Source organism: Aphanizomenon sp. UHCC 0183, from assembly GCF_009712065.1.
Classification (GTDB): Bacteria; Cyanobacteriota; Cyanobacteriia; order Cyanobacteriales; family Nostocaceae; genus Dolichospermum; species Dolichospermum heterosporum.
On the sequence record NZ_VILC01000011.1, the window covers coordinates 42213 to 85365 of the forward strand.

At 37.7% G+C, this 43153-nt stretch carries 44 protein-coding genes; 14 read left to right on the forward strand and 30 right to left on the reverse strand.

What is annotated here, in order from left to right:
- Window positions 1–305 precede the first annotated feature (305 nt).
- Window positions 306–2156 (reverse strand): chloride channel protein, encoded by a 1851-nt coding sequence (locus FJR37_RS05595; RefSeq protein WP_168465519.1) that lies wholly within the window; start codon window positions 2154–2156, stop codon window positions 306–308.
- A 476-nt stretch (window positions 2157–2632) separates the two neighbouring features.
- Here FJR37_RS05595 and FJR37_RS05600 point away from each other — a divergent pair, with 476 nt between their 5' ends.
- Window positions 2633–3010, forward strand: a complete 378-nt coding sequence (locus FJR37_RS05600) for a hypothetical protein (RefSeq protein WP_039204428.1) — start codon at window positions 2633–2635, stop codon at window positions 3008–3010.
- Window positions 3011–3380: 370 nt separating this feature from the next.
- Here the strand turns inward: FJR37_RS05600 and FJR37_RS05605 are convergent, their stop codons facing one another.
- Window positions 3381–4994, reverse strand: a complete 1614-nt coding sequence (locus tag FJR37_RS05605; RefSeq protein WP_168465520.1) for a glycosyltransferase family 39 protein — start codon at window positions 4992–4994, stop codon at window positions 3381–3383.
- A gap of 257 nt (window positions 4995–5251) precedes the next feature.
- Here FJR37_RS05605 and FJR37_RS05610 point away from each other — a divergent pair, with 257 nt between their 5' ends.
- A complete protein-coding gene (locus FJR37_RS05610; RefSeq protein ID WP_168465521.1) occupies window positions 5252–6778 on the forward strand; it encodes a hypothetical protein in 1527 nt (508 codons plus the stop codon).
- Between the two features lie 49 nt (window positions 6779–6827).
- Here FJR37_RS05610 and FJR37_RS05615 read toward each other — a convergent pair whose 3' ends face one another.
- From FJR37_RS05615 to FJR37_RS05675, 13 genes are all read right to left on the reverse strand, one after another.
- Complete coding sequence (locus FJR37_RS05615) at window positions 6828–8120, reverse strand: recombinase family protein (protein ID WP_039204424.1); 1293 nt, start codon at window positions 8118–8120, stop codon at window positions 6828–6830.
- Window positions 8121–8147: 27 nt separating this feature from the next.
- Complete coding sequence (locus tag FJR37_RS05620) at window positions 8148–9365, reverse strand: thioester reductase domain-containing protein (RefSeq protein ID WP_039204423.1); 1218 nt, start codon at window positions 9363–9365, stop codon at window positions 8148–8150.
- Window positions 9366–9421: 56 nt separating this feature from the next.
- Window positions 9422–10279 (reverse strand): sulfotransferase domain-containing protein, encoded by an 858-nt coding sequence (locus FJR37_RS05625; RefSeq protein ID WP_168465522.1) that lies wholly within the window; start codon window positions 10277–10279, stop codon window positions 9422–9424.
- A 336-nt stretch (window positions 10280–10615) separates the two neighbouring features.
- Window positions 10616–12394: a thiamine pyrophosphate-binding protein gene (locus FJR37_RS05630; protein WP_168465523.1), complete on the reverse strand. Its 1779-nt coding sequence runs from the start codon at window positions 12392–12394 to the stop codon at window positions 10616–10618.
- A gap of 440 nt (window positions 12395–12834) precedes the next feature.
- Window positions 12835–13572, reverse strand: coding sequence for a sulfotransferase family 2 domain-containing protein (locus FJR37_RS05635; protein ID WP_168465524.1), 738 nt, complete (start codon window positions 13570–13572; stop codon window positions 12835–12837).
- A gap of 52 nt (window positions 13573–13624) precedes the next feature.
- Window positions 13625–14983 carry an oligosaccharide flippase family protein gene (locus FJR37_RS05640; protein ID WP_168465525.1) on the reverse strand — a complete coding sequence of 453 codons (1359 nt, stop codon included), beginning with the start codon at window positions 14981–14983 and terminating at the stop codon, window positions 13625–13627.
- A 70-nt stretch (window positions 14984–15053) separates the two neighbouring features.
- Complete coding sequence (locus tag FJR37_RS05645) at window positions 15054–16085, reverse strand: methyltransferase (RefSeq protein WP_168465526.1); 1032 nt, start codon at window positions 16083–16085, stop codon at window positions 15054–15056.
- Between the two features lie 59 nt (window positions 16086–16144).
- Complete coding sequence (locus FJR37_RS05650) at window positions 16145–17509, reverse strand: aspartate aminotransferase family protein (protein WP_168465527.1); 1365 nt, start codon at window positions 17507–17509, stop codon at window positions 16145–16147.
- 10 nt (window positions 17510–17519) lie between these two features.
- Entirely contained in the window at window positions 17520–18092 is a 573-nt protein-coding gene (locus FJR37_RS05655; RefSeq protein WP_168465528.1) for a chorismate pyruvate-lyase family protein, read from the reverse strand.
- Window positions 18093–18431: 339 nt separating this feature from the next.
- On the reverse strand, window positions 18432–19715 hold the full coding sequence (locus FJR37_RS05660) for a sulfotransferase (protein ID WP_039202557.1): 1284 nt from the start codon (window positions 19713–19715) through the stop codon (window positions 18432–18434).
- A gap of 6 nt (window positions 19716–19721) precedes the next feature.
- Window positions 19722–21011, reverse strand: a complete 1290-nt coding sequence (locus FJR37_RS05665; protein ID WP_168465529.1) for a coproporphyrinogen-III oxidase family protein — start codon at window positions 21009–21011, stop codon at window positions 19722–19724.
- Window positions 21012–21115: 104 nt separating this feature from the next.
- Window positions 21116–21385: an acyl carrier protein gene (locus FJR37_RS05670; RefSeq protein WP_168465530.1), complete on the reverse strand. Its 270-nt coding sequence runs from the start codon at window positions 21383–21385 to the stop codon at window positions 21116–21118.
- A 1-nt stretch (window position 21386) separates the two neighbouring features.
- The gene (locus tag FJR37_RS05675; protein ID WP_168465531.1) at window positions 21387–22817 is read right to left on the reverse strand and encodes a class I adenylate-forming enzyme family protein; all 1431 of its coding nucleotides are present in this window, start codon (window positions 22815–22817) and stop codon (window positions 21387–21389) included.
- A gap of 164 nt (window positions 22818–22981) precedes the next feature.
- On the opposite strand from FJR37_RS05675, the gene cysC reads away from it, so the two are divergent.
- A complete protein-coding gene (gene cysC / locus FJR37_RS05680; protein WP_168465532.1) occupies window positions 22982–23521 on the forward strand; it encodes an adenylyl-sulfate kinase in 540 nt (179 codons plus the stop codon).
- Between the two features lie 178 nt (window positions 23522–23699).
- Here the strand turns inward: cysC and FJR37_RS05685 are convergent, their stop codons facing one another.
- A complete protein-coding gene (locus tag FJR37_RS05685) occupies window positions 23700–23954 on the reverse strand; it encodes a hypothetical protein (RefSeq protein ID WP_174763395.1) in 255 nt (84 codons plus the stop codon).
- 231 nt (window positions 23955–24185) lie between these two features.
- On the opposite strand from FJR37_RS05685, the gene FJR37_RS05690 reads away from it, so the two are divergent.
- Window positions 24186–25559 (forward strand): MFS transporter, encoded by a 1374-nt coding sequence (locus FJR37_RS05690; RefSeq protein ID WP_039202551.1) that lies wholly within the window; start codon window positions 24186–24188, stop codon window positions 25557–25559.
- A gap of 176 nt (window positions 25560–25735) precedes the next feature.
- Here FJR37_RS05690 and accD read toward each other — a convergent pair whose 3' ends face one another.
- The 8 genes from accD to FJR37_RS27380 all read right to left on the reverse strand — a co-directional run bounded on the left by accD (window position 25736) and on the right by FJR37_RS27380 (window position 31617).
- Window positions 25736–26689, reverse strand: coding sequence for an acetyl-CoA carboxylase, carboxyltransferase subunit beta (accD, locus tag FJR37_RS05695; protein ID WP_168465533.1), 954 nt, complete (start codon window positions 26687–26689; stop codon window positions 25736–25738).
- Between the two features lie 249 nt (window positions 26690–26938).
- Window positions 26939–27760, reverse strand: a complete 822-nt coding sequence (locus FJR37_RS05700) for an A24 family peptidase (RefSeq protein WP_039200932.1) — start codon at window positions 27758–27760, stop codon at window positions 26939–26941.
- A gap of 26 nt (window positions 27761–27786) precedes the next feature.
- Window positions 27787–28047, reverse strand: coding sequence for a hypothetical protein (locus FJR37_RS05705; RefSeq protein WP_027402002.1), 261 nt, complete (start codon window positions 28045–28047; stop codon window positions 27787–27789).
- An 85-nt stretch (window positions 28048–28132) separates the two neighbouring features.
- Window positions 28133–29227, reverse strand: a complete 1095-nt coding sequence (gene leuB / locus FJR37_RS05710) for a 3-isopropylmalate dehydrogenase (RefSeq protein ID WP_039200931.1) — start codon at window positions 29225–29227, stop codon at window positions 28133–28135.
- 155 nt (window positions 29228–29382) lie between these two features.
- Window positions 29383–29607 (reverse strand): DUF167 domain-containing protein, encoded by a 225-nt coding sequence (locus FJR37_RS05715; protein ID WP_039200930.1) that lies wholly within the window; start codon window positions 29605–29607, stop codon window positions 29383–29385.
- A gap of 234 nt (window positions 29608–29841) precedes the next feature.
- Window positions 29842–30156, reverse strand: coding sequence for a hypothetical protein (locus FJR37_RS05720; protein WP_052149829.1), 315 nt, complete (start codon window positions 30154–30156; stop codon window positions 29842–29844).
- A gap of 154 nt (window positions 30157–30310) precedes the next feature.
- Window positions 30311–31498 carry a M20 family metallopeptidase gene (locus FJR37_RS05725; protein WP_168465534.1) on the reverse strand — a complete coding sequence of 396 codons (1188 nt, stop codon included), beginning with the start codon at window positions 31496–31498 and terminating at the stop codon, window positions 30311–30313.
- Window positions 31492–31617, reverse strand: coding sequence for a hypothetical protein (locus FJR37_RS27380; protein WP_256366863.1), 126 nt, complete (start codon window positions 31615–31617; stop codon window positions 31492–31494). Before FJR37_RS27380 ends, FJR37_RS05725 begins: the two co-directional genes overlap by 7 nt.
- A gap of 304 nt (window positions 31618–31921) precedes the next feature.
- Between FJR37_RS27380 and FJR37_RS05730 the strand changes: the two genes are divergently transcribed.
- The 3 genes from FJR37_RS05730 to FJR37_RS05740 all read left to right on the forward strand — a co-directional run bounded on the left by FJR37_RS05730 (window position 31922) and on the right by FJR37_RS05740 (window position 32946).
- Entirely contained in the window at window positions 31922–32092 is a 171-nt protein-coding gene (locus FJR37_RS05730; RefSeq protein WP_254434520.1) for a hypothetical protein, read from the forward strand.
- A gap of 287 nt (window positions 32093–32379) precedes the next feature.
- Window positions 32380–32589: a hypothetical protein gene (locus FJR37_RS05735; protein WP_016953185.1), complete on the forward strand. Its 210-nt coding sequence runs from the start codon at window positions 32380–32382 to the stop codon at window positions 32587–32589.
- Window positions 32590–32604: 15 nt separating this feature from the next.
- The gene (locus tag FJR37_RS05740; RefSeq protein WP_039204559.1) at window positions 32605–32946 is read left to right on the forward strand and encodes a XisI protein; all 342 of its coding nucleotides are present in this window, start codon (window positions 32605–32607) and stop codon (window positions 32944–32946) included.
- Between the two features lie 496 nt (window positions 32947–33442).
- Here the strand turns inward: FJR37_RS05740 and FJR37_RS26855 are convergent, their stop codons facing one another.
- Entirely contained in the window at window positions 33443–34444 is a 1002-nt protein-coding gene (locus tag FJR37_RS26855; RefSeq protein ID WP_235335367.1) for a pentapeptide repeat-containing protein, read from the reverse strand.
- A gap of 150 nt (window positions 34445–34594) precedes the next feature.
- Here FJR37_RS26855 and FJR37_RS05755 point away from each other — a divergent pair, with 150 nt between their 5' ends.
- From FJR37_RS05755 to FJR37_RS05770, 4 genes are all read left to right on the forward strand, one after another.
- Window positions 34595–35050 (forward strand): hypothetical protein, encoded by a 456-nt coding sequence (locus tag FJR37_RS05755; RefSeq protein WP_168465535.1) that lies wholly within the window; start codon window positions 34595–34597, stop codon window positions 35048–35050.
- On the forward strand, window positions 35050–35811 hold the full coding sequence (locus FJR37_RS05760) for a DUF1828 domain-containing protein (RefSeq protein ID WP_168465536.1): 762 nt from the start codon (window positions 35050–35052) through the stop codon (window positions 35809–35811). The genes FJR37_RS05755 and FJR37_RS05760 overlap by 1 nt, the downstream gene beginning before the upstream one ends.
- Window positions 35812–35834: 23 nt before the next feature.
- Window positions 35835–36149: a type II toxin-antitoxin system HicB family antitoxin gene (locus FJR37_RS05765; protein WP_039204563.1), complete on the forward strand. Its 315-nt coding sequence runs from the start codon at window positions 35835–35837 to the stop codon at window positions 36147–36149.
- Window positions 36150–36315: 166 nt separating this feature from the next.
- On the forward strand, window positions 36316–36579 hold the full coding sequence (locus FJR37_RS05770; RefSeq protein WP_039204552.1) for a UPF0175 family protein: 264 nt from the start codon (window positions 36316–36318) through the stop codon (window positions 36577–36579).
- 60 nt (window positions 36580–36639) lie between these two features.
- Here FJR37_RS05770 and rdgB read toward each other — a convergent pair whose 3' ends face one another.
- From rdgB to FJR37_RS05790, 4 genes are all read right to left on the reverse strand, one after another.
- Window positions 36640–37218, reverse strand: a complete 579-nt coding sequence (gene rdgB, locus FJR37_RS05775) for an RdgB/HAM1 family non-canonical purine NTP pyrophosphatase (protein WP_039204551.1) — start codon at window positions 37216–37218, stop codon at window positions 36640–36642.
- Window positions 37219–37376: 158 nt separating this feature from the next.
- Window positions 37377–37985, reverse strand: a complete 609-nt coding sequence (locus FJR37_RS05780; RefSeq protein ID WP_168465537.1) for a Uma2 family endonuclease — start codon at window positions 37983–37985, stop codon at window positions 37377–37379.
- A gap of 141 nt (window positions 37986–38126) precedes the next feature.
- The gene (locus FJR37_RS05785; RefSeq protein ID WP_168465538.1) at window positions 38127–38420 is read right to left on the reverse strand and encodes a hypothetical protein; all 294 of its coding nucleotides are present in this window, start codon (window positions 38418–38420) and stop codon (window positions 38127–38129) included.
- Window positions 38421–38747: 327 nt separating this feature from the next.
- Window positions 38748–38918: a chlorophyll a/b-binding protein gene (locus tag FJR37_RS05790; protein WP_039204547.1), complete on the reverse strand. Its 171-nt coding sequence runs from the start codon at window positions 38916–38918 to the stop codon at window positions 38748–38750.
- Window positions 38919–39168: 250 nt separating this feature from the next.
- On the opposite strand from FJR37_RS05790, the gene ald reads away from it, so the two are divergent.
- Window positions 39169–40260 (forward strand): alanine dehydrogenase, encoded by a 1092-nt coding sequence (gene ald, locus FJR37_RS05795; protein WP_039204544.1) that lies wholly within the window; start codon window positions 39169–39171, stop codon window positions 40258–40260.
- 95 nt (window positions 40261–40355) lie between these two features.
- Here ald and FJR37_RS05800 read toward each other — a convergent pair whose 3' ends face one another.
- Window positions 40356–40745 (reverse strand): MAPEG family protein, encoded by a 390-nt coding sequence (locus FJR37_RS05800; protein WP_015083489.1) that lies wholly within the window; start codon window positions 40743–40745, stop codon window positions 40356–40358.
- Between the two features lie 79 nt (window positions 40746–40824).
- Between FJR37_RS05800 and FJR37_RS05805 the strand changes: the two genes are divergently transcribed.
- Together FJR37_RS05805 and FJR37_RS05810 are read left to right on the forward strand one after the other, a co-directional pair.
- The gene (locus FJR37_RS05805) at window positions 40825–41616 is read left to right on the forward strand and encodes an ABC transporter ATP-binding protein (protein WP_168465539.1); all 792 of its coding nucleotides are present in this window, start codon (window positions 40825–40827) and stop codon (window positions 41614–41616) included.
- A 46-nt stretch (window positions 41617–41662) separates the two neighbouring features.
- Window positions 41663–43066, forward strand: a complete 1404-nt coding sequence (locus FJR37_RS05810; protein WP_039204542.1) for an MlaD family protein — start codon at window positions 41663–41665, stop codon at window positions 43064–43066.
- The last annotated feature ends 87 nt before the right edge of the window (window positions 43067–43153 follow it).

Below are 43153 nucleotides of genomic sequence, written 5' to 3' on the forward strand. Positions count from 1 at the left end.
TCCCATCCCACAAAATTGGATCATTTTTTTTGTGGAGTTCTCTAATTGGACAAAAATATTTATTTACTGTCATTGCGAGCGAAGGAAAGCAATCACAACCCTGGTGATTGCTTCATTTCATTTCACTTCGTTCCATATGGCTAACGCCAGGCAACGCTTACGCAATAACATTGTGTAATTAATTCTGTTTCACTACTTAAAACTCAAATCTCAGTGCGTCTTTGCGCCTTTGCGTGAGACTAAAATTCATACCCTTAATCAGCAACAAAGCAATCACGAGAGGTTGCCACCAGGATATTGACCAATTACCAATTACCAATTTCCTCTATATATTCGGCAGTGGGAATCACTGGTGAATATTGGTGCAGTATCTTAGTGATTGCCGTTAAATTACAAGTTAATTCAATTTGTTCCCTTTCTAGCAACCCCAGAATAAAATCGGGATTGTCTTTAGCTACCACTGGTAATTGATGTAAACCACGTAATGCCATCCGGTCTAAAGCTTCAGATACAGGTTCATCATCCCAAGCATAGAGAATATCTGTAGTACAAATATCTATCAGTTTTTGACTAGATAAATATTCCTGAATTTCTGGCAATGAATTAGGAAGATTTTGGCAGATAAAAAAAGTTCGTTTAATATCTTCTAGGGAAAGAATTCCCACTAGTTTACCCGTATCATCATCAATGATTAAAGCACTGCGGATTCGTTCCCGCGTCATTACTACCGCAGTCTCTAATACGCCTAAAGTTGCTGATAATTTTTTGGGACAGGTATACATAGCATCTGCTACTAACATTTGCTGCCAAAGTTCTACCTTTTCATCTTTCAATTCAGGTAAACCAATCTGTTGCAGATTAGCATTAGCATCTACAGTTGGTTTGATTAGTTCCACCAACCAAACACTTAAGCCCACTGCTGCCATTAAAGGTAAAACAATGCGGTAATCACGGGTTAATTCAAATAACATTAAAATTGCTGTTAATGGCGCTCTCACGCTACCTGCTAAAACCGCCGCCATACCTACCATTGCATAAGCTGGAGGAGCAGCCATATATTCTCCAATTCCTGGGATGATCAAAGCCAAAAATTTAGCGTAGGCAGACCCAAAGGAAGCACCTAAAAACATAGCTGGGGCAAATAATCCGCCCACAAAACCACTACCTGAACTTACTGCTGTCATTAGCAGTTTTAATACTAGTAAAATGAGTAATAAATTGAGGGAAAAATCTTCATCCTGTAGTATCGCTTCTACAGTTCCATAGCCGATACCTAAAATTTGTGGGTATTGCCAACCGACTAAACCAAGAATTACACCACCAAAAATTGGCTGAATGGACTGAGGAATTTTACCTAATAACGTTAACCCTGAGAAATTGCCAGCAAAGATAGCTTTAGCTAAACGAATGGATTCAGTATAAGCAAGAGAAATTAAACTTGCACCCAAACCTAAACCCAGATAAAGCGGTAATTCTAGGTAACTGCGAACTTGATAAGCGGGTAAAGCAAAAGCTGGTTGTGAACCTAAACCAATTTGAGCAATTAAAGCAGCTACTACGGCGGCAAGTAACACCACACTTACGGCAGAAGTAGCAAAATATGTACTGCCCATGACTACTTCTAAGGCAAAAAATACTCCCGCAATGGGGGCATTAAAACCAGCCGCTAACCCAGCCGCAGCACCAGCCCCCAATAGTAACCGCTGACGCTCCTGAGATACTTGTAATACATCTGATAACAACACCCCAAAATTAGTCCCAATTTCTACACTTGGACCTTCTGGACCTAAAGATGCACCACTACCAAGAGAAACTGCCGCCGCGATCATTTTTGTCACCGGTCGCAGGGGTTTTTTCGCTTCTTTTCCCTGAGAAACAGCTATCAGGGATGAAAGTCCTGGTCCAAAATCTTGAGTTCGCCACCGCATGAGGCCAACAATGATGCCACCGAGTATAGGAACAGCCGCTAAGGTCCAAGCACCCCAAATCCCAATTTGTCCCATCAAATTTTCCAACATGAAGTTGTTAATTAGCTGGATTAAATAGTGAAAGGTGACTATACCCATACCAGTGCTACCGCCAATTAGCACGGCCAAAAACAGCACTATTGTTTCGGGAGAGGCTTGGAAACGATTAATTAACTGAGTGAACCGCATGGAATATGGGGGAAAGTAGGGTTTTAATGAGGATTCTTAGATATTGATAAACGGTATAATGTCAGAAAAATCCATTTTTTGTCTATTATTTCTTATTGTGGTTCATTATCAGAGAAACTGCCTAAGTAGGTGAGCGTTGAAAATTGTCGTTATGGCAAGGCAAAAGGCAAGAGTGAAGAGGGTTTGGGCGATTTTACATTTCTTTACACAGTTTGGTTTTATTGTGTTCACCTACTTACTCAATAATTAACTAACAAAAATCACAAAATATTTAGAAAAAATAATTCTACTTTGTGGTGCTAACAACTTGGGTTAATATTGAGGGGAGTACGTCTTTGGAGCAATTGCATTCTTAAACTCCATAATAGTATTTTGCCAATCACTATCAGTGATTATGGCACGATTACTAGGTTTACAGTAAAATTCAATACAGATATTGTTATAAATAGAATCGAGGGACTAGGCGGACGAGGTAGATGAGTACAAATACTTTTCATAATCACTATGTTACTTGCCCAATTTGCCAAAAAAATAACAGAACAAAGCCAATAAAGTCTTATATTGGTTTGTTTACCTGTCCTTATTGTCAAGAAAAATTAGTTGTTTGCCAAAGTGGACACTATGTGCGTGATCCATTTATTTGGAGACAAATAATGATTTCGTCGGCTCTCCGTCGTCAAAGCCGACCTTTGGCAAGGATTATCAGAGATTTTATTGTCATTAAGCATCCTTTACTGTCTTTAGTTGTGGGAAGTGCAATTTTTTTCGGGATTGTGACTATGACTCAAGACAATATGAGTCGTAATGGTCAAGAAATTCCCCAAATTGAAAAAATGAATAGGGGTGAAAAATAGATTTCAAATTCAATACTATTGCCAAAGCCCTGAAACCCTATTGATAAGTAATTGGACAAAAATATTTACAGTCATTGCGAGCGAAGGGAAGCAATCACAACCCTTGGAATTGCTTCATTTCACTTCGTTCCATATGGCTAATGCCACGCAACGCTTACGCAATAACATTGTGTAATTAATTCTGTCTCACTACTTATCGTCACGATTTTATTGGGTTTCAGACATATTTTGGAAAACTGGCAATAGTATTGATATTTATACGGGTTTGAGCAAATACGGGTGTTGTTTCTATGTTTTTTGGTAAGGAAATACGGGAGGTTGCCAATACGGTTCTGGGCAACCACGGGCTGTTGCACCTACGATAACGGGTTTATAATGAGTTATTTTCTTTTGTAATTAATTGCCAGTCTTTTACTTGGTCTATGACTTTGATGGATTTAAATTGGAGGTTTTCTAAGGTAGATGTGTTAATGAGAAAATAAGGTTGGCTATCATATTGCCAGTAGTATTGTAGTTCACCGATAGAAGCGGGAATAATGGTGCGATCGCTATAAAAATCCAAGGAAGGACGATGATAGGGAAAAGATGTATAGATTTCCTTAACTGCTGGATTAATTTTCGTGATCATTGCCGCTACGGGTTTAACGGCATAGGCTGTATTTAATTCCCAAACCCAGTAATTAGATTTCATTAATAATAATAGAGAAATATAACTTCCCCAAATTAAAATTTTCAGAAATTGTCTATCACCGCGTTCTGCTAAAATTGCGGATAAAGTCATAGTTAAAGCTACTGCGGCAAAAATAATCTGTAACTCGGCTTTGTCTAATGTTCTTCCCCCAAAATAAATACTGCTTGCAGAAGCCACTACCGCCAATATCGCTAAACTCGTTACCCAAGAGCGGGGATAGCCTGAGAATAAGGGGACATTTTCCATCTGGGCTAATTGAAACCCAAAAGCTAAAGCCAAACTAGGGTAAATGGGGAATATATACCAGGGGAGTTTAAAGCTAATGAGGGAAATAATTAATAGATAAACACCACACCAGATAATAATTAATTTCGCCCAACTTAAGTTATTATTTTCCCAGGTAATGCGGATAGTTTGGGGGAGAAATATCAACCAAGGCCATGTCCATTTAGCGATTTCTAAAAGATAATACCAAGGTGCTTGGGATGTGCCATTATTAATGGTTTGAATATGGCTTAAAGATGTATTGATGTCAATACTGAAGGGATATCCATAGTGCCATAATTGAAACCCATACCAGCAGCATACAGGTAGACAACCGATAAAAATACCTATCCAGAAATAATAACTTGTCAGTAGTCTAGGTGTATCCCAAAAAAGAAAGACTAAAACAATTGCACCTAAATAAATACCCATCATGCCTTGAGTTAGACAGATTAACCCAAAACTAATGCCTAAACCTAAGCAGTAACGTAAATCCCGCCGCGATCGCAAGACAAACCACATCATCACAATTAAAAAACAGGCAACTGCCCCATCTAACATTGCCAACCTGCCATAACGTACCACAGGCAGCATTGTTAAATAAATCAAAGAACTATAAATAGCTGCCCAACGTTGACGAAATATCTCCCTTCCTAGACAATATAAGCAAGGCACAGAAGTTGCTGTCAAAATTGCACCAGGTAGGCGCGTTGTCCATTCATTGACACCACCCAGACAATAAGCCCCAGCAATTAACCAGTGCATAAGTGGCGGCGTGTGATGATATGGTTCACCTCCCAAAGTGGGGTAAAGCCAGCGCATTGAATCTACTGGGGCTTGCCAAATTTCCCGCGCTACCCTGGCTACGGTTGCCTCATCGCCATCTTGTAAAGGCAAACCTCCAAGATTGATACTAAACAAAATCACCGCTGCTAATAACAATAGGATTAGCCATAGCCAATCAATCTTTTTTTCAATCACACGATGCTGTTTTTCTAGATGAGTCCAAACAAAGCTTCCTTCTTGCATATTCTATGCGAATCTTATAACTGCTAGGTTTAATCACATAGAGATCAAAGCGAATCTCCAATGTTGCCATCTAGGAACAATCTATATTCAAAGACAATGGCTAAATCCCAAATTAGCTCAGTTTCTCATGAATAGAGATAATTTTTTGGCGAAGATTTTCTTATTGATTTTTTAAGGAAGTTTACAAGCATCTTTACGATTAAATGATATAAATACTACCATTAGCATTTAGTCAACTACCCCGAAGGAGAATGTCAATGAACTTACCTTTTATTTTAGATGTGGCACTGGGTTTAATTTTTATTTACTTAATTTTAAGTTTACTGGCTTCGGAAATTCAAGAACTATTGACAACCGTACTGCAATGGCGGGCTGAACACTTGAGAAGATCAATTGAAATTCTTTTAGCTGGTGATGCTCAAACTTCAGAAAATCCCGAAATAATTCAACTTGTCAATAAAATTTACGGTAATCCTTTAATTCAAAGTATTAATCAAGAGGCGAAAGGTTTATTGGCAACTTTACCTCGGAAAGCGACTTGGGCAATTGGCTCATTCTTTAGTCTGTTTAGAAAGTCTAGTTCTAGATTTAAAAAAGAAACTGTGTTTGGTGATCAAAAACGTAGTGCGCCTTCCTATATTGGTGGTGAAAATTTTGCTAATACTTTTATGGATACACTCCAACTGCCAATATTGGTACAAAAATTAACTGAAATTAGGTTGGAGCAATTCAAAGCTGAACGGTTAGATGATGTTAGACAAATTTTGATTCAGTTACAAGTTTACATTAATAACCAGGAGCTATCTAGTGAATTTGCCACCAATATTGCCGCAGATTATAGACGGTTGGAGTTAGAGTATAACCTGATTATTGATGAATTCAAAAAGGAAAAATATGATATCTACATGGTGATAAATAGGATGGGAGATAGCCTAGCTAAATATATAGAAAGTTTTGTAGCGAGTATAGCTGATCATGAATATATTTTAGATAAGCCTTTGCGGGAACTAAAATTCCTAAAACAAGATATTTTTGAAAGTGCAGAAAAAGCCATAGTGATAGGAGGCTTAAAACCTAATATTAATGAAATTATCAAATCTATCAAGAAAGGTAGTGATATTCATGGTGAAGTCATAGCAGCTATCCAAGATAAAGATAGTGAAACATATAAAAAAGTTAAAGAATTGATTGATATTTTGCCAAGTTCTGTAGTTGATAACATTGAAACTATGGCAAAACGCGCCCAGATGAGAGCTAAAAGCACGGAGGAAGGTATTACTCTTTTGCGAAGAGAAATTGAAAATAGTTTTGATAGCTCAATGGAAAGAGCCGGTGGTGTTTATAAACGTAATGCTAAAGGAGTGGCAATTATCATTGGCATAACCTTAGCTATCACAACCAATGCCGATACTTTTCATATCATTAACCGTTTATCTAAGGATTCTTTATTGCGGGAAATAATTATTAACCAGGCTGTAAAAGTAGCACCACAAGACTCTAATCCTTCAGATATCAATAAAATAGATCCTAACGAGATTTTAAAGGAAGTTGAATTACCAATTGGTTGGACAAGTGCTAACGTACAACAGCAAATCAACAGCACAAAATATAGAGTTAATGGGTTGCCTGTTTTCAGTGTTTTAAGTATGATTGCTGGTTGGTTTGTCAGTGGTATTGCTATTGCGATGGGTGCGCCTTTTTGGTTTGATTTACTAGGAAAAGTGATGAATGTCAAAAATGCAGGTAAAAAAGGCAAACAGTCCCCCAAAAATCAAGATGAATAATCAATGATTCAGATCCCCAACTTCTTTGAGAAGTCGGGGATCTGGTGGTTTAGAAAATAAAAATTATTTGTACATCCCATTCTCTATTTTGGCGGATAATTTGAATTTGTTGGATAAATTCACGGAAGTAAAATCTTCGTTCTACCTCTGATAAATCTAGCCAAAATTGGGGAATGGAAACAGCTTCAGCTACGGAACGCAAATTCACAGGAGGAAGAATTGCTAACTTGGCTTGAAGTTCGGAAATTTCTGTGCGAAGTTTGTAAGCTCTTAATTTTGCAGTTTCTATATCTAAAATCCCCGTTTCTATGAAAGTGGGTAATTGCTGGAGGATTTGTTGCTGACGAGATATATCATTGCCTAAACTATTTTTAATTACATCTAATTGGGGAAAATTTATCCCGGCGACAGCTAAAGGTAAATCTCGACAAACATGATCAATGGTTTTTTCTAAAACTACTTGGTAAGGGATAGCACGACATTTAGGCTGTTGAGGACAGTCGGTTGCACGTAAATATAAATACTCTTGATCCTGATGACGCTGAGTAACACTGGTGACAATCATCTGTAATTGACATTGATGACAAATGACTAAACCAGCTAAAGAACGGGGCGCACTAGCTGTCCGCGATGGTAAGCGGCTGTTGCGTCGTAATAGTCTATCAATTTGCGCTGCTTCTTCTCTGGATATAATTGCTGCATGAGTATTAGAGATAATTTCCCTGTTTTGATAGGCTGTATCACCGCGATAAACTGGATTAGTTAACCACCGTCTAGCTGTAGTGACAGAAATATTTTTACTGTATTTTTTACCTATATAACGGACGGTAGCACGGACAGAACCATAAAGTAAAAAATATTCAAAAAAGTCTTTAACAACGGGTGAGGTAGTGCGATCAATAATATATTTACCTTGTCCTCTCCGGTAGCCATAGGGGGATTTTCCCGGTGGTGGTGAGGTTTCTAGGCGATTACGAGCGTGTCCCTGACGAATTCGGCGGCTACGTTGTTGATATTGAATTTCTGGTAATAATTGTAGTATTTCGGTGGGGATTTGACTAGATTTGGAGGCATAGGGTTGTTGTGTCGTAATGACTATGACTCCCATTGTTTCTATTTGATTGAGGCGATCGCTCACTTGGGATAAACTATCACCTAATTCTTCTAATCGGCGCAGTAGTAGATAATTTACAGTTTCGGTTTGACAATCAATTAATAATTGTTGTAATTGGGTGCGTTTTCCTAAATCTTCATAAATTTTATCTACTTCCCAACCCCAATCATCTGGGCTGGGAACAGTATCTAAGAGTGGATCAGTATAAATATAAACAATTATTTTCATAATGTACAATGAAAACTTGTTTTTAACTTATATTTTATTGTCATTCAACACTTCCGGAAAATAACCAATTTTTTGAAAGTAGGAAAAATACACATTCAGTAATTCCTCATTGATAGCAGGACAGAGAATAGATATATTTCCTAACTCTGCAAGGGTTTGGTCAGCATTAAATTCTACTTTGTCCGGTGAGAATATCTTTGAGAATTTCAAAAGCAGTAATAAAGACGAGTATAACTTATCCTTGGGATACTTGGATATTTGATTCTTTATTTCCGCTAAAAAATCATTATAACTAACTTTTTCTAAAGGGTAGCCTAAAAAACAAGTTGAGTTAAAAAATTGCTCCCAAGAAGTTGACTGAGGATTAACTAAATGAAATGTTCTGCCAAAATATTTTTTTTCCAGAGATAAACTTACAATTGATTGACTGACATAATCAACTGGAATCATGTTTATTTGTGTTTTTAAATTCGGAAATCTTCCTAATTTAATACAACCTTTTAGCAAAATACATAAGAAATCTTGAATATTGCCATTGATTCCTGTTTGACTATGTCCACTAATTCTTGAAGAACGATAAATACAAGCAGGTAATCCTCTTTGTTGTGCTAATATAATTAATTGTTCTGCTACCCATTTAGTTTGTTGATAACCTCCTTTGATACTAGAAAAATCAGCAATATCTGTTTCCGTTATTTTTTCATTATCAAGATTAGTTTTATTGAAGAAAAATCCCAGGGTAGAAATAAAATGAACAGGTTTAGTTTGCAGAATACTTGCTAACCGAATAACCTCTTGTGTTCCTAACACATTCGCAGGTTTTAAAATTGAATAAGGACGAGCCGAGTTAACCCATGCTCCATTATGATAAATAATATCAATTATCCCTGCTAATTCATTAAAATCTCCCTCAGAAAGACCCAACAAAGGTTTAGATAAATCTCCCACAACGGGAATAATTCGAGAACTAAAAGTTTCTTCCCAAAGTAAATAAAATTCCAAATGTTTTTGGAGACGATTTTTGCCCTCTTTGCTATTACTACAGCGAATCAAACAATAAATATCTGCCGTAGTTTTGTGGAGCAGTTCCCTAAGTAAATAAGCACCAAGAAAGCCAGTTGCTCCTGTGAGAAAGATAGATTTTGGCTCTAGTAAATTATCTGACAGAGGATTGATAAATTGGATAGAGGAATCTAAAATTAATTCCTCTGCTAAATCTAAACTATTACCAGTAGTGTTAATCATAAATAATGGGTTTTTGCCTATTCCTTGAATACCTTGTGCATAAACTTATGAGAAAACTATCCGATTGTGTATCCAGCTTCCTCACATAAAGGTTGACAATAAATATTTAATTTTTCTACATCTTCTGCGTTCATTGAGCTTTTCCAACCATCTATTTTACCTGTTCTAAATGTTCTAGCACCAGGATTATAAATTTCACCTAACTGAGAAAGAATAGTATCATCAAAAGGAATATCTAAATAAGAGCAGATTTTGTAGACAACAGCTTCTTGTTTTTCCTTAGTTCCTCCACCCTGTTCCCCAACCAAATCTTCAAAGTGGATAAATAAACAATTTTCTTCATTACGCCAAGCTAACATAGAACGATACACTTCGGCAAAATTTTTGATTTCTACTCCTACTTTTACAGCATACCCTCCCTCTAAAATAAAGTCTAAGCGTTGGGTAGGAGACATTAAACTAAAATCATCTTCTAAAAAGTGTCTTCCTGGCATTTTACCTGTATCTAAAACAAAGGGAATTAAAGAAAAAACGACAGCGCGAGGATCACGAATTATAAAGACCTGTTGATAATTTAATTCGTTCAGAATTGGCGTTAATAGAGGTGTCCAAGGAATATGACCTAAAATATATTGCTTTGGGGAAATCAGTGTTAACCAATGTCGAAAAGTTGCGGAATCTACATAACATGGGGTTAAAGCACCGATACTAATTTTCTGATCTGATTCTGTTTGATGTTCTAATCTCTTTTTGACTTCTCCATAATTAAAGAATAGAGGTGTTTCTGTGATTTCTCCTGGTTGAAAATGTTCTTTATACCCCAAAATTTCTACAGCTTTGGCTAATAAATGAGTACCACTTTTAGGCAAAGAATTAATTAATAGTCTCTTGGTTGCAGATTGTTCTTCAGTCATGATCTTAGTGGGGAAAATTAAAAATTGACAGTTGGTAGTAATTCAGGAGTATTTGGAAGATATAGCGTTTTCTGATCTAATGAGGTACAAAATTATCTGCGTTCAATTCTTACTTCTTGTACCTCAATTGTAGGGTGAGAAATGCCTATGGTAGATCAATACTGCTCGGTTAAGCCTCGAAATCCAACAAAATCCCTGGTAATGTTGGGTTTCGCTGTCGCTCAACCCAACCTACATTTCCTTAACCGACAAGTATTGTATGGTAGATAGGTTTTCTAAGCCATAGCCATATCTAGGGTAAACTTTCAAAAATCAAATAGTAATCCTATATCAAGTTTAGAACATTCCGATTGGTGGGACATAATCACCATCAATTCGCACATCTAATACTGTTGGTTTGGAATCGTTATAAATTGCCTCATAATCTAGATTTTTTAAATCTTGACCATTATGAATAATATAACCATTTGCCCCCATTCCTTTGGCTATTTGACTAAAATCAACTGAAGGTAAAATAAACTCCAGTTTTTCAGTTCCTGTTTGCTTATGTCTGTGTTTCACCATACCAAAAGATCGGTCATTTAAAATAATAAAAATGATTGGTAATTTTTCAGCCACAGCCACAGCCAGTTCGTTTCCGTGCATTAAGAAGCAACCATCTCCTGTTAGGCAAACAATGGGGGTATTTTTAACGCCAAAAGCTGTGCCAACTGCACTACCAATTCCCCACCCCATCGGGGCTGTTACTGCTCCTAGACGGTAATTTTCGGGACGATGGGGAAATAAATAATGAATACTCCAAGCCAACCAATTACCTACATCAATCAGATAGCGAGTTTCTGGGGGAAAATGCTGTATAAGTTCACTGATTAATTGTTGGGGTTTAACTAGGGATTGATCATTTAATAGTTTATAGCTATCTGGATCTTTAACTGTAATTTGAGTGGGTTGATATTGACGATGGTTTAATAATTCGGGGGAGGTTGTTGATAGTTTTGATTTTATTTGTCCTGTTTTTTGAGCATTTTCTATGCGTGTATGTAATTCTTTAAGTATGGTTTTAATAGTTCCTTGGATGTGCAATTCTGCCATTGGAGAAGTGTTAAAACACTCATCTGTATGATGGATATGGACTAATTTTTTAGTTAATACTGCGTTATCCCAATTGGAGGTTTCCCATTGTCCTAAGTTCATACCTACGGCTAAAATTAGACCTACGGATTCATCTGTGAGGGCTTGACGGGCTGTTTGATGGCCAGCAAACCCAAATACGCCTTTTGCTAAGGGATGATAAGGATTAACGCAGGTTTTGCCGCTTTGGGTTGTAGCTATAGGAGCGTTAATTAATTCTGCTAAGGCTATAATTTCTGAGGATGCTTGTTTACAATCTTGACCAATCCAAAGGGCGATAGTTTGTCCTTGGTTTAATACATTGGATACGGTTTGAGAAAGATGATCTAAGGCTTTTAAATCAACTAATGCTGGGGGTTGGGTTAATAGTTGAGGTATATGAGGATAGGTAAGAGATGGGGGGGCTTCAGCACGGAAAATATTAACAGGAATACTCAGATGAGCGGGGCCAAAAGGCGATCGCAAAGCTGTTGTTAAGGCCGCAACTAATTTTCTTTCTAGTTGATTGGCATGAGTAACGAGGGTGTTATAACGAGTACAGTGCTTAAACATCGCCACTGTATCTATCGTATCGGGTGATGATTCTTGAAAGGCACTCCAGCTAAAATGGGATAGCATGGTTTGGGCGGTGATTACAAGCATGGGGACTCCTTCACCATAAGCGGAAGCTACCCCTGTAATTAAATTTGTGCTACCTGGACCTGTTGTAGCACAGCAAACTCCAATTTTTCCAGTTTCACGGGCATAGCCATCAGCCATAAAAGCCGCACCGGTTTCATGACAAGTCAAAATTGCCCGGATTCTCCCACGTTTTTCGCTACGTGCTAGGGCTTCATAGAATGCGCTGTTGTGTCCTCCTGGTATACCGAAAACATATTCTACTCCTAATTGCTCTAAATAATCTACGATTAAATCACTCAGTGTTCTGGGTTGATTTTGCTCAGGGGAAGTCAGTTGGATAGGAAATGGAGTTTGTGAAATCATTCTATTTAAGTTGGTAATGTTAACAGAGCTAAATTACTGAGAATTATGTTTTTGATTGAGAAATTGAAAATTTCAAATTAATTTACATTATTTTATAGCGGTTCTTTTGTTGAGTGACATACAAGAACCCCCTCCCCAACCCCCTCCCCCTTTGGGTTCACCGGTCACAGATAAAGATGACGATATTGGGTTTCTTGACCCCTGGAATGCCGATGGCTTCAAAGGATAAAACGTTTTGGCTTAATGTGGGGTTGTCTGACATGATACTAATTCCTCAAATTTATGAATTCGGAATTTACACAATGACTGGCTATTTGACTAAAATCAACTAAAAGAAAAATAAACTCTGATAGTTCATTTCCTGGTTGCTAATGTCTGTGTTTGACTATACCATAATATTGATGCAAAAAATTAAGAATTAAAAATTAATTCACATTATTTTATACTTGAGCAGTGGTTTTTAGTCCTTTTTCAAGAGAACTGATTTGTTTTTGTATACCTTGACCAATTTCAGCGGAATAACCATCAAAGGTGTAGCCAAATAATGCTATATCTTCTTGAAAATGCTCTTCTACTAATTTTATGGTTTTGGGGTTGTAATATTCTTGATAGTTTCTATGTTTGGACTGATTCAAATAGGGTAATGAAGTTTGTAAGTTAAGCTGTTGACAAACATAATTCAGGTCTGTTGCTAAGGTTTCGTATCTACCAATATAATCAACTATTAGTCTGCCTTGGGAGTCAGTAATAATTTCTTTTTGGAGTTTAGTCGCTCCCTTGGGAAAGGGGTTTTTGGTGTTAATTACCCATTTTAAATATTCCTCAAATCCAGCCATTGATTTTACTAATTCATGTCTGATATGAGCTTTTTCTTTGAGAATAAAGTGATAATAGGATACTTGCCAATCCCAAGGGTTTCTGACAAAAGCAAATTTATAAAAACTGTTATAGATTTCTGGGGAAAATTCCTTTTGAACGTCCTTAGCTTTAGCGTGCCAAAGAGAAGATTCCCATATTTCATACAAGGGATTAATTTTGTCTCCTAACATTCTTTGGGGACGATTAATTTTAAATTTTTCAGGTTCTTGAGCATAGGATTGTAACGCCTCTTTAATACTCGAACCCGCAGCTTTAGCGATGTGAAAAAAAATGAACTTGTGACTGTAAGATATTAACATTGGTATAGGTCTTTGTATTTATAAATTGCTTCTAAATTTGGTTGACTGAAAGTTATTCAACTTCAACAATAGATTTATTTTCGGGCTTAAATAGGACGGAAAAAATTGAAGGATTAACCTTAACGTATTTGATGACTAAGACACTCAGCCAAATATTCCAGGTAATCATGGTGATGCTAGTAGCGATCGCTGCTCCTACCATCCCGAAATAAGGAATAGCGATCGCGTTTAAAACAATATTTATTAAAGCACAACAACCATAAACTGGCAAAGATTGATTTTGATGGCCTGTCATTACCATTAAAGAACCAACGGAGCCGCATAAAGCATCAACCATGCGCCCTATTACCAAAACTTTCAGCGTCCAGTCAGCCATGCTAAAATCTGAACCAAAAATACTGAGTACAGATTGAGTAAAAAGCAACAAGTAGAGAGAAATCAGCACTGTCGGGATCAATATCCACAAATTTGCTTGAGAAACCAGGTTTTGTAGTCCTGTAATATTTCTTTGGGCATAAAAGCTTGCAAACCGAGGAGCCGCGACGATATTTAAGGTTAGTAAGGCTAAACCTGGCCACTGGGCTGTCTTTACCGCTGCATTGTAAATGCCTGCCGATTCAGGGCCGATCAAAGAACCCACCATAAGAATATCAGATTGATCTAAAATAATAAAAAACGACTGTTGTATAAGCAAAATCAGTGATAATTCAACCCACTCACGATAGGCATACGTAGGTGTTGTTGGTTCAAATTCTTGATTGAACTTGCTTCGCACCAAGAAAAACTGGACGGTGGCTATCACAAAGAGGATTACCTCTGCCAGTATCATTAAAGGTAAACTGTTAAGAGAATTGTCATCTCGCCACAGGATAAATCCTCCTGCTAACACTAAGATAGGATAGAGAATATCAGAAGGAATATAAGCTAAAGCAATTTTTTCTAACGCTGTAGCGACTCCCTTATACAAAGTCATTAAAGCTTGTAAAGGTAACATCCAGATTCCCACTAATAGGGGGATTGCATAAATAAATTCCCGATAATAATTTATGGATAGAACAATGCCCACCACCATTGCTGTCAAGCTCAGGCTTCCCATTAGGATTAACAACCAACTTCCCTGGACAAGACCATGTAAACTACCTAAATCTTGTTTAACCTTGTATTCTGCAATTAAACGCACCGTTGTGCGAGGCAATCCTAATCCGGCTGGCAGAGACAGAAATAATGTCCAAGCGGTGACATATTCATAAATTCCATATTCAATTCGCCCCATCCATCTTGCCAATAAAACTTGCAGCAGATAGGTAATAAAAACGCTACTAATTTGGATGCTAAGGGCAATAACTGCATCTCGATTAAAGCTCTTAAGACTAATATTTGTGGTCGGCTCAATGAAAGTTGATTCAGTCATAATCTGAAGTTATTTTAGATTGGATATGTCTCCAAAGCCCTCTAAATTTTGGCAAAGGTATTGACTATTGCTAAGGAATACACTCAATGATACTAATTACTGACTCTGTTGGTATAATATTTACAATTTTGAATCCCACAGATTCAAGGAGTTGACGGAATTCATCTTCCGTACGAAATTTTCCCGAAGATAATACCAAGGAGTTCAAATTTGAAAAATTATCCGTCCACCGAGACTTTCCGATAACTCTCTCAATTACCAATAGCTTTGTTCCTTTAGTCATAACCCGATAACAATTATTAAGAATTTTTATCGCTATTTGATCCTTAAACATTGGCAAAACATTTTTCAGTAAGTAAACATCAGCTTCTCCTGGTACAGACTCACAGAAATCACCTTCTACCAGTTCACACCGATCTAACAATCCTTCTCTAGTCAGCAAATCCTGTGCTCTTTTAATAGGACTTGGCTGTTCAAAAAGCACACCTTTGACAGTTGAATACTTGTGTAGAATAAATGCCAGCAAAACACCTAAACCGCCACCGATATCTACTATTGTTTGGCTAGAGGAAAAATCATAGGCGTTTAGGATAGCAAAACTTTGTGGAACAGACAAATCAAAGTTTAATCCATCCCAGATTTTGCAAAGAGACTCATTTTGCCTGAAATATTCAATACGTTCCATCCCATACAGATATGCAGAAGAGCTTTTACCTGTATAAATGCTATGAATTAACTCTCCCCAGCAAGCATATCCTATTTCCCCCTGACTTAAAATATAGTTCCTCATAGAGCCATATTCATTAAACAAACAGGTACTTAATGAAGTATTTTGAAAATACCCAGGCTGAATCTCTGTAAAAATCCCTACACCAGATAAAGCCTTTAATAGACGGTAGAGTGCATCGCTATCAGTATCAGTGAGAGCTGCTAATTCATTGTAGGATTGCTCGCCATCTCTTAGTATATCTGCAAGACCTAGCTTTGTAGCAGCAAAAATAGACTGCATTACTTGGAAACCTTGTATCATTTCTTGCATCTTAGTTCTATCTGACAAGGATATAGAGTTTCCTAAACTGTCTGTAAAATTCTTGATCATCATTGTTTTTTTTCCTTAGTTATGAGTTTAGTTACAGCATTTATTAACTGTATTTCATGAGATTATTCAGCACAAACCAAATTAAGAGACTGTTTTACTTCTTTGAAAGTCAATTCTAATTTTTCCACTAATTCATCACATTGAGCTTCTGTAATAATAAAAGGTGGTGAAATTAAAATATGATCGCCATCTACTCCTGTTCCCGTCCCAAATCTACCTCTAAGAATTAAGCCATTTTTTAAGCCGGTTTGCATAATTTTTTCGGTTATCCCCAGGGAACGGGAAAATGGTTGATGAGTCTCTCGGTTTTGGACAAATTCAATCCCTATTAATAACCCTTCTCCGCGAACATCTCCAATGAATGATTCCCGTGCAGCCAACTTTTGTAATTCATTTTTCAGATATTTACCGATGACTGCACATTTTTCAATCAGATTATGTTCAGCAAGATAGTTTTGTACAGCTAAGGCCGCAGCGCAACTAATGGGATGTCCCGCATAGGTGAACAATGATAGGGGTATATTTTTAGTGGCATGATCAAATATTTCTCGAACCCTTTTGTGAATAATCACGGCTCCAATGGGCGCGTATCCACTACTTAAGGCTTTTGTGGCTGTGATCATATCCGGGATGACATTCCAGTGGTCAATTCCAAAATTCTTACCAGTGCGACCGAAGCCTGTGATAATTTCTTCGGAAATGAAGAGAATATCGTAAAAATCACAAATTTCTCGAATTTTTTCATAATAACCCGGTGGGGGAACGATCGCACTACCGGCACCACCAATAATCGGTTCGGCAATAAAAGCGGCTATGGTATCGGGGCCTTCTTGTTCTATTGTCCTGGCTAGTTCATTAGCGCAAGCCAGTTGACAACTGGGATAGGTGAGTCCATAGGGACATTGATAACAATGGGGGGCTTGAATATGGGGAAAATTTAATAAATCAAAGGGTGGTAAACTGTTGCGAACAAACCTACTGCCGGACATGGCTAGAGTCGCAATTGTATGTCCGTGATAACTATGCCAACGGGAGATAATTTTGTATTTGCTGGGTTTTCCTCGGAGTTGATGGTAATAGAGTGCCACTTGAAAAGCCATTTCATTGGCTGTTGAGCCACTGGCAACGAAACCAACTCTATCCATTCCCTCTGGAGCCATTGCTGTGACGACATCTGCCAAACGTTCCTGGGGTTCGGAGGTAAATTGAGCTTTATGGATGAAACACAGTTGACGAGATTGTTCGGCGATCGCATCGGCTACTTCTGTGACACCATGGCCAATGGAAATAACATGAGTTCCCCCGATGGCATCTAGATAGGATTTACCTTCGGAATCATAAACATAAATCCCTTTGCCATGAGTTGGCATCAAACAGGTTTTATGCCAGCGAGGTGTATTAAAAACGTGAGATTGTTTTTCGTTCATTTTATATTTTTTAGATGAAAAAACTAGTGGGGAATTTTTCGGCAATCATCATTACAGGTTGATTTTGTGAAAACACTCGATAAGTCCGTGAAAAGAGGTTTTCATCTTTGTTAATTTTAAAATCCTCAGCTAAATTACCAGCAAGTTCTTGAGATAAATCAACAATTTCTTTAAAGGTTTCCACGCGATATTCTAACCAGAGTTTACCAATGGGTTTTGCTGAGTTGATTAACTGGTCTTTAAATCTTGGATCTAGTCGGTCGGGAACCACAATAGATTCAGCATAAATCCAGTTTTTTTGGCTAATTCTTCCTTGGAGAAATATTCTCCTTTTAATAACTTTGCTGCCCACTTCCAGATTTAAAAGAGGGATACTTTCAGTAATGTTGACTATTTCTTCAGAAAGTTTAATAATTGCAATTTTTTCTAATAGATAAATTTCCAAAATGTCAGTTAAAGTTCCATCAGTGATCAAAATAATTCGCTGAAGTGTACTTAATTCAGCAAGTTCAATTGGGCTTCTGCTTAAACTATTTTTCAATAATTGAATTTTACATTTATCAAGTTCTTGTGCCTGTAGCATGAAGATAATTCCTTTGCAAATAATAAGGCAAAAAGGTTGCAGAAGTTAATTAAAAATTAACTTTGCAGATACCAAGTTTGTCAATGGTCTTAATAGTACGAATTCTACTTTTATGAAATATTTTGAGCAACCATTTCTCCTATTGCTATGGAAAAATTCACTTTTATTCCGGCTTCAAAGTTCGGTAATTTTTGCTTTGATGCTTTTTCTGAAGCAATTATGGAACATAAGTAGGTGGGCTGAGAAAAAACAAAATGTGTAAAGAAAAGTAAAATCGCCCAAAACTTCTTCACTCTTGCCTTGCCATAACGACAATTTTTAACGCCAACCTACTTAATGTTAAAATTTGCCCCTTTCTAGAATATTAATGAGGTTTTCTAAATCTGGCAGGACTGTAGCTAGTTCCCTGGCGTTTTTACGCCATTTTTCCGCCGACGGGGTGGATAAGGTTCGTTGAGCGATCGCTAAAGGTTGAGAAAGCATTTGCTCAATATGTTGATCTTGATGGAGTTGGGCAAATTCGGCGATGTCGTTGATGGTTTTTTGCGATCGCTCAATCAAGTCCTGATAATTAACCAAGCGCCAACAAGAGGAGGGCAGGGTTTTTAGGTCTTCTATCAGGTAAGAATTCGCTGTTTTCCACTGATAAGCGGCAATTTCAACCAATGAGGACTTTTGCAAAGATGACCATTCGGGAACGAGGAGAAAACTCCAATTGCGATAAGGCCAACCTGGTAGGGGTTGATAGGAAATAAACCGCTGCGATCGCCACCCTTCCATTAAACTACTGATATTTTCTTTAGGTTCTCGATAGAGATAGATAAAGAGAGCATCAGGAAATATGGCTTTTATGAAAGGAACTCTCAGGGCGTTCTTGGGTGTTTTTTCCAGAAACCGAATTTTATTTGGCCGTTCTGACTCAGGAAGATGGAGATATTTCACTCCTTCCCGATTTTGCAATTGTTGAACAAAGCGTTTTTTCAGATTTAAACCAATTTCTGAGGTAGCATCACTTTCTATCAAGCGATTAGAACTAAAATTTCGCGCTCTTGGGTGTAACGCCGGAATCCCTTCGATAATTTCATGACTTTCATCGCCAATTGTCCACAAATCAGGAAATTGAGCTAGGGTTTCAAATAATAAGCTACTCCCGGCTCTAGGCGCAGAAACGATAAAAATCGGCTTTGTAAACTCTGGAATTGGGAAATTTTGGTTTTTATCCTCCTCTAACTTGGCTTTCAGCTTGCTTCTGGCTATAGATAGCTGCTTACTCAAGGGTACGGAAACAGGTTTGGGTGTTGACAACATGGAAATAATGACGTTAACTGCCCCATTTCCTGTTCCTGATGGGGGTAGCCATTTTTTTGCCAAGGGGGCTATTTTTTCGCCAAAATCTGCGATCAAATCACCATAGGCTAGTTCCCCTCGGTAGTGGTTTCCAAAGTCTGTAAAAGCCTTTTGCCATTGATATTTAAAGTCTTCCAACCTCTCAATCAACTGCTCTATATCCATTTGAGGAATTAGGGAATCTTTGAGATCCCCCAAAATAGCGATCACTTGTTCCTCAATTTCCGAGGGAGTTAAAATTGGTAAATCATTGAGTTGGGACACAGGCAAATTCATGGGATTTTAGCTGATATTTTTCAAAGATGCTGCTAAGGTTTCCCCTACATAGTCTCCATACAGAATACCTTTGGAGGTTAATTCAATTTCTGTGTTCGATACTTTGATAAAACCCCCGCTTTCCAGTTGGTTTAAAGTTGCACCGCAGAGAAATTGTAATTTAAATCCGTGTCTTTGCTGAAATCTCACTAAATCAAAGCGTAATAGCTTCATACCTAGTAAAACTTCCCGCACTATCCGATCTAAGCTAGTGAACTGATAACCACGCGCTAAAGGCAGTTCTCCTGTTGTCATCAGGCTGGTATATTTTTCCATGTCGCTGGTATTTTGCAGCAAAGAATCGCCTAAGTATCCAAATGCAGAGACTCCAAAGCCATAGAAGTCCATGCCCTGCCAACTGTTAAAAATGTATTCGCTACGAGCGCTTGCTTTGTTGGTATAAGTAAAATGACTCCAAGGTTGATAATCTGCCCTTTCCAGGCGTTCCATTGCCAACTCCATAAAGTGCATTTCTAGCTCTTCTGATGGCAATTCTATGATGTCTTCCCGGACACCTTGCTGAAATACTTCTGTATTAGCAAAGGCTTCCATCTTGTAAACTGTAATACTTTCTACCCCTGTTTTCAGAGCGCATTCTAGGCTTTCTTTCCAGGTTTCTGTGGTTTCTCCAGCTAATCCACTCAATAAATCAATATTGATTGCCCATTGTCCATTACCGGCTTTTTGAGCCACATCTATCGCCCGATAAGCCTGTTTTTCGTCGTGTCCCCGGCCACTTAATTTAATGATTTCATTATTAAAAGACTGGATTCCTAAACTCAGACGATTTACCCCTATTTCTCTGAGAACATTCATTTTTGATGGGGAAACACTCAGAGGTTCTGCTTCCACTGAAAACTGGATTCTTTGATCAAAAAGATGAAAATTTTCTCGTAAAGCTGAGACAATTTGGACTAAGTGATTTTCTTCCAGAACTGTGGGCGTTCCTCCACCAAAATAAACGGCTTTAATGGGTCTTTTACTTAAATTAAATTTCTCTGCAACCATTTTAATTTCTTGGCAGAGCGCATCTACATATCCAGGGATTTCCGGTCTTTCTTTCAGATCCACAGTTTTGTAATAACAGAAAGCACATCGTTGGGTACAAAAAGGAATATGAATATAAAGACAAAGAGGATCTTCTTGGAGTTTTTCATTCACTACGCCTCTTTTCCACTGCCGAAACGGGGGATAATTAGGATTTAGTGGCAGACGCTTAGGGGTTTGGATTTCCGAACGTTCAACTGTTAAAGTCATGATTTTTAATAACCTAGTGTGTATTGAGAAATGCTGATTAAAATTGGGTGTAGAAAACCACGACTACAAAGGTATTTCTGCGAACTCTCTATCATGTTTAGTGGTTAACTTTTCACATTTGCTGACATTTTCTGAGCAATAAAATCAGCTAAAACATTGAGGTTACTAAAGGATTCTAGATTTAACTCAGAGTCGGAAAACTCAATATTAAAATGCTTTTCGGTTAAGGCAATTAATTCCACAATGGCGATGGAATCTAATCCTAATCCGTCTTCAAATAGGGAAACTGTTTCATCAATTTCTTCTTCTTTAAGGTTGACATCCAACTCTTGGGCGATAACAGTTTTCAGTTGATTAACGATGGTTGTAGTCATTTCAAGACCTCTTTGGTAAAACACTAATTAATTTTTGTCTATCAATCTTACCATTGGGTAACATTGGTAAGGTTTTGATAATAAGTATTTGATCGGGAATAGCCCGCTTCAATAAGATATTAAAACATGATGCTTTAATATCAGTTTCATCAAGATTGGCACTCTTTGACAAGATACAGAAAGCAACTAAACCTTTCCCCCTTTGACTTTCCCCGTAGGATTCTACCACAACGGTTTCAATTCCCGTAATCTTTTCCATATTCTTTTCAATATCAGAAAATAATACTAAAAATCCATCACGGTTAACGCTGCGATCGCATCTTCCCCAAACTTCTAGATGACCTTCTGCACGGAGTTTTCCCAGGTCTTTCATGGCTATATAACCATCTGGCTCTGTTTGTTCGGGTATAATTGGCTGACCTGCTGTATCAACATAACCATCAAAACCATAAGGATGATGACAGTAAATCTCTCCAACCCCTTGTTCTTGAGCGTCTACAGACTGGGGTTTTATTCGTATTTTTACCCCAGACATAGGTAAACCCACAGTTTGACAACGCACATCTTTTTCGTCTTTGGGACTACCAGCAGCGATCGCTCCCATTTCTGTACTACCGTATAATTTAACTAAACAGCCAAAATTCTGTTCATACTTCGTAAAGGTATCCTCTTTAATCCCATCTCCCGCAATTACCGTCAGTTTATAATCTCTAGCTGATTTTCGTCCTTTAATTAAGGTTTTGCAAAAGCTAGGAGTCATAAAAGCGACATTAGGATTAAAGTCTTTTTCTCTTTGCAAATATCTGAGTAGGTTTGCACCTTTTTGCAGATCAATAGCAGCACCAACGGCTACACTGGGAAGAAAAGCAGCCCCCAAACCATACATATGATAAAGAGGGACAGGAATAGCAACTCGATCATTAGGGCTTAATGTCAGTCTTTCCACACAATTAAGAGCATTTTTTAGCACTTGCTCATGGGAGTGAACAACCATTTTGGGATTTCCCGTACTCCCAGATGTCCGCATATACAGCTTTTTCCCCCCATCATCAATCGGTTGATATTCCTCGTTTTCGGTGATTTTTAACCAACTATCAAATTTTGTGAGGTCATCTATTTTTCCTAGATTTTCCCTAGTTGGGATCATTTGATAGTGACAAAATGAAGGAATAACAGCAGGTTGATCTGCTTGAGGTAGCAAGAGAAAACTATAGCCTTTTTCCAGCAAATACAACAAAGTTAAGGCACTAGGCAGGGAATTTTCACATTCTAGAGCTAAACAGTCTGTAATACTAATCTTGTTTTTTTCCAAGAATATTGATAAATCCTCGAAAATGTCTATAACATCCTGCCAAGAACAGGTTAATTGTCCATCAGTTAGGGTGCTTTCTGGCTGTAAACTCACAGCAGGGATATTTTGAGTGAAAAACATGATTAATCAATTTCGGTGCTTAAATTTCAGGAGTTTAACACCTGAGATAACAAAATTTTCGGGCGATCGCTGCTAAAAAAATTTAAAAAATACAATTCTTTAGATATTTTGACAAAATCACGTCCGTAGTATAACCTAAGCAAGCAAACATACCAGGTACTCTTATGGAAAAAAAACGGGGTTTTATACTGTGGCTGACAGGACTCAGCGGTGCAGGTAAAAGTACACTTTCTCACGGCATAGAGAGTGTACTCAAGGAACGCGGAATTTCAGTAGAAGTTCTAGATGGAGATATAGTCAGAACAAATCTTTCCCAAGGTCTGAGCTTTAGCAAAGAAGACCGCGATACTAATGTTTATCGTGTTGGCTTTGTTGCAAATCTACTGAGCCGAAATCAAGTAGGAGTAATTGTTTCTTTAATTAGTCCCTATCGAGATGTGAGAAATAAACTGCGTAAAATAACTACAAACTTTATAGAAGTATACGTGAATGCCTCTTTAGAGGTTTGTGAAGCAAGAGATGTGAAGGGTCTGTATTTAAAAGCTAGAAGTGGAGAGATCAAAGGCTTTACTGGCATTGATGATCCTTATGAAGAACCAATGAATCCTGATATTGTTTGTTATACGTCAGTCGAAACCATCGAGGAAAGTATAGCTAAGGTAATTGGTTTTCTCACAGAACAAAATTACCTTACAGATGCGTAAGCTGTCACGGATTTAAATTGTTGCTTGAGACAAGGGAACAGGCTTCGCTGTGAGCGTTAGTGGTCAGTGAGCCTCTCAAACTGCCGAACGGGAACAGATAAGAGTTTGATGGTTTAATTTTCTCACTTCACTAAATCAAATTTAGCTGCGTATTAGCTTAATTCATAATTGCAGTAGTTCAGAGTGGAGTTGAGTATAGTTGGTTGAGGCGATCGCGGTGATCGCTCACTTGGGATAAACTCTCACCTAATTCTTCTAATCGGCGCAGCAGTAGATAATTTACAGTTTCGGTTTGACAATCAATTAATAATTGTTGTAATTGGGTGCGTTTTCCTAAATCTTCATAAATTTTATCTACTTCCCAACCCCAATCATCTGGGCTGGGAACAGTATCTAGGAGTGGATCAGTATAAATATAAACAATAATTTTCATGGGGAGAAATAAGGGAGAATTGGATCTTTTCCTCAATTATTAATTGCAAAAACTCGACTAATCTCCTAATTATGCAATACTGATGACATTTTCTGAGGTGTTTTATAAACTGTGAGTCTGCAAACTGATATTGAAACAACAAACTTTTTGTTGAAAAATACAAAAGCAAAAGATAGCAATTTATCAGTAATTATATCCACTCTCTAATTTGTCATCAATTGACATGATAATATGAATTCTCTTCCAGTTGACATAGTTGAACCACTGGATATTCAAACTTCCAATCTTGACTCTTCACTAATTAAACAGTTTCCTAAGCAATTTACTAAAAACGATATTCGTACCAGTTTACAAGCTTCTACGGCAGATGCTATTTTTGCATCTATTTTTTCTTTGAGTACGGGGGGAATTTTAGTCAGTAATTTGTTAGTCGAGTTGGATGCTACTCCAGTGATATTTGGAATGCTATCCTCAATTCCCATGCTGGTAAATTTTGTTCAACCTGTGGGTGCTTACATTTCCGAACAGACTACCAGTAGATTCAAGTATTCTCTCTTAACCTTTGGAACTTCTCGTTTATTATGGCTAATTCTGGTAATTGGTATTTTCGCTAATAATTCCAGTGTCCTAAATTCCCAACAATTGGTAATATTAACACTGTTAATTGTTCTTTTTAGTCATCTTTTAGGAGGATTAGGAAGTGCATCTTGGCTAAGTTGGTTAGCAATTATTATTCCCCGCAGGTTACGAGGGAGATATTTTGGGATTCGGAATAGTGCTTGTCATCTGACGAATTTAATATGTATTCCTTTAGCGGGATTAGTAATATCACATTGGTATGGTGGAACTATCCAAGGTTATGGATTAGTTCTATCTTTAGGGACTATTTGCGGAATTATTAGTTTGTTTTGCCAGTATTTCCAAGTAGATGTCAATCCACAATTACAAAATCAGTATAGTTTAAATGGTTGTGAAAGTCCTCCTGAAGATATTTGCCAAGAAAAAACTAATTGGACTAGTATTATTGGGAAGAACTCTAAATTCTTACTATTTCTACTTTATTTCAGTATTTGGATGTTGGCTGTGCATTTGAGCGCACCTTTTTTCAACTTCTATTTATTAGATACTTTAGATTTAGATGTTACTTTAGTAACTATTTATAGCAGTCTTCAGACTGGGGCAAATCTGTTAGTGTTGATTTTATGGGGGAAATTAGCTGATAGAATTGGTAATCGTCCCATTCTCATCTGTGTTGGCTTTTTAGTCGCAATTACACCATTATTATGGTTAGGAATTGGTAATCATCAACTTGATTTTTGGCTATGGTTGCCGCTTTTACATATTTTTACTGGCATCACTTGGGCAGGTGTTGATTTATGTAGCACTAATATGTATCTGGGAATTGCTCCTGCGAAGAATAAATCTATCTATTTTGCCATTGTTGCGGCTGTAGGGGGGGTAAGTGGAGCTTTAGGAACAACAATCGGTGGTTTTATTGCCCAAAGTCCTAATTTTGGCGGTTTATTAGGCTTATTTGCCCTTTCTAGCCTGTGCCGACTATTAGGGCTACTTCCCCTGATTTTCGTCCAAGAACCGGGAAAGTAGGAGTTCTGAAGAATGAAGAATGAAGAATGAAGAATGAAATTTCTCTCCTACTCCTCCTACTCCCCTTACTTCCCCCACTCCCCCTACTCCCCCCACTCCCCCACTCCCCCACTCCCCTACCCCCCTACTCCCCTACTCCCCCTACTCCCCCTACTCCCCCTACTCCCCCTACTCCCCTACTCAACAGTAGCGGAACTCAATTTCATTGTTTCCCACAAAACCATATTTGGTGCTGTTGTGGGGAGTGGTTGATGGAGGGCAATTAGTTGTGCCAAGGTATTTTTTAATTGTGTCCGGGGGACGATATCATCAACAAACCCGTGTTTAAGTAAGTCTTCGGCGGTTTGGAAATCTTCTGGTAGTTTTTCTCTGAGGGTTTGTTCAATTACCCGTCTACCAGCAAAACCAATTGTTGCTTTAGGTTCGGCGATGATGAGATCACCTAACATGGCGAAACTGGCGGTAACACCTCCGGTAGTGGGGTTGGTTAAAATGGGAATATATAATAGTTTGGAGTCTCGGTGACGTTGGAGGGCGGCGGATATTTTTGCCATTTGCATTAAAGACAGCATTCCTTCCTGCATTCTCGCACCGCCTGATGTGCAAATGATGACTACAGGATAACGGCGTTGGGTGGCTTGTTCAATCATGCGGGTGAGTTTTTCACCGACGACAGAACCCATGCTTCCACCCATGAACCGGAAGTCCATGACTCCTAATGCTATGGGTAAGGTGTTAATTTGACCTAATCCAGTTTTGACAGCATCTACAAGTCCTAGTTTTTCTTGTGTTTCTCGTAAGCGATCGCTATAGAGTTTGCGATCGCGGAATTGTAAGGGATCAGTAGGATATAAATGCTCATCTAATGGTTTCCAAGTATTAGCATCAATTAATTGGCGAATCCGTTCATCACTATCAACTCGATTATGATGACCACAATCAACGCAAACCATTTGATTAGCTCTTAAATCTTTTGTATAGCTCAGAACACCACACTTAGGGCATTTATGCCATAAACCATCGGCAATTTCCCGTTCTTGGCGTTCTGAATTGGTGCTTCCCGATTTACGCCGATTTGCGAACCAATCAAATAGAGACTTTAAACCGCGTGATTCTTCGTTGTTTGCCATTTTTATTTTATGTAATTAGGTATTAGGTCAAAATCAGAACTATGATTTGGCTGATTAAATGTCTTAACTATGATTTGTGTGACTGTTTTGATTTGGATGATTAGTTAATCATAAAAATCATAAAAATCATAGTTTAGACATATTACCAACATCTCAAATCTCAATGGGGTAATAGCAGCTACAGTCAGTATGGATACAGGCTTGGGTTGATAAAACCATAAGCATGAAAAAAAGATTTAAAAAATGATCTTAATATCCAGGCAAAAATAATCTCAGATAGTTGGACAAAATAGTTTCACCACAAAAAACAGTGATTACCGCACCTAACGCGAGGAAGGGTCCAAAAGGCATTTTTTGTCCCATTTGGTGACGGGAGAGGATAATTGCGCCCCCACCGATGAATACTCCCAAAATGCAGGAAATAAACCCCGCTATGAGTAAATAACGCCATCCTAACCATGCTCCCATCATAGCAGCTAATTTAGCGTCACCTGCACCCATGACCGTTTTGCCAAAAGCCATAGAACCTAAAAGGGCGATCGCATCAAACAACCATAAACCCAGAACGGCACCGGCTATTCCGGTTATTAAGCGTTTTGATAAGCCCACCGCAGTCGGTTCTGATAGCCAACCAACAGATATTTGAAAGACTATTCCTAAAATTAAACCCGATTTAGTCAACGGGTTGGGTAGGGTCATTGTATCTAAATCTATAAGAGATAGAGCCAATAACCAACTACAAAAAGCCCAATATCCCAGGGTAAAAATTGAAAATTGAAAAACCCAAAATACTATTAAAAATATTATCCCTGTTAACGCCTCTATTAATGGATAACGGCGAGAAATCTGAGTTTGGCAATAACGACACCGCCCTTTTAACCACAACCAACCAAAAACTGGGATATTATCATAGGCTTTTAACCTATTTAAGCACTTGGGACAGCGAGAAGGTGGCCACAGCACTGATAACCCAGTCGGTAGCCGATAAACTACAACATTAATAAAACTACCGAGAGATGTCCCCAAGACAAAAACAATGATACTTGCTGGAATATAAATCAAAATGTCCATATTGTTATTTGTCAGTTGCCAGTTGACTAATACATATAGGACTCAATTTGATTTAACGGGACAAAGCATTCCTGTGGTAACAGCACTGGGTAATGAGTAAAAATCACCTTACCCCGATGAGTTACCCGACTAATTGCTACCCCTGTAGCTTTTCCTACTATTTCTGGATGGACTTCACAGTAGGTATAGTAAATGTGACTAGCGGCTCTAATTACAGTAGGATCAATCAAAGACGGGTGCTTTTTTGGTGAGGTAAAGTTTGCTTGTTCTTGTTGTAAAGCGTACACTATTTGCTTTTATGTAAGTTATAGATTTGCTCTTAGTTTATCTGAAAATTTTCACAATAGATGCTGAAATTTCCAGATTTATCCTTTAACGTGATTTTAATTCGAGAATTTCCATGAGTGCTTCACCCATAGCTTGACAACCGACTAGTTTCATTCCTGGGGACATAATATCTCCTGTGCGATAACCTTGTTGTAAAACTTGTAACACACTATTTTCAATTAAGTCTGCTGCTTCTGGTTGGTTGAAAGCATAACGCAACATCATGGCGGCACTTAAAACCTGTGCTAGAGGGTTGGCTTTATCAAGTCCGGCAATATCTGGGGCTGAACCGTGAACTGGTTCATAGACACCAGGACCATCAGCACCCAAACTGGCAGAAGGTAACATTCCTATACTACCAGTTAACATCGCCGCCGCATCGGAGAGAATGTCACCAAATAGGTTGCCTGTGACAATTGTATCAAATTGTTTGGGGGCGCGAACTAATTGCATGGCAGCGTTATCCACATATAAATGAGATAATTCCACATCAGTATACTCTAAGGAAAGTTGAGTGATGCGATCGCGCCACAATTGAGATACTTCTAACACATTGGCTTTATCTACAGAACAGAGTTTACCACCCCGCTTCCGCGCTGTTTCAAAGGCTACGCACCCAATCCGTTCAATTTCCGATTCTGTGTAAACCATCGTATTTACACCGCGTTTTTCTCCGGTTTCGGTAGTAAAAATACCTTTGGGTTTACCAAAATAAATTCCGCCTGTGAGTTCCCGCACCACCATAATATCTACACCTTCCACAACTTCCCGTTTCAAGGTAGAAGCGTCAATTAATTGGGGAAGAATTTTTGCAGGACGTAAATTAGCAAATAGTTCTAACCCAGCCCGCAACCCTAACAAACCTGCTTCTGGGCGTAAATTCGAGGGTAGAGAATCCCATTTATAACCACCAATAGCAGCCAGGAGGACGGAATCACTATTGCGGCACATATCTAAGGTGACAGCAGGTAGAGGTTCGCCGGTTGCGTCAATAGCAGCGCCACCAATTAAGGCTGTAGAAAATTCAAAGCTAAGATCAAATCGGTTCCCTACGACTTTTAGCACGTCCACCGCTACGGACATAATTTCAGGACCAATGCCATCGCCAGGAAGTAAGGTAATGCGGTAGTTTTGAGTCATAGTCAGGTTTTGCTGGGTAAATGTTTGTAGATAAAATATCATACCTAGCAATTGTGCCAAATGGCGTGTTTAATTTTTTGGGCAATTTTGTTGATGATTGGTAATTATAAAAATTATTACCCAGTTCCCATTCCCCAATCCCCAGTCCCCAGTCCCTAAATCCCATCAATTTCAATTAACTTTTGTCGAGATGTTGTCCCAGATTTAATTATGATCGAGGATTTAGAAACATCAAAATTTTTGGCTAATAGTTTAATTAACTCTTCATTAGCTTTACCATCTACAGGTGGTGATTTTAAATGTACAGTTAAACTACCATCTGCTGATTCTTCAATCTTTTGCTGTTTGGAGTTTGGTTTAACTTTGACTCTTTTTTGCATGATTTATTCTCCAGAGTTTTTCTAACCACAACTAACCCAAAATAGGATCTAAAAGATAATGAAGAAAATCCCACTGCACCATAATTATTTAACCATTCATGTCCTATTCCTGGATAATATTTAAAGAAAGAAACTATCACAACAACGATGAGTGTGGAAATGATAATTAATTTCGTTGGTTGACGGTTGTGGAGTATTTTTTATGAATAGGTAATTAGCTATTTATAGCCAAATTTACCCAATACCCAACATTCTATTCACTTGTGGTAATGCTAAAGGTTTCCGTTCGATATTTTGGAAACATTCAATTTTTTTAAGTTGTATACAAGCAGTTTTGAAATTACTGATTTTCAATAAAACAATATCTTGATAAACTGCATCTTGGGGACTTTTTATTTCTGTCACTAAATCCTGTAATTGATTTTGGCTAATAGCTAAATTCAGATATTTCAAAAATACTTCTCTTTTTTTAGAACGGACACTTACTAAATACCAATTATTAGTGGTTTGTTCTGATGAGTTTGAATCTATAGTTTCGATTGGTGGCATGATTGACAGTGTAATTTTCTTGAATTTATTGAAAGAGCGAATTTTCAACTGTGATTTTTTTGATTTGTTTGACTAATTAATCATGAAAATTAAATGAATACTAGAAATCATAGTTCCGACTAATTAATCATCGAAATTAAATAAATCACGCAAATCATAGTTCTGAATTTAGCCAATATTTATAAGCTGCATAAGCTAATGTGACTACTCCAGTAATAATAGCAGATTCATCAACTTCAAATTGAGGATGATGCAACGGATGGTTAATTATTCTCTCTTCATAGCCTACACCTAAACGAAACATTGAACCAGGGGCGTGTTCTAAATAAACAGAAAAATCTTCTGCACCTAAAGATGGTTCTGGTAAAATTCGTACACAATTATTAGTCCAAGCTTCTTCCGCTGATGATTGTAATAATTGTGTTAGGGCATTATCATTTTGGACACTGGGTACACCTCGATGATAGTTAACTTGATATTTTGCATTGTAAGAATTACAAACATTAGCAACTATATTTTCAATCCACTGTGGTAGTTTGTCGCGGGTTTCTGGGTGAAGCGATCGCACTGTTCCCAATAATTGTACTTTATCAGCAATCACATTTGGCGCTCTTCCCCCATTAATTTGTCCAATACTCAACACTACAGGACGCAAAGGATTTTGAGTACGGCTAATAGCTTGTTGCAATGATGTAATCACTTGCGCTGCAATCCAGATTGCATCTATGGCTTCATGGGGACGCGCACCATGTCCAGATTCACCAATAATAATAATTTCTAAATTGTCTGCTGCGGCTGTTAATGCACCGTAGCGAATACCCACTGAACCCGCAGGAATGGAAGGAAAAACGTGCAACCCTAAAATAGCCGCGACATTATTCATCACTCCATCTCTTACCATCCAATTTGCACCCTGGGCAATTTCCTCAGCGGGTTGAAATAAAAACCGCACCTTTCCACCCAATTCTGAGGCAATTTGGGAAAGTACCATCGCTGTCCCCAAACCTACCGTAGTATGAATATCATGTCCACAAGCGTGCATGACTCCTTCAATCCGAGAGGCATATTCTAAGCTTGTGCGTTCTTGAATGGGCAAAGCATCCATATCAGTGCGAATTGCTAAGATTCTATCACTAGATTGAGTTCCTTGTAATTCACCAATGACACCTGTTTTACCTATACCTTCTTCTACGTGCAAGCCATTAGCGGATAACACACCTGCAACAAAGGCAGCAGTTTGATATTCTTCGCCACTAAGTTCTGGATGCGCGTGAATATGGCGACGGATTTCAACTAAGCGGGATGATATGTTTGTTGTTAAGTCTTTGATTCGGTTTAGCATAGGAATAATTTTAATTCATTCACCTTATTTAAATCTAGAATTTTGACAGCTTTAGCTGCTACCAGCATTCTGACTAATTTTATCGGCTTACCTGCTAATTTTTCAGCATCAAAGAACACAACCAAATTACCTCTCTTTAAGATCAAAGTCTTGACATTAACACTAGATTGTACTATGTATCTTAACTCTTGCAAACACATTGTGGGTATTAGCTGCGATCGCTCCTTCCCCAATATACAACAATGGGTGGGGTGATGACTTTCTCTAATTAATTGAATTGCCGCATTAACTTTGGGAGGATTTCCATTTAATACATGACTCTTTATGAATATATTTTCATTATATTATATTAACCATTACCATAATTTACTAATTTGAACTAAATTTAGATAGTTTATAAATAATATCTTACGAATAGGCACTTTGCTAAGAGATCGTTATCAAATTACCGAAATTTCATCTAATCATACGGGTTTTGGTATTACCTATAAAGTCAAAGATTCTAATCACTCAAATCAACCAATTCGGATTTTAAAACAACTTAAAAAACTTACCGCATCTAAATTAGATATTAAAAAAATGGTAGTAATTTAACTTGTACAGTTGATATTTTTAAGGTATTTAAATCCATTTTAAATCCATTTTAAATCCAGGGAATAAATTCCCTGTCTGAAAGCTAAAGTCGGTTGAAACCGACTGAATGGAAGAATTTTTTAGTCCGGTTTAACGGACTTGGGCTATTAGACTGGGAATTCATTCCCAGACGGGTTATGAAACAAACCGAAAATTAACCAATTACCAAATTATCAAATACCAGGAGTATCATCTATGAAATTACACAAATTATCCCATTTATGATTATATTAGGAATAACGAAAACTATGGAAATCAATAATATCATGGATGATACAGAAATTAAAATCAAAGGTATCAAAGCACTATATGAATCTCTTGGTTCAGCAGCAGCTATGCGTTTCTTAACGTTGCTACATAAAACCCCTACTGATTATGTAGAAATCTCAAAAACAATATATCAAGATCAAAGTATTGAGGAAATTTTTGCTAGGGCAAAACAAAATTGGCAAGATTAATTATATCAACAAGCAATGGATAAATTAGCACAATACCGGAATATTATCAAAAAAATATTGACTGAATATTACGAAATGACTAATACTCAAATTTCAAAAAAATGTGAATTTGAAGTTAGTGAACGTTTAGCTATTGATGAAACCAGATATCAATATATTTGGTTTCGTTTTGGTTGGGATGACAAAAAGCAAATACAGCATATCATCATTTATCTTACCATTAAAAATGGCAAAGTTTGGGTAGAAGAAGATGCAACAGATTTATGTGTAGTGGATGATTTACTATCAGCAGGAATACCGCAAAATGATATTGTTTTGGGTTTCCATCATCCCAGTAAAAGAGTTTTTACAGAGTGAATTTAGAAACCAATCTCCCAAACCATCATTTTTCACACTGTGTGGCATCTAGGTTTGCTTTGGGTACTTACAGCACTTCCTGATGTTATGAGGTACAGTTTTTTATCGCCAAACCCGTAGGGGCGCAGGGCCTGCGCCCTCCATTCTATTTCATGAGAACGAGAATTGCTGTATTCAGCAAACCCTAAATAAGTTTAAGTTATAAATACTGCCCACATTCCGCAGGTGTTTTTTGAATTTTCGGAATTATCCATAACCCAATGATAACAAGGCTTTCAGACAATGACACGCAATTCTTACTAGGGCGATGCCTTCGGCGCGGCGTAGCCATCGCACCTCTATGCTAAATCTCAAATCAAGCTTATTGAGAATACTGTCAATAAATTAGTATTTTACCACAAGATACCAGATCCCCGACTTCTTAGATCAATTTACATTTTATTGACAAGATTAAAAAAGAAGTCGGGGATATTCTTTATCTTCTTTATGCTTTATTTTAAGAATATCCAATTTCTATCATTTTGAAAAATTCCTGCACTACTTCATCTGGATTGTTATAACATCTTTGGGCATCAAATCTTTCTACAACTTTGATACCGTTTTTCTTGAAAATGCGTTCTCTTTCTTGTTCTTCAACTCTGCGTTCTGCGGTGTGAAAGGGTCCATCAACTTCTAAAACTCCCCATTTACCGTTATAACAAATGAGAAAATCAGCTTCTTTATTTTCTCTACCTTTGGCTGTGTTGAGTCGTGCTAAGGAGTTGGGTACAAATAAAACTCCAGTTCTGTCTAATGCTTCAGCAATTTTGATTTCTGTTTTTGAGCGGAAACGTAGATTTTCCCAAGTGTGAATTATTGAGTTTGAATAAAATTGAACACCTTGGTTATTAGAAGTATTATCTACATCAATATTTTTTTCTGTTTTATTAACAGTATTATCATTTTCAAGAGTTTTGCTTATAATTAAATTTGTGTTTTCTATAATTTTTTTATATAAACTGGCAAATTCTCCAGGTGCAAAGTTACCGTTAATAGGTCGTCTTTCTGTGTTGTTAAAATCAAGATAATAATCTTGAATTGTGAGATCGAGATATACATATTCACAAATTACTTTATCCAAGTTTGTTTTAATATTAATCTGCCAATCTTTTATACAAGAACCTGTTAAGGTTGCATTGTGAAAATTTGTACCAACTACTTGCGATGTGGTTAAATTAGCCCTACTTAGGTCAGCCCAACTCAAGTCAGCCCAACGCAGGTCAGCCCCATTCAAGTCAATCTCAATTAGGTTAGCCTCAAACAGACCAGCGCAAATTAGGTTAGCTTTACTCAGGTCAGCCCCATTCAGGTAAGTTCCAGTCAGGTTAGCCCCACTCAGTTCAGCATCACTCAGATTAGACCTACTCAGATCAGGTATTATATCTGAATTTTCATCTCTCCAATTATTCCAAACCTCTACTCCTTGCCTCAGTATTGCTAAATGCTCTGGATTTGCCATAATCTAGTTTTTATACCTAAAATTGCCAATATTCGGATTTTAACCTAATTTCATTAAGTTTAATCAAAATAGCGATCGCATTTAGCATTAACCAGATTTTTCAAATGTTTTCTATGACACAATAATTTATGTTGTGTTTTTTGGCTACTGATGTTAACTCAAGCAGAATTTGAGGAATTTATAAATGATACGACAAAACAAATTGATGGTAATATTTTATGGATTGAAGATGAAGACCATTCTCCTGCTGTAGAATTTCGTGTTGAACTTACCTCAAATCCTGACTATCCCATTTTCGTCAAAGGTAGTTATAACCCCCTAACAGAAAAACTCACCTACGCACTCATCCATCGCGCTGCTGGTAGAATATATGCTTTGGATTTGGGACAAGATCATAAAAATCCTGATGGAAACCTAGTAGGAGAAAAACACAAGCATCGCTGGAGAGAGCCGTATCGAGATAAAGAAGCTTATGTTCCAGAGGATATAACTGCTCCTGTCACCGATCCAGTCAAAGTATGGCAACAGTTTTGTCTAGAGTCGAAAATAAAGCATAATGGAATTATGCAAGATCCACCGCCATTACAGTTAGATTTATTCCTCTAATGTTAACCCCTTGCCAAGAAATTGCCAGAACGATTGGAGAGTTGTTTACCTGTTCAACGGTCAACGACTATATCCGTATACGTACCCCATTACTTTATCCTGATGGTGACGTTATTGATATATATCTAAAGGAAAAAGAGGGACAATATATCTTAACAGATTTAGGTGAAACTTTACGCTGGCTACGGATGCAAACTATATCTGAGAAAAGGTCAGAAAAGCAAGAAACTCTAATTCAAGATACACTATTAACTCATGGTGTTGAAAGATATAAAGGAATGTTAATAATTAGAATACAAGAAAATGAAAACTTAGCTTCTGCTGTCACAACTTTATCGCAAGCAGCATTTAGAGTTTCTGATATTTGGTTTACATTTAGAACTAGAGCTTTTGAGTCAATTATAGAAGAAGTAGCAGAATTTTTAACAGAGAAACAAATACCTTTTGAGCAAAATAAGAAATTTGCAGGGCGTTCTGGACGTTCTCGAAAAGTAGATTTTTGCACCGAATATCGCCAACAAACATCATTAATTGATGTACTAAGTACAGCAAGTGTGGCAGCAGGTAATAGTAGGGCTGACAATGTTTTTACTGTTTGGTCAGACCTTAGCTACCTTCAAGAAAGAAATTACAAATTTATTTCATTATTTGACGATACCATAGACATTTGGAAACTTGAAAATATTACTCTTCTAGAACAAGTGTCTAATGTAGCATACTGGTCCCGCAAAGCTGAATTTCAAGAAATGCTCCTTATATAATATCATTTTTCATAAGTATATTAATGAAATTTGTAAAACCATCCCTAGAATACTATTTAAACCTTCAATATCCCGTCACTCTTTACCCTGACGCAGAACAAGGTGGATATGTAGCAGAAATAAAAGATTTACCTGGATGTTTAACTCAAGGAGAAACCCTAGAAGAGATAATAACAAATATCAATGAAGCGCGGGAATTGTGGATAGAAACAGCTTATGAAGCGGGGGATAATATTCCTTTACCCAGCGAAAAAGATATCATAAATGATCCACTAGCTGAGTTTATTGGTTTGGTAGAAAATGGGAGTTTAGCCCAAAATATAGATCAACAATTATAAGAAACTATGAACAAGACACTTTTACAACAAAATTAAATTAATATATATCTGTCACAATCAACCATATTATTATGACTAAAGTAAACCTAGTACAAAACGGCGTAAATAAACCAACCATTCTAAATCCTCCAAAGGCCTATACTGTCTTCATTTTGACTTTTGACTTTTGACTTTTGACTTCCGCCTTGCGGTACTAGACTTACCCCCAGCAGTATTTTCAGCCCGTCGTCTTTCCCCAGATGATTTTGTGCGTGATATGCGCCTAGCAGCAGCTATATTTTGGTATCAAAAAAACGAAATCTCCCAAGAAAAAGCCGCACAAATAGCAGGCTTAAACCGCCGTGATTTTATTTTAGCCCTTTCTCGTCAGCAAATAGATGTGTTTTTTGTAGAGTTTGATGATTTACAAGAAGAGTTAAATCGTGTCTGAAAAATCACTGTCCTAATTTATCTAACAATTGTTGAGACAGAGGGTTAAATTCTCAATTTGTCAACTCACAACTTTTATTAACTGGGGAACTAAAGCTTTTAAAGCATTACCACGATGGCTAATTGATTTTTTTAAATCCGTCGTCATTTGAGCAAAAGTCAATTGTTTCTCTGGTACATAAAAAACCGGATCATAACCAAAACCACCATCTCCAGAAGGTGCAAATAAAATTTCACCGTGACAAATACCCTCAGATTGAATTACTATTTCTCCTTGAGGATTTGCAACTGCGATCGCACACACAAATTGAGCTTGGCGATGTTCCTGATCACTTAATTCTCTTAATAGCCTTTCAATCCTTTCTGTATCCGTGTCTCCATAACGCGCAGAATATACACCCGGCGCACCATTGAGCGCATCTACCTGTAAACCAGAATCATCAGCGATCGCCCAATTACCCGTAACTTTAGCAATTTCTGAGGCTTTCAGACAAGCATTTTCCGCAAAGGTTTCTCCCGTTTCTTCCACATCCAAATCTTCCGGTTTTAAAGCTAATTCCCAACCAGAATCAGCTAAATAAGCCTGCATTTCCTTCAATTTTCCGGGGTTTCCTGTCGCTACTACGAGTAATTTAGTCATCAGTTGTTAGTTGTTAATAAAAAGGTAATTACAGCGGTTTCCGCTCTTATGCTTATGAGCTACATCTTAGCCCCCTCATCGCTTGCGGGGAGGGGGTTGGGGGTGGGGGTCTTGTATTTCACTCAACCAAGAACCGCCATATCAAATTCTGAGATTATTTATGCTAAATTTTCCGAGAAATTCACTTTTTTATATAATTGCTTTAAAGATAATTCTACATTAATTGATGGCAAATTTATCATAGCATCTTCAGTTTCATACTCCGTTAAAATCCATTGATTTTCCGAAGTTTTCACATATTGCATCACATAATATTTAGTTTGGTCAATTAAAATATATTCTTTAAACTCAGGAATTGAGCGATAATAAAGAAACTTATCACCACGGTCATAATCTTTTGTTGATTTAGATAAAACTTCCACAATCAACACAGGATTAGTAACTATTGTAGTATTGGCACTGTAATAAACAGGCTGACCTTCAATTACCATTACATCAGGATAAATAAATTCTCGATAGCGTGGTATCCACAATTTCACATCACCAATGTAAATGTCATAGCCTAAATCATTTAACGCCACATTCAAGCTAGTTGCTAAATTTAACGCGAGTTTATTATGATTTGTTGTTCCACCAGTAATAGATATAATTTCCCCATCTCGATATTCATTTTTATAATCAGCTTTTTTTTCTAATTCTAAATATTCTTCTGGTGTATAGTAAGCTGTAACTACTTTGATTTCTTGGGTAGTAGTTTGTAATTTCATAGATCTATTTTAGTAATAGTTACTAATTGAATTTTACCTGATTTTGAATAGTTTGATAATCACTAAGAGACTTCCAATCATTACAAAACCCGTAGGGGCGCAGGGCCTGCGCCCTAATTTATATTACATTCAAAGGTTTTACTACTGACGGGGTTTCTTCTTGGAAACCTTTAATACAGGTAAAGGGTCAGCGGAAGACTGAGGAGGTAAATAATATTGAGCAACAGGTTCTTCTGGTAAAGCCGGACGCTGCTGCATTCGCCATAATTTAAAGACGAGAGCTATTCCGGCCGTTCCTAAACCAAAGGTGAAAAGTGACCAACTATCATCCAAACCACCAATCAGAGCATCTATTATTCCCACTGTTATCAATGCACTAATGATGGGTTCTTTGCGGTAGGCTGACTTTAAAAAACGAGGTAATACAGCATTCATCACAGCTTACTTAGTTCCAATTAGAGTTTTTGTATAAATTTACTCAGAACATCCCAGCTACAGTTTGTCTGTTTCATCAAAGGCAAATAATAGCATGGACAATTGTAATTTCCTTTGGCAAAAAAAAGGGAGTACGGTAATTAACACCCACAGAAGTGATTGCTTTGAGGATCATCACAGTTATTTCTATTGTACTAGGACTGAGGCAGTAAGTTAATTTGGGGAGACAGACTGTGAGGACAAAAATAAACCGAAAACTAATGTAGAGACGTTCCATAGAACGTCTTTACACCCAATTCATACTATCAGTAACGCCAAATTAGAAGTCTACTTTAAACCAAGCCATGCAAGTACACCTTGATTAGTAGCGTATTCGATTACTACCATTAAAATAAAGCCGATCATTGCCGCTCTGCCATTTAAACGTTCAGCATATTCATTGAAGCCAAATTTAGGTTCTTCTAATTTGGGGGTGATGGTTGGTTGTTGTTGTGTCATAATCAGTGATTCCTTTCTTGATAATTGGCAAACAAAAATTTACAGAGATTTTTCAAGTAAATTGCTGAAGATGGTCGTCGGTACTTAACAATTTTTAATTATTCTTTATCTATTGTAAGAAAACTGGCGGATTAGTCAAGGTGTAGCGTTAGGGAGAATAAAAATTTTGCATTTTGAATTACTGAATACGGAAATAATCAGCTAGGTACTGGCACGCTAAAGTGAAACAATAAAATATAAGAGGCTATCAATGGAAATTGGTGTTCCCAAAGAAACTAAAGATCAGGAATTTCGGGTAGGTTTAAGTCCTTCCAGTGTTCGGGTATTACGGGAAAATGGTAATAATATTTTTGTAGAAAGTGAAGCTGGTACTGGCGCGGGATTTACTGATGAAGACTACCGCAATGCTGGGGCAGAAATTGTCAAAACTGCCGATGCTGCTTGGAATCGAGAGTTAGTTATTAAGGTAAAAGAACCTTTGGTGAGCGAGTATCAATTCTTGCAAAAAGAGCAGTTGTTATTTACTTATTTACATTTAGCGGCGAATCGCCAATTAACAGAATATTTAATTGATTGTGGCACTTGTGCGATCGCTTATGAAACCGTAGAACAGCCAGGAGCAAATAAACTCCCCCTACTCACACCCATGAGTATTGTTGCCGGTCGGTTAGCCGTCCAATTTGGCGCAAGATTCCTAGAACGTCAACAAGGAGGCAGAGGCGTACTTTTAGGCGGTATCCCCGGAGTCAAAGCTGGTAAAGTCGTAATTTTAGGTGGTGGTGTCGTCGGTACAGAAGCCGCTAAAATCGCCGTCGGTATGGGTGCATTGGTGCAAATCTTAGATGTCAACGTGGAACGTCTATCTTACCTAGAAACCTTGTTTGGGTCGAGAGTAGAACTACTTTACAGCAACTCCGCCCATATTGAAGCCGCAGTCAAAGATGCCGATTTACTCATTGGTGCAGTCTTAATTCCTGGCAAAAAAGCCCCCATTTTAGTATCTCGTGAATTAGTTAAACAAATGCGCCCTGGTTCAGTGATTGTAGATGTTGCTGTTGATCAAGGTGGATGTGTAGAAACATTACATCCTACATCCCACACTAAACCAGTATACATTGATGAGGGAGTCGTACATTATGGTGTTCCTAATATGCCAGGAGCAGTGCCTTGGACATCCACGCAAGCCCTCAATAACAGTACCCTACCCTATGCTGTCCAGTTAGCAAATCTGGGACTTAAAGCCTTAGACATGAACCCAGCCTTAGCAAAAGGTTTAAATGTCCAAAATCACCGTCTTGTACATCCTGCTGTGCAAGAAGTATTTCCCGATTTAGTTGGGTGAAACAAAATTAAACATATAGATCCAGTAGGGGCGGACAGAATTCCGCCCTCTTCCTTTGCGTCTTTGCTCATTAGCGTATTTGCGCGAAACAAAAACTACTTCACCATAGATAAAATAATCCCCACCAGCGAACCAAGAATTAGCACGATACCGCTGAGAGAACTAATTGCAAAACCAGGACCGCGTTTTTCAGCAGCTTGATAATATCCCCAAGCATAAGCAATTCTGCCTACTATCCAAGCTGCACCGAGAGCAGAACCCCAAATAGGACTAACGTAAATAGAAAACAACCATAAAGCCGGAATAAATAAAGCTAGTTGTTCCAAGGTATTTTGTTGTACCCTTAGCACTCTTTCAAAATCGAGGTTTCCTGTAGTCTGCGGTACAGGGACTTGATATTTAGCTCTAGCTATACCAACATTAATTGTCACTACAAAATATAGTATAAGTGCGGAAACAGTAACTAAACTAGGATAAGGAGACATAAACTTGAGTAAAATGGGAAAATAACGTGATTTACAAAATATTATAGGTGACAGATGAGAATTTAATTACTAACTAGCAATGACAGAAACATTAGAACCATTAATTGAATTAAAAGGTATTTCTAAAACTTTTGGTAACAACAAGGTTTTAGATAACGTTGATTTAAAAATATACCGAGGACAAGCACTAGGAATAATTGGCCCTTCGGGAACTGGTAAATCAACGGTTTTAAGGATTATAGCTGGATTATTAAAACCTGATGAGGGAGAAATTTATATTCAAGGAGTACGCAGAGAGGGTTTAATAGAAGATGCTGCTGATCCGGTGGGAATTGGCATGGTATTTCAGCAAGCGGCTCTATTTGACTCCTTGACAGTCGAAGAAAACATTGGATTTCTACTTTATCAACATTCTCGACTCAAGCGATCGCACATTCGGGAATTAGTCAATCAAAAATTAGAATTGGTAGGACTAGCAGATATTAGTCACCTTTACCCATCAGAACTTTCTGGAGGAATGCGAAAAAGAGTCAGTTTTGCTCGTGCTATTATGTCAAATCCTCAACGTCCTACAGATAGTCCAGAGGTTTTATTATACGATGAACCTACAGCCGGATTAGATCCCATTGCCTCAACGGTAATTGAGGACTTAATCCGTGACTTACAAAATACACAAGGAGTCTGTAGTACTTACTCCATTGTGACTCACCAAGAAAGCACTATTCGGCGGACATCCGATCAAATAGTATTTCTTTATCAAGGAAAAGTGCAATGGCAAGGTACAGTAGTTGCCTTATATCATACAGAAAATCCCCTAATTAGACAATTTATGAGTGGAAGTGTACATGGACCAATTCAAGTAGTTGGTTAAGTACCAAATCAAGTTGCTGAGTTTAACGCTATCAGTGGAGGAATAAATGCGAGGTCTAATTAGCAGTTTCACGTCTGCACGCATGATGAGAGAAGGTTCTGTAGGATTGTTGCTTCTGGTGGGGTTAGGCGCATTTGGCACAATTTTACTGTGGTTAAATAGAATCACCCCTGGAGAAACTTCTTACAGAGCAATTATCGAATTTGCCAATGCTGGGGGAATGCAAAAGGGTTCAGTAGTCCGTTTTCGGGGTGTGAAAGTGGGAACTATCACCAAGGTTCAACCCGGAACAAATGCCATTGATGTGGAAATTCAAATTAACTCCCCTGATTTAATAATTCCCAGTAATTCCCTCATTGAAGCTAATCAAAGTGGATTAATTAGCGAAAATATTATTGAAATTACTCCCAAAGGATATTTACCAGGGAAGTTATCTGCCAAACCTCTAGATAAAGACTGTAATTCTAGCTTGATTATTTGTAATGGTTCTCGCTTAAGAGGGACAATTGGCATCAGTGTAGATGAACTGATGCGTCAATCAACTATTTTTGCGGCTCAATATAGTAACGAAAAGTTCTATAAAAACGTGAATCGCACCTTAGAAACCTCGGCTAATGCTGCTGCTAATATCGCCGATTTAAGTAAGGATTTACAGGATTTGAGCAAAACCTTCAAAGGACAAATAAGTGTATTTTCTGGTACGGCATCTACATTACAACGCTCTACAGCCCAATTAACTACAACTGCTACCAAAACCGCAGATCAATTAGGGACAACAGCTAAGGATTTTAGTATCACAGCTAAACAAGCAAATCGCTTACTAACAAATTTAGATAATCTCATCACTACCAATCGTTCTTCTTTAGTTGGTACTTTAAATAGTATGACGGAGACCAGTAATCAACTTCGTCAAACAGTTACAAGTTTATCACCTGCCATTAATCGCTTAACTCAAGGACAATTATTAACCAATTTAGAAACCCTATCAGCAAATGCAGCCGAAGCTTCTGTGAATTTAAAAGATGCCTCTAAAACTTTAAATGATCCAAAAAACATTGTTTTATTGCAGCAAACCTTAGATTCAGCGAGAGCAACATTTGAAAATACCCAAAAAATCACCGCTGATTTAGATGAATTAACAGGCGATCCTAAGTTCCGTCAAAATATGCTGCGATTGGTAAATGGTCTGAGTAAATTAGTTTCTTCTAGCAAAGACATCCAGGAAAAAACCAAGGTAGCTGTAACTCTAGATGGTCTCAAAGCTGATGCTAATCAATCAAAGGTAGTAATTACCGCACCTGTTCCTCAAAAACAAATATTAGTGATAAATCCCCAACCCAAAATAGTAGAGAAAGTGGAAACAACCCCCGCACCAGTCCCAGAACCACCCAATTTATCCCAAGAACAACTCCTCCAGAAACTTAGAGAATATCGGGAACAGGAGAAGTAGGGGGAGTGGGGGGAGTGGGGGGAGTGGGGGAAGTGGGGGGAGTAGGGGAAGTGGGGGAAAAATAACACAACCGACAACTGACAACTG

Bases quoted from the DNA above. Each gene is read 5' to 3' on its own strand.
- FJR37_RS05735 (WP_016953185.1), top strand. From the start codon at position 32,380: ATGGAAATCAATAATATCATGGATGATACAGAAATTAAAATCAAAGGT.
- FJR37_RS05810 (WP_039204542.1), top strand. From the start codon at position 41,663: ATGCGAGGTCTAATTAGCAGTTTCACGTCTGCACGCATGATGAGAGAA.
- FJR37_RS05605 (WP_168465520.1), bottom strand. From the start codon at position 4,994: ATGCAAGAAGGAAGCTTTGTTTGGACTCATCTAGAAAAACAGCATCGT.
- FJR37_RS05630 (WP_168465523.1), bottom strand. From the start codon at position 12,394: ATGATTTCACAAACTCCATTTCCTATCCAACTGACTTCCCCTGAGCAA.
- FJR37_RS05790 (WP_039204547.1), bottom strand. From the start codon at position 38,918: ATGACACAACAACAACCAACCATCACCCCCAAATTAGAAGAACCTAAA.
- FJR37_RS05645 (WP_168465526.1), bottom strand. From the start codon at position 16,085: ATGATGATCAAGAATTTTACAGACAGTTTAGGAAACTCTATATCCTTG.
- accD (WP_168465533.1), bottom strand. From the start codon at position 26,689: ATGGCAAACAACGAAGAATCACGCGGTTTAAAGTCTCTATTTGATTGG.
- FJR37_RS05780 (WP_168465537.1), bottom strand. From the start codon at position 37,985: ATGAAATTACAAACTACTACCCAAGAAATCAAAGTAGTTACAGCTTAC.
- FJR37_RS05675 (WP_168465531.1), bottom strand. From the start codon at position 22,817: ATGTTTTTCACTCAAAATATCCCTGCTGTGAGTTTACAGCCAGAAAGC.
- FJR37_RS05715 (WP_039200930.1), bottom strand. From the start codon at position 29,607: ATGCAAAAAAGAGTCAAAGTTAAACCAAACTCCAAACAGCAAAAGATT.
- FJR37_RS05755 (WP_168465535.1), top strand. From the start codon at position 34,595: ATGTTAACTCAAGCAGAATTTGAGGAATTTATAAATGATACGACAAAA.
- rdgB (WP_039204551.1), bottom strand. From the start codon at position 37,218: ATGACTAAATTACTCGTAGTAGCGACAGGAAACCCCGGAAAATTGAAG.
- FJR37_RS05620 (WP_039204423.1), bottom strand. From the start codon at position 9,365: ATGATTAACACTACTGGTAATAGTTTAGATTTAGCAGAGGAATTAATT.
- FJR37_RS05670 (WP_168465530.1), bottom strand. From the start codon at position 21,385: ATGACTACAACCATCGTTAATCAACTGAAAACTGTTATCGCCCAAGAG.
- cysC (WP_168465532.1), top strand. From the start codon at position 22,982: ATGGAAAAAAAACGGGGTTTTATACTGTGGCTGACAGGACTCAGCGGT.
- FJR37_RS05610 (WP_168465521.1), top strand. From the start codon at position 5,252: ATGAACTTACCTTTTATTTTAGATGTGGCACTGGGTTTAATTTTTATT.
- FJR37_RS05685 (WP_174763395.1), bottom strand. From the start codon at position 23,954: ATGAAAATTATTGTTTATATTTATACTGATCCACTCCTAGATACTGTT.
- FJR37_RS05690 (WP_039202551.1), top strand. From the start codon at position 24,186: ATGAATTCTCTTCCAGTTGACATAGTTGAACCACTGGATATTCAAACT.
- FJR37_RS05650 (WP_168465527.1), bottom strand. From the start codon at position 17,509: ATGAACGAAAAACAATCTCACGTTTTTAATACACCTCGCTGGCATAAA.
- FJR37_RS05615 (WP_039204424.1), bottom strand. From the start codon at position 8,120: ATGAAAATAATTGTTTATATTTATACTGATCCACTCTTAGATACTGTT.
- FJR37_RS05740 (WP_039204559.1), top strand. From the start codon at position 32,605: ATGGATAAATTAGCACAATACCGGAATATTATCAAAAAAATATTGACT.
- FJR37_RS05725 (WP_168465534.1), bottom strand. From the start codon at position 31,498: ATGCTAAACCGAATCAAAGACTTAACAACAAACATATCATCCCGCTTA.
- FJR37_RS05785 (WP_168465538.1), bottom strand. From the start codon at position 38,420: ATGAATGCTGTATTACCTCGTTTTTTAAAGTCAGCCTACCGCAAAGAA.
- leuB (WP_039200931.1), bottom strand. From the start codon at position 29,227: ATGACTCAAAACTACCGCATTACCTTACTTCCTGGCGATGGCATTGGT.
- FJR37_RS05635 (WP_168465524.1), bottom strand. From the start codon at position 13,572: ATGTTAATATCTTACAGTCACAAGTTCATTTTTTTTCACATCGCTAAA.
- FJR37_RS05665 (WP_168465529.1), bottom strand. From the start codon at position 21,011: ATGACTTTAACAGTTGAACGTTCGGAAATCCAAACCCCTAAGCGTCTG.
- FJR37_RS05640 (WP_168465525.1), bottom strand. From the start codon at position 14,983: ATGACTGAATCAACTTTCATTGAGCCGACCACAAATATTAGTCTTAAG.
- FJR37_RS05720 (WP_052149829.1), bottom strand. From the start codon at position 30,156: ATGCCACCAATCGAAACTATAGATTCAAACTCATCAGAACAAACCACT.
- FJR37_RS05625 (WP_168465522.1), bottom strand. From the start codon at position 10,279: ATGACTGAAGAACAATCTGCAACCAAGAGACTATTAATTAATTCTTTG.
- FJR37_RS05655 (WP_168465528.1), bottom strand. From the start codon at position 18,092: ATGCTACAGGCACAAGAACTTGATAAATGTAAAATTCAATTATTGAAA.
- FJR37_RS05600 (WP_039204428.1), top strand. From the start codon at position 2,633: ATGAGTACAAATACTTTTCATAATCACTATGTTACTTGCCCAATTTGC.
- FJR37_RS05700 (WP_039200932.1), bottom strand. From the start codon at position 27,760: ATGGACATTTTGATTTATATTCCAGCAAGTATCATTGTTTTTGTCTTG.
- FJR37_RS05765 (WP_039204563.1), top strand. From the start codon at position 35,835: ATGAAATTTGTAAAACCATCCCTAGAATACTATTTAAACCTTCAATAT.
- FJR37_RS05595 (WP_168465519.1), bottom strand. From the start codon at position 2,156: ATGCGGTTCACTCAGTTAATTAATCGTTTCCAAGCCTCTCCCGAAACA.
- ald (WP_039204544.1), top strand. From the start codon at position 39,169: ATGGAAATTGGTGTTCCCAAAGAAACTAAAGATCAGGAATTTCGGGTA.
- FJR37_RS05800 (WP_015083489.1), bottom strand. From the start codon at position 40,745: ATGTCTCCTTATCCTAGTTTAGTTACTGTTTCCGCACTTATACTATAT.
- FJR37_RS05760 (WP_168465536.1), top strand. From the start codon at position 35,050: ATGTTAACCCCTTGCCAAGAAATTGCCAGAACGATTGGAGAGTTGTTT.
- FJR37_RS26855 (WP_235335367.1), bottom strand. From the start codon at position 34,444: ATGGCAAATCCAGAGCATTTAGCAATACTGAGGCAAGGAGTAGAGGTT.
- FJR37_RS05805 (WP_168465539.1), top strand. From the start codon at position 40,825: ATGACAGAAACATTAGAACCATTAATTGAATTAAAAGGTATTTCTAAA.
- FJR37_RS05660 (WP_039202557.1), bottom strand. From the start codon at position 19,715: ATGAATTTGCCTGTGTCCCAACTCAATGATTTACCAATTTTAACTCCC.